Here is a 54,536-nt window from a genome sequence, read left to right as displayed (position 1 = left end):
AGAAGTGAATCAAACCCGCAGCAAGGAAAAGTCGGCCTCCGGCTCGTTTAAGCTGTTTCAACAAAAGATTTCTACCAGCGACCTGGCACTGCTTACCCGTCAGTTAGCCACTCTGGTCGAGTCGGCGCTGCCTATCGAAGAGGCCCTGTATGCCGTAGCCGAACAATGCGAAAAGCCGCGCCATCGCGATATGATGATGACGGTACGCTCAAAAGTGGTGGAAGGCTATGGTCTGGCCGACGCCATGGCCGAATATCCGGCGGTCTTCGATGAATTGTATCGGGCGATGGTCGCTGCCGGCGAAAAATCCGGGCATCTGCACACCGTATTAAATCGCTTGGCCGACTATACAGAAAAACGTAATCAGACCCGCAACCAAATTATTCAGGCACTCATCTATCCCAGTATGATGTTGGTAGTCGCCCTGTCGGTAGTCATCGCGCTGCTCACTCTGGTGGTGCCCAAGATCGTCGGACAGTTTGAAACCATGGGTCAGGAACTTCCCCTGATTACTCAGGTCATGATCGGCATCAGCGATTGGTTGCGAGATTATGTGCTGATTCTGGGCATTGTTATACTGCTGCTGGCCGTATTAGTGCGTCGCTTACTTCAAGTTCCCCATATCCGATTGCGGTGGCACCGGCAGTTACTTAAGCTGCCCTTGCTGGGCAAGGTTGCAAGGGGCCTGAACACAGCGCGTTTTGCCCGCACCCTGAGTATCCTGACCTCCAGTGCCGTTCCGCTGCTGGAAGCCATGCGTATCTCAGCCGGGGTGCTGGAGAATCGACACATTCGTAACTGCATCAATGAGGCGGCGGATAATGTCAAGGAAGGGTCTAGCCTGCGCGGCGCCCTGGATAAGACCAAGATCTTTCCACCGATGATGATGCATATGATCGCCTCCGGTGAGCGTAGCGGCGAGCTTCAGCAGATGCTGACCCGGGCCGCCGATAATCAGGATCGTGAATTTGAGGCATTGATCAATGTCGCACTCAAGGTATTTGAGCCGGTGTTGATCGTGTCTATGGCGGGTATTGTCATGTTTATCGTCATGGCCATACTGCAACCTATTCTGGCATTAAACAACATGGTAAATCTGTAATGAAGCATATGAAAAGACACTCTGGATTCAGCCTGATCGAAGTGATGGTGGTACTGCTGATCATCGGCATGATGGCCGCCCTGGTCGCCCCGGCTATCCTCGGCAATCAGGAAACCGCCCAGCTTAAAAAGGCCGCCATCGACATTCAGCAACTTGAAAGCGCCATGCAAATGTACAAGGTGCGTACCAACATGTTCCCCACCACGGAGCAAGGGCTAGAGGCGCTGGTCAATCAGCCCACGATGGACCCCATTCCCCGTAACTATCCACAGGAAGGCTTTATTAACCGTCTGCCGCAGGATCCTTGGGGTAACGACTACCAGCTCCTGAGTCCCGGTGAGATGGGCACCTTCGACATCTTCTCTGCAGGCCCGGACATGCAGCCCGGTACCGAGGACGATATCGGCAACTGGAACCTGGAAGAATACCTGAACTAACCTATGTCGTTGCCCACCTATCCTCAGCGCGGGTTTACCCTGCTGGAAGTCATGCTGGTCCTGCTATTGATGGGACTAATGGTGGGCACTATTACCCTGACGGGCTTTGGCAACAGCGCTCAGGATCGGCTACAAAAACAGGCCCAACGCTTACAGGTGGTGCTGAATATGGCTTCAGATCACGCCATTTTAAATCAACAGCAGCTGGGCCTGCGCGTCGAACCAGAAAAGAACCGATATTTCTTTATGGTTCTTGATGAAGACCAGCGATGGCGCAGAATCAGTACTGACTCACAGGTGTTAAGAGAGCACCAGTTGCCGGAGGAATTCGCAATGGAGTTGCAGCTGACCGATCTGCCTTGGCAAGAAGACGATAGCCTGTTCAGTCAGGAAGTGTTTGACGAAGAGCTTTCAGTGAGTGACGCCGAAACCCAAATTGGCAACGACCAACAGAAGCCTCTTCCACCGCCACAAATCTGGTTGTTATCCAGTGGTGACCTGACGCCCTTTAGCCTGCTGCTCAGTTACGAACCCACGTTCAGTAGTGACTCCCCCGTCTACTTCCGGCTACAGGGTCAGGCGTTCCCTCCTGTGACGCTGAAAGGTCCAATGGATACGGCGGCCCCCCTATGATCATCCATCGCAATAAGGGAATGACCCTGCTGGAGATTATGGTGGCGCTGGTAATCTTTGCCCTCACTGGCAGCGCAGTAATGAAGGCAGCCACCGATCACCTGACCAATGTCACTACACTTAAGGACCTGACCTTCGCCACCTGGGTCGCCAATAACCGTTTAACCCAATTGCAGCTTGAACAGCAGTGGCCACCGGAAAATAACCGTTCTGGTACTCAGCAGTTAGCGCAACAAGACTGGTACTGGCGCCAAACGGTCAAAGAGACCGGCGACCGGCAAATGCGCGCCGTCGATATCCACGTCAGCCCGGCCAATAACAAGGAGCGGGTCATCACCGTCGTCAGCACCTTTGTCACCCAAACAGGATTGCGCCAGGCAGGCCAGAGCAATGATGACTAACCGCGGTTTTACGCTTATTGAGATTTTACTGGCCATGGCCATATTCAGTCTGATTGGCCTGGCCTCTTACAGTGTTCTTAGCACGGTTCTGGATAGCGATCGACTTTCCTCAGAGCAATTCGAAGCGTTCGAAAAGCTACAGCGCACCATGCTCTATCTGGAGCGGGATCTGCTGCAGGCCGTCCCTCGTTCAGTACGGATAGAGGGTCAGGGCAACGACATTGTGTTCAGCGGCGGGGAAGATCAACTACAGAGCGACGCCGACGGTATGGCCTTCGTGCGCGGCGGCTGGCATAACCCTCAGCTGATGCTGCCTCGTAGCCGCTTACAAGCCGTGGGATACCGCTTGCGCGATGGCAAACTGGAACGGCTACATCATAATTATCCCGACAATGTGATTGGTCATGAACCTGAAATAAGGGTGTTGTTAGAGCGGGTGGAAGATCTGCAATTGCAGTTTGCTACCGCACCCATCAACAACGACAGAGACAGCAACACCTGGAGTAACAGCTATACCGCTACAGAGCTTCCAATGGCGGTAGCGGTGGAACTAACCACCGAAGATTTCGGGATGATCCGGCGCGAATTCTTGCTGACCGGCAAGGGAGGCACCAATGCCATCACGCAATAGAGGCGTCGCCTTGGTTATGGTATTGATGGTGGTGGCGCTGGTGGCCATTGTCGCTACAGAAATGGGCAGCCGTCTGCAGCTGCAGATCCAGCGCGTGGTTAATATTAAGGACAACAACCAGGCTTACTGGTACGCCATGGGTGCTGAACAGTTCGCACTCAAGTCACTGCTCGAACTGCAGCAAAAAGCCGACGGTGTGGTTCACCGAAATCAGCCCTGGGCTGCCGAGGATATTCAGTTTCCCTTGCCTCAAGGCATGATCGAAGCCAGGCTGGAAGACGCGCAAAGCTGTTTTAATCTCAATGCCTTGCAGCCTGGCGAAGACCAGGGCGCAAACCAGCGGCTTAGCGAAGGTTTTAAGGCCATGCTGCAAAGTGAGCCGGTCAGTATTCCCAGCTATGAAGCCGATGTACTGAACGACTCGCTGATCGACTGGCTGGATGACGATCCGCGTATGCGCCCCTACGGCGCGGAAGACCCAGACTACGAGTCCAGAGTACCGCCTTATCTGCCCGCCAATGGGTTGATGGTCAATCTGTCCGAACTAAGAATGGTCAACGGCGCCGAGCCTGAATACTTGCAGGCGCTGATGCCGCTGCTGTGTGTGTTGCCCGGCAATAGCGAATGGCGTGTTAATGTGAACACGCTGACCGAGCAAACGGCTCCCGTATTAATTGCGGCTTTAGGCCCCGGAGTGACGGTAGAAACCGCTAAAAGCCTGGTGAGCAACCGTCCCCCGGACGGCTGGCAAGACGTGAGTGACTTCCTCGGACTACCGGAAATCAGCGCCCTTTCGCTGACCGAACAGCAAAAACAGCGACTCACAGTGACCACAGAGCATTTTATTTTACATACCCGGGCCCGTTACAATGAGGCCAGTTTTAGCATGACATCGCTAATTCGGGTCAGCGACGGCAAACAATCCAGCGTGATAAGCCGGGAATTTGGAGGATACTGATGTCAGAACAACTTGTGCTACGCCTGGGCTCAAGCCAGAGCGACCCCATTTACTGGCTGGTCTGGTCACAAAGCGAGCGGGATGTTATCGCCTCCGGGGAGCTGCCGGATGCCACGGCTCTCGGCAGTCTCAAAGACCGGGCGGGTGAACGACCTGTGATCGCCCTCGCTCCGGGCAGCGATGTCTTGCTGCGCTGGCTGACGCTGCCTGTCCGTGCCTCACGTAAAGTACTGGCCGCTATCCCCTACATGCTGGAAGAAGAGCTCAGCACCGATGTAGATAGCCAGCTGTTTGCGCTGGGACCTAAAGAAGGTGAACGCCAGGCCATCGCGGTGGTGGATAAAGCCCTAGTGAACATGTGGTTGAACTGGCTCGATCAGGCTGGCCTCTATTGTGATCGTCTGCTACCGGATATTCTGGCCTTGCCACATACGCCCGATGGCTGGACTCTGCTTCAACTGGAGGGTCAGGTTCTGGTGCGTCAGGACCAATGGAAAGGAATTCAGGGCGAAAGTGAGTGGTTACTCCCTTTGTTAGAGGGTTATGCAGGGGAGCACGAACAGCCGGTTAAGGTCACCAACTACAGCGACCATCCCTTACCCGAATCGCTATTTGATGTCAGCCAGCCGCTCAGGGAGATGCCCATGCAGGTCTTAGCCCAGGGCGCCATCGACACCACGTTTAACCTGCTACAAGGGCCTTTCAAACCCAAGAAGCAAAAGTCCAGTCAGCCCCATCTTTGGCGCCCGGTAGCAGTGCTTGCTGGCATCGCCCTGGCCGTCACCCTGTTTGATAAGGGCCTACAGGCCTATCAGCTCAGCCAGAAAAGCAGTGAGCTACAACAACAGATAACCCAGACATTCCGCCAGGCGTTCCCAGACGTGACCCGGGTAGTGAATGTGCGGGCCCAGTTAAATCAGCAACTGGCCAAGCTGGAACAAGGTGGCGGCCAGGCCTCTCTGCTGACCCTTCTCAGCCAGCTACAGCCTGCCTTTAGTGGTACCAATATCAAACCCCAGACCCTGCGCTTTGACGCCAAACGCGCTGAGCTAAGAATGCAGGTCAGTGCCGAACGCTTCGAGAGCATCGAACGCTTCCGCCAGGCAGCCCAGGCGCAGGGCTTTGAGGTGGAACAAGGGGCCATCAATAACACCGATGACGGCGTTATCAGCTCGCTGGCTGTAAGGAGTTAACGTGAATCCAATATTGCAAAGATACCAACAGTTGAACGATCGCGAGCAGCGCCTGGTGCTCTCGGCGGCAATTATTTTGGCGCTACTGTTATTCTATTATCTGGTGTGGGCACCTCTGAATCAGTCCATAGATCGTCATCAGACCCTGATCGACAGCCGTCAATCCATGCTGCAATGGGTGAAACAGAACGTTGCTCGCGCCGAGCAGTTAAGAGGCGGCCAACAACAAACGTCGTTTCGCGGCTCCTTACCCCAGATGGTCAATCACAGTGCCAGCCAGGCGAACATCAGCATCGCGCGGATGCAGCCTCAAGGCGATGAGCTCCAGGTATGGGTAGACTCGGCGGCCTTCGATAAGGTTTTGGACTGGCTCCATGGCCTGGAGCAACAAGGCATTGTGATTCTGGACGCTGACTTTGCCGAGACCGAAACCAGTGGCTTCATCCGTATTCGCCGACTCAGACTGGGGGCTGGCTGATATGTGGCCACGCGTGCGCTTCAGCCTCGTCCTGCTGTTAACCTATGTGATTTTCCTGCTGGTTCAGTTACCTGCCAATCAGGTACTGCCCAGGTTAGCTCTACCCAAAGGCGTTGAGTTTAGTGGCGCCAGCGGCACCCTCTGGCAAGGCAAACTCGGGCAGTTAGTACTTCAGGGCTTCCCCGTCGATGAGGTTCATTGGCAACTCAACCCCTGGCCATTGCTACTGGGACAAATCGCACTGGAGCTGGACGCAGGTGATCTGCGCGACGCAGACGCGCTGGCTCTTAAGGGACAGATCAACCTCAGTAGTGATGAAATCCAAGCTGAGGACTTGCAGCTTTATCTGCCCACTGCACCGGTTATCGCCCGGTTGCCGCTCCCCCTCCCGGTGAAGGCCGGGGGACGCTTCAAGTTGGCCATCGATAACCTGGCCATTGCCGATCGGCAATGTCAGCGACTACAAGGTCAGGGACAATGGCTAAACGCCTCCGTGGCGGGCACTCAAGGCCCTATCGCTCTGGGGCAGTTTGACGCCCAATTAACCTGCTCGGAGGGCACGTTGGAAATTCAGGTACAAGAGCCCAACAGCTTCGGACTCAGCGCCACCGCGATCGTACCCGCGAACTTTAAGATTCGGGTGCAGGGTCGCTTTAAGCCAGACGCCTCTCTGCCACAGGAAGTACACGACGCAGCGCGCTTTTTTGGCCAGCCTGACGCTCAGGGCTATTATCGCGTTAAACTTTAATCGGCGCAGCGCGTATGGCCTCGAGCAACTCCCGATAATCCGCCGTGGCCGGGTATTTTTCCACTTTCCGGTGCGGCTGTTTTGAATCGGGGTTTTGCACCGCCAACAGATGGCCGATGCCAAAGGCCTGAGCAGCATCCAGGATAGGCAGGCTGTCGTCCACAAACAGGGTTCTGGCCGGATTGAAACCCAGATGCTGCTGTAGCTTTTGCCATAAAGACTGGGATTCTTTGGTGACCCCGAATTCATGAGTGGAGATCAGGGTGTCAATATGCTGGTCCAGTTGAGTGCGTTCCACCTTCAATGACAGGCTGCCAGGATGAGCATTGGTGACCAATACCACCTGACGGCCAGAATCGTGCAGAGCGTCCAAAAACGGCAAAGTGTCATCCCGAATAGCGATGAGGTGTTGCACCTCCCGCTTTGCGCTGATCATATCCATATCCAGCTTACGTGCCCAATGATCCAGACAGTACCAATCAATGGTCCCTGCGGTGCGGTCCATCTCAGCACGGATAAGGGCGTCGGCCTCTTGTATAGATAAGCCATCTCGCTCAGCCAGCTTTTGTGGCAACCACTCAAGCCAGAAATGGGTATCGAAATGGAGATCCAACAGCGTGCCATCCATATCCAATAACACCGTATCGATTTGATTCCAGGCCAGCATAGGCAATTGCTCACAGACAAGTTATAGTGGAAGTATCAGTATTTTATCGTGACGGGTTAATGAGTAAAGGCGATTCCGACAGAGTATTACCTCAAATTCATCGCGCCCAGGTGGTGGCAGAGAGCCGGTTGTTTCGAATCGAACAGCTTGATCTGGAATTCTCCAATGGCGCGCGGCGTCAATTTGAGCGCATGAAAGGTACCGGCCGAGGGGCGGTGATGTTGGTTCCCTTTATTGATGATGACACTCTGTTGCTGGTACGAGAATACGCCGCTGGAGCCCATGCTTATGAACTGGGCTTTCCCAAGGGCCTGATCGATCCCGGAGAAACACCGGAACAGGCCGGCAACCGCGAGCTGATGGAAGAGGTGGGGTATGGTGCTCGCGAGCTCCTGCCTTTGCACAAGGTCAGCATGGCTCCGGCCTTTTTTAACGCATCCATGACCATTTTGGTAGCGCGGGATCTCTACCCGAAACGTCTCCCCGGCGACGAACCCGAGCCCCTGGAAGTCGTTAAATGGCCAGTGAACAAAATGGATGCCCTGCTCGACAGGGAAGACTTTTCCGAAGCCCGCAGCACCTGCGCTCTGTTGATGATTGAGCGCTGGCTACGACAGAGGTAAATGCCCATGCCCCTCGATGCCCTGCTCAATATAGCCAAAGACGCCGCCTATGAGGCTGGCCAGGAGGTATTGCGTATCTATGAAAGCGGGGACTTCAAAAGTTACACCAAGGCCGACCAGTCACCGGTGACCAGCGCCGACTTTCGCGCCAATGAGATTATCTGTCACCGGTTACTTGAAGCCACGCCTCAGATCCCCATCATGTCGGAAGAGCAAAACAATGGGGCACTCAGTGAAAGGGAGCACTGGCAGCGCTATTGGCTGATTGATCCTATTGACGGCACTCAGGAGTTTGTCGCCCGCAGTGGCGACTTTGCCATCAACATTAGCTTGGTGGAAGACAACCAGCCGGTACTGGGGGTTATCTACTGGCCCATCGGCGATACCCTCTATTTCGCGCGTCAGGGCAGTGGTGCCTTTAAGCAGGCCGACGGGCAGACTCAGCCGATTAATGTGCGCCGCTTAGACGATCCGTCTGAGTCCAAGGTGATCATCGCGATCAGTCGCCGCCAGGCTCAGGAAAAGGTGATGAACAGTTTATCTTCTGAACGCCAGTACGCCACTCTGCCACTGGGAAGCTGCTCGCTAAAAGCGTGCTTCGTGGCCGAGGGGAAAGCCGATGTATTTTTACGTATCGGCGTAACCGGCGAGTGGGACACGGGCGCACCACAATGCATTGTAGCCGAGGCCGGGGGCCAGGTGCTGGCGGCCAACTTTGAACCGCTTACCTATAATCGGCGTAATTCACTTATCAACCCGGACTTTGTGGTGCTGGGCGACCCCGATGTCGATTGGCAAAAAATCATTCAACACAATATTGAGGAGCCTTATGAAAACTCTTAGCTTGGCAACGGCCCTGCTATTCTCGGCCTCCAGCATGGCGGCCTGGACTCTGGATCAACAACAATCCAGCCTGCACTTTTTGTCTACCAAAAATAACACCATTACCGAAACTCACCGTTTCGAAAGCCTGACGGGTCGCTTAAGTGACGAAGGTCAGCTTAAGGTGGTCATAGACCTGAGTTCGGTTAATACCAATATCGACATCCGTGATCGCCGTATGCAGGAGCACCTGTTTAAGATGTTCCCTAACGCCACCTTTACCGCTCAGGTACCTGATGCGGCATTAGCTTTGGAAGCCGGTGAGAGTCTGACCACCAGGATTAATGGAAAGCTGTCACTCAATAGCCAACAAGGTGACCTTCAGGTTCATGTAACTGTCACTCGTCTTGCCGATGGCAGTCTGCAGGCCAGCACCGTCTCGCCTATAGTGGTTAGTGCGGTCAACTATAGCCTGACTAATGGCATCAAAAAGCTGCAGGAAATCGCCGGTCTTAGCAGCATTTCGCCCACAGTACCCACCACTTTCTCGGTGCGTTTCCAGCCCGAATAATCAAAAAGCCCCGGGCTTGTGCCGGGGCGTTTTAACTCTTTATTCTTCAAACTGATCCTTAGGCACCAGATTCACCGATTCATGCAGCTCCGAATATACCAGTAGCACATTGCCGCTTTGCAGCTGCCGATGCACATCCTGCTTCTTCTGCTCCAGACTGGCCTCCTGCTCACCATAGTCCGTGCCCTCGCGCAGCACAAAGGCCTCGATAATATTATCCAGCGTCTGGGATGCCAGTTGGTCGATAGGAATAATCATAGTGGCTAAGCTCAGTTATTAGTTGAATCTAGGAGCACTGATACAGTGAAACTCTCTATTTAATCAAACGTTTCCTAATCAACTTACCATCAGCAACAACCAAGCCGTACTCACCATCAAATCTCAATAATTTTCCTTTTGCAACACTATGACTACCGACAACTTTTCCATTAACAAGAGATAAGAAAGTCTTACCCCCATTATGCTCGTTCCTATATACTAATTTATTACCATTAATCGCGTATGGCACGCCTTTTATTTTGGAGAGAACCCTATTATTAACACTGGATAAAACAACCTCACCATTCGGCTTCAAAACCGCATAGCGATTAGGAATATCACTGGTTACGAGTAGGTATTGGCCGTTGTCAGATAATGTAACTGAATAGACGGGGAATTCCGAAAAGCTCCAATACTTTTCATTTGAGCCAAAAGCCAATAGCTTTTTATCAACATTTATAACGGACACCCCGTTACCAACCTGTAGATGCTGGTAAATAGGCAACCCATCAAAGCGATAACTTATAGATTGTTCAAAGTTGTCACCATGCATGAGTTCCGTGACGCTGACACTACAGCAATCTGGGAAGTATCCATTGAAAGACATCCGTTCCATCTCAGGGGAGACTGATATGAATTGCTTACGGCCTGATAACCTTTCAAGTATTACCTCTTTTACCGTTAAACCTTTGGAGTTAATAAAGGTGAGTTGAGTCTTATCAGTATTGTGAGCTGTCATGATCACAACTCCTCCTTTTCCAGGAATCTTTTTAATGTTTTGGACGTTAGTAAAGCGTCTTTCTCTACCGTCAACAGCTATAAGGAGCGCTTCATCAACGCCACTATGCCCATTCCTGTTTAAGCTTGCTACCAAAACATATTCACTCAAGTCATTAGAGCTAGAGTGAGTAGGCACCCATGGTAAATATCTCTCATGAATTACCTCCCCTTCCTTATTAAATTTTTTTAACAAGCCTTTCCCATTTTCTCTTGCTAGAACTGAAAACCCCCCCTCCTCCATCAAGTAGGAGCTCAGAATCTGATCTTTCTTTTCATGACTGAGGCTGGCCCCATAAGCACTCACAGAAATAACAATTAATAAAATCCCAGAAAAAAACTTACTCATTACTCCACTCCTTGTTTTGTACATTGCTCGTCTCCCATTCGTGAGACTGGATCAACCGCTTTCTTTGATTCTTTTACCTTTCCTTTTTCTATTTCAGTTTCGTATATCCTGTATATTTGAAAGTGCAAGTGATTTCCTGAGCTTTGCCCCGTGCTATTGACTTCACCTATTAATTGTCCAGGCTTAACGATGTCTCCCCTGTTAACTATAACTGAGTCCTTTTTCATATGAATCATTACAGCTTCATATTCTATACCATCAGACGTTGTATACCGCATTCGCACATGAGCACCATTATACGGACTTTCTTCTGTTGACTGCGCAGTACTTCTAACTCTTCCATAACCAGGAGAATATATCTGAGTGCCAAGAGTTGCCTGAATATCAATCCCCTTATGGTGATCGTCTTGCCCATCAATTATTCTATGACCAAAGTCATCTCCACTGTCTAAATGATAGTCCCCGTCTTTTACAACATCTTTCCAGCAATCTAACTGACCATCTGCATCATTATCGACTGGAGTACCTAGGTAAGAAGAGTCATTATCAGCACCCGTTCCTCCGGTGCTCCCACTACCGCCATCATCGGTCCCTCCTTCTTCGTAGCATGCATGGTCCTCATATTCATTCTCATACCAACATGTAGTCCCTGTCCATGTGGTGCCATCTGAAGCGAATTTTGTATAGTCAGTACAAACCTTTGTCTGAACTATTTCACCGCAGGTTGATGCTAAAGAAGGGATGCTGTAATAGAGAGGGAATACCCACAGAACACAAAGATACTTTCGGTGCCTCATCCTTAACTCCTATTCTTTTGTTATATTTTAATTCCATATTTCCTACCCCTGACTTCAGGAGGGGCTCTAATAAATACAACACTAGCAATCTTACGAAAGGGATTGCAACTATAGCTATGCCTTTTATGATCCTGACTTTGGTAAACTTTAGAGTATAATCCGAGCCGCATTCGGCCCTTGTGGCCTCAGGAGGACTCTTGGAATTTTACTGGCACGATATTGTAGGCACTCTGGGTACAGCTCTGGTGGTGCTGGGCTATTTTCTGATTCAATCCGGTCGCCTGACGGCCGAGGATCTGGCCTTTTCCCTGATCAATCTAGGTGGAGCCTGCCTGCTGATGATCTCTCTGTGGTTTAACTTTAACCTGGCCTCAGTGATCATTGAATGCTTCTGGATTGCCATCAGTCTGATGGGGATCGGCCGCTATTGCCGGCAGAAGTTCAGGCCGAAGTCACTGAGTCAAGATAAGGCCTGAAAAACGCCGCGACTCGCTCATGCAACCAGATTTGCGGGCGCCAGGGCACGCCCTGCATAAAGCCCACGTGACCTCCCTTCTCACTGAGCTCCAGAGTCACTGCAGGCGACAAATCCTCGACCTTGGGCACCACACTTGGGCTCATAAAGGGGTCGTCTTTGGAATGCAGGATAAGAGTAGGCTGCTTAATGCGCTTCAGATAGCTCACCGAACTGCACTGTCGATAGTAATCGTCGGCGCTGCTAAAGCCGTGCAGCGGTGCCGTTACTCGTTGATCGAAGTCACGAAAGGTCTTAAGCCCCATAATTTCACGATCTCTAAGGGTTAGCTTGTCACCGTGATCCACACTTCGCATCCGGGCCATGGTACGCTCGCACATACTTCTAATCAGATAGCGCTGATACAATCGCGAGAAACCGCTTTGGATCGCCTCACCACATTCAGCCAGCTTAAACGGTGGTGAGATTGCTACGGCCGCGCGAATACCGCTGGAATTGGGATTTTCGCCTAATAACTTGAGTAGCATATTGGCGCCGAGGCTAAACCCCATGGCGGCCAGAGGACGGGAAGGAAAGCGTTTACGAAGCCAGTCCAGCAGGAATAACGCATCTTGCGTATCGCCCGAGTGATAAGCACGTGCAGTGCGGTTCAACTGGCGTCCGCAGCCACGAAAATGCATCATCACTGCCTGCCAGCCTTGTTCAAAAAGGTTGGCCAGCATGTCGTTGGCGTAGTGGCTCTTGGCGGACCCTTCCAGTCCGTGAAAACACACCACCAGCGGAGCATTGTCATCCGGCTTAGGTGTCCAGGCCAGTTCTACAAAGTCATTATCCGGTAGATCCAAATTCTGCCATTCCAGAGCCACCTGACGCCGCCGCTGAAAGAAGCGTGGGAAGATGGTCTGCACATGACGATTGCGCGCCCACCAGGGTGGGTAGAAATCACTTTGTTTTATTTGTCCATATTCTGGCTCTGGCTGAGTCAATGTCTCTCCCTTCGACAATCTGGCACTAACATTCGACTCATTATAAGGAAAACCACCGTCATGGCAGACTGATTCTTCGCGAAAATCTCACATTTGTACAATAATTATACAGTCTACACTCACCTCACAGGAGGGTATGATGAGACGACTGTATTTTTTAGTGGATCACTTAGACAATACCGAGCAAATTTCCCGGGATCTGCACAAAGCCGGGATCTCAGACTGGAACTTTCATGTGGTCAGCAAGGATGAGAATGGCCTGCATCGACGGCATATTCACTCCGCTAATATCTACCAGCAGAATGATATGGTGCATTCAGGTGAACAAGGATTTTTAATAGGCCTGGTGATAGGGGCCATTGCATTAACGGCTCTTAACATGAGTAATCTGGGCGCCCAACTGCCAACCGCTGCCTACATTTTTGCCTTTGTCGTATTCTGTGGCTTTGGCGCCTGGTGTGGCGGTCTCTACGGCATGCACAAACGTAACTATCATCTGCGCAAGTACGCCCATGAGATAGATAATGGTAAGTACTTACTTATGATTGATGTACATGCCAAAGAAGCCAAAAATATTGAGACCATGATGCATGAGTACCACCCAGAGGCGGAGTACGCCGGGGATTCCACCACCTTGATCACACCTTTTGCTTAGTCAGCAGCTCCTGATATGGATTTCGGCCCATATCAGGAGTGCTTGTTTGACTGATGCACCTTATGCAAAAACAAATATAAGTAATACAGGCAAATAGCCACAGTAACACCGATGCCCAGCAGGGAGCCCCAAGCCACAGGATCATTGAATATAAGCTCTAACATAGCGACCTCCGTTTAAGGATAATGACGCCATTTTACCCCTGTATGAGTAGGGTTATTTGACCGGTGTCAAACTTCGGTGGGTTTGGCTATGAAAAGCGGGTACCGCCAGCATCATGCTCCAGAAGGCTGGGCAAACGCACGCTAAATCAGTGCCAGCAAAGACTCGAGCTGTTTGGGAGCAGAGACGCCCTGACTTTGACAATAGTTAGCCAGGTTGCTGTGTCCATCACCGCGCTCAACCTCGAGGTGCTTTAGCATCACCAATAAGGCACTTTGCTGACGCCGCTCAAGAGCCAGCTCGGCGGCTTTCATATCTTTATAAGCACCGCTATCCATGGCTTTTGTCTTGCGCCTAAGCTGGCGCAAGGGGGAAAGAATTTTTTCTGTGCCTTCCAGTGCTTCCACCAGCTGGTGATAATTCTGCTCGGTGAGCACATAGCCATGCTTAGCAGTATAAAGCGAAAGCAGTGCCAGATTGACATTCAGGCCATACTTATCCTGCAACGCCAGAAAGTGACGCTGCCCTTGCTGATACCAGTCCAGGCTGACTTGCCAGAAATCATCCACCTGCCAGTTCGTGTTCAAACTCTTGCTCCATGTGTTGCAGCTGTTCCTGCTGGGTTAACCAATCGAGTTCGGCTTCTTCCAGTTTCAATTTGGCGTTGCTCTGCTTTTCGAGTAGTTCTTTAAGCTTAGTCTTATTCTCCTCCTCGTAAAGAGTGGTATCGGTCAGGTGCTCTTCAATCTGCTTCAACTCGGCGCTGGCGACTTCCATCTTTTTTTCCAGCTTGTCGATGGCCTTGCGAAGCGGCTGAGTCCGCTGGCGGAATTCAGCCTGCAGACGCTTTTCTGCCTTACGGTCCCGCTTGGGTCCGGTACCTTTCTGAGAAGCAGAGACTGTTACAGACTCGGTAAGCCAACGCCGGTAGTCCTCGATGTCGCCCTTAAAAGGCTCCACCCGGCCATTATCGACTAAATAAAAATCGTCACAGACGCTGGAAAGCAGGTGACGATCGTGAGATACCAGTACTAGAGCCCCCTCAAAGCCCTGCAGCGCCATATTCAACGCATGGCGCATTTCAAGGTCCAAGTGGTTGGTCGGTTCGTCCAATAACAACAGATTTGGCCTTGTATAGACAAGGAGAGCCAGTACCAATCTGGCCTTTTCACCGCCGGACATCGGCGCTACACGCTCAACGGCCTGATCGCCGTGGAAACCAAAACCTCCCAGATAGTCCCGAAGTGACTGCTCGGTGGCCTTAGGATCCAAGCGCACCATGTGCTCCAGTGGCGACTGATCAATATGCAAGGTCTCAAGCTGGTGTTGAGCGAAATAGCCGATCTTTAGTCCCGCCGAGGTGGTATAGTGACCATCAAGCGGAGTCATTTCTTCGGCCAGTAGCTTAATCAGCGTGGACTTTCCTGCCCCATTGCGCCCCAGCAAACCAATACGGCTACCCGGTACCAGATTCAACTGTACCTGTTCCAATATCGGCTTATCGCCATATCCCACCTTCACGTCGTCTATCGCCACCAGCGGGTTAGGCAGTTTGGGCGGACTGAAGAATTCAAAATCAAACTGGCTGTCGCTGTGAGCCGGTAGCAGGTTTTCCATCTTCTCCAGTTGCTTGACCCGGCTTTGAGCCTGCTTGGCCTTGGAGGCCTTGGCGCGAAAGCGATCCACAAAGGCCTGTAAATGCGCGATCTGGGCCTGCTGCTTCTGGTACTGCAAATTCTTTTGGCGGGCCCGCTCGGCTTTTTGTTGCTCGAAGCTGGAATAATTACCTTTGTAGAGCAAGAGTTGCTGGTGCTCGATGCTGCAAATTTCCTTTACCGTGGCATCCAGAAACGACTTATCGTGGGAGATAACGACCATGGTGCCCGGGTATTGCTGTAAAAACCCCTCCAACCAGAGTACCGCGTCCAAGTCCAGATGGTTTGTGGGTTCATCCAACAACAATAAATCGGCCCGACAAATCAACGCCTGAGCCAGGTTTAAGCGCATTCGCCAGCCACCGGAAAACGCACTCACCGAATGAGTCAACTGAGCCTGTGAAAACCCAAGGCCGGCCAGGATGGTGGCGGCACGCGCCTCCACATCATAACCACCGGCATGTTCTAATTGCTCATGCAACCGCGCCATCGCCTGTCCATCCTGCGCCCGCTCGGCCTCGGCAAGTTGCTGCTGGATCTGCCTCAATACCTGATCACCATCGATCACATAATCCAGTGCTCTGCGCTCGGTGGCGGGTGTTTCCTGAGCTACGCTGGCAATCTGCCAGTGTCCCGGCACATCACAATGGCCCTGATCGGGACTCAGCTGACCTCGTAATAAAGCAAATAGACTGGATTTTCCGCAGCCATTAGGGCCGACCAGCCCCACCTTGTGGCCTGGATATATTCGAACAGAGGCTTGTTGAAGCAGTACTTTGCTGCCTCGCATCAATTCCAGGTCGGAAAGCTGAATCATTGTTCCCCTGCCCCCGTAATTCGCGGTATCATTTTGTTAATCGTCATCATTGAGGTTCAAATGTCAGAGAAGAAACGTAAACGCTTTATCGCCGGTGCCGTCTGTCCCGAATGTCAGGCAATGGACACCCTGATGTTGTTTTTGCGCGATAATGTCGAGCATGTCGAGTGCGTTGAATGTGGATTTAGTAAAAGTCAGGCGGATGACGACGTCAGCCAGGCCACCCGCAAAGACGAAAATGTTATCGGAGTATTTAAGCCCGAATAAGGTCCAAGTTCCGAAGCCCGCAGTCTGCCACTACAACAGCAGGACCACAAGCTGTCAGTAATGAGGCGGCGGTGTTTCCTCATCCTCTCTGGCGATATTGGACACCTTCACCTGCTTTAGCCTGTCCACCACATGCCCTAACTTAAATTCCAGCGCCTCGATCTGGCGCTGCTGACTGGCCAGCGCCTGATTCAGTTGATCGATGGTGTCTTCCTGAAATGCCAACTGGGTTTGTAAGGCTTCAATATCCTCATCCGTATAGTGCTTCATATTTTAGTAACTCCAAACCTCGGCAAATCCCGCGCTACTGATGCTGAGTACCTGGTTGCCTGATAAAAACACGGCATCATACACTACCGCGCTCATGGGTTGGGAGTGTTTCCGTGGAGTCACTCGCCATACTTTCAAGTTTTGTCCGGTGTGAGTGTCCCACAGGTTGAGTTCTCGAGTTGGCGAGCCGGTAAGGATCTGAGCGCCATTTTTAGAAAAGCGTACCGAAGAGAAGATTTTCTGACGTTGAAAATATTGCAAGCGGCTGATCTCTCTGCCGGTGCGCAGATCCCAGATAATAGCGTTATCCATACTGTCGGCAGTAAAACCATACTGACCATTGGCGTCCAAAGCGACCTTAGAGACTCGATGGGGCATACTGAATTGATGCACCACCTGGCCGGTATCGGTGTCCCACAAATAGGCCAGATAATCATTACCACCAGTAAGTGCATACTTACCGTTGGGCGAGAGCGCGACACTGTTTATCTTTTCACTGTGTCCAAGAAACTCTAACCGGCGACCGGTATTTGGCTCCATGAACATCACCTTACCATTGCTACGCCCGACCAAAATAGCTCGCCCCAGATTAGCCACAGCGATGGCGCGCACGTTGGACTCATCAATGCGCCAAAAACCCGTAGGCTCACCTCGCTGCAGGTCCCAGAGGGCAAAGGTTTTCTGATCGGTGGTCAGCGCATGGCTATTATCCCAGGCAATCGCCACCTCATACACCAGATTGACCGCCTCTTCACCTCGTAGCGACCAGTGAAACTTCTGCTCATGGGTGGTCAGGTCCCAGACATTGATGCCGCTTTCAACGCTGGACACCACGGCCAGCTTACCGTCTTTAGACAGGGCCGCCGCCATGGCTCCCTCCGGGGCCAGCGCTTGCTTTTTCACCGGGTCGTCGAAGTAGCCGGAACATCCGACTGTTATCAGGGTCAACAAGGCCAGCGCTAAAACTCGCAACATACACTCTCTCGGGTTTCGCTTTTTTATTTTGGGGTTTAGTATAAGCCCTTTGCGTTATCACTGCTGCCCTCAATTAAAATAGCCGAACGGGCGCGCACCGAAATTAATCACTGGAGAAAGACATGAAAAAAACTGCTATCGCCGCCTTAGTGGCCGCTTCCGTATTAGGTCTGAGCGCCTGTCAGAAAGACGATCAGGCCCAACAGCAAGCCGTTAAGTTGGAGACTCAAGAGCAAAAGCAAGCCTATGGACTGGGTGCCTCGGTGGGTAAGTTTGTGGACCAGAAGTTGGATATGCAGGAAGAAGTTGAGGTCAACCTGGAGCGTGACCTGGTCATCAAAGGCTTTGTGGATGCCCTGACAGCTGAATCCAAGCTGGATCCGCAACAAGTGCAAGAAGAGCTGAAGCAGCTGGACGCTTTGGTAAAAGAAAAGCAGCAAGCTCATCAAGAAAAACAGGCCGAAGAAAACATCCAGGAAGGTCAGGCTTTCTTAGAGAAAAACGCCAAGCGCGACGAAGTGACCGTTACCGAATCCGGTCTGCAGTATGAAGTACTGGCAGAAGGTGAAGGGGAACAACCCACTAAGGCCGATACCGTTAAGGTCCATTACAAGGGCACGTTGCTGGATGGTACGACGTTCGATTCCTCCTACGAGCGGGGCGAGCCGGCGGTTTTCCCTCTGGGTAGAGTGATTCAGGGCTGGATCGAAGGCGTGCAACTAATGAACGTGGGTTCCAAGTACAAGTTCTATATCCCATCTGAGCTGGCCTACGGTGAGCGCGGCAACGGAAAGATTACTCCCAACTCAACCCTGATTTTTGAGGTCGAGCTGCTGGACATCGAAGACGACGCCACTGAGTAAGGACTGATAAAAAAGCCGGGCATTAACGCCCGGCTTTACTCTCAACTCTCCAGCGGTTTCCTTGCTGGTCATCAGGTTCCTTCATAGCAGTACCCGTTATACGGGTGAAGTTTCCCGGCTGGCTCCGGGCAGCATAGTTGGCTACTGATTGTCGGTAAAAAATGCGTGTTGCCAAACCGTAGCCTGAATGACAACCAGGGCAACCCGCCAATGAAAAAGTCGTCGTGATTCATGGGCTACCCATAATGTTTAGAATAGTTCAGCCCGTATTGATTGCTGGGACTTTTTGAAACTATTTTGTCATAAAAGCCCCCATCTACATTCCATCTCAAACTTTATATCCCGAGGCGCAAAGGCTATAAAGGGGCCTTGATCAAGTTGTACCATCAATATGAAGACCAATCTGATTACCCGACAAGGCTTTGAAGCCCTTCAGCAAGAACTAGATTACCTGTGGCGTAAGAAGCGACCGGCGGTGACTCAAAAAGTATCCTGGGCAGCCAGCTTAGGCGACCGCAGTGAAAATGCCGATTACCAGTACAACAAGAAGTTGTTGCGCGAGATTGACCGTCGGGTCCGCTATCTACGCAAACGCCTCGAGCAGGTACGAGTCGTGGATTATTCGCCGGAGCAGGACGGGCGAGTGTTTTTTGGCGCTCGTGTGGAGATCGAGAACGACAACGGCGAACAGCTCTGCTTTACCATCGTAGGACCGGATGAAATCTATGGCCAGAAGGATCTGATTTCCATCGATGCGCCCATGGCCCGAGCCCTACTCAAGAAAACCGTAGATGATGAGGCCATAGTGCGCACACCGGAAGGCAGTAAGCGCTGGTACGTATTATCCATCGACTATCCGCAACAGCCGCGTCCCTTTAAGCCGGACCCGGATGACCTTAAGTTGTAGCTTTTCTATGCAAGCATCGCCACATCGCTGGCATTTTGCCATTTCAAGCCGTATAAAGGCCTCATTATTGTAGAGACAGACCAACTATGATTATTGAAAAAATCGCTTCCGAATTGACCGTTAAGGCCGACCAGGTTCAGGCCGCGGTCACCCTGCTTGATGGTGGTGCCACCGTTCCCTTTATCGCGCGCTATCGTAAAGAGGTCACTCAGGGGCTGGACGACACCCAATTACGGGATCTGGAGCAGCGCCTGACCTACCTGCGCGAACTGGAAGAGCGCCGCCAGGTGATCCTCAAGTCCATTGACGATCAGGGCAAGCTAAGTGAGCAACTGGCGGACAAGATTCGCGCCGCCGACAATAAAACCTCACTGGAAGATCTCTATCTGCCCTACAAACCTAAGCGTCGCACCAAGGGCCAGATCGCCATTGAGGCGGGGTTAGAGCCGCTCGCCGACACCTTATTTAATGACCCTACTCAGGATCCTGAGGTTCTCGCGGCCGACTACATTGATGCCGACAAAGGCGTGGCCGACACCAAGGCAGCATTGGATGGAGCGCGCTACATTCTGATGGAGCGCTTTGCCGAAGATGCCGACTTGCTGCAAAAGATCCGCCAGCACCTGAACAAGGTGGCGCATATTCGCAGCGTCTTAGTCAGCGGAAAGGAAAAAGACGCTGCTAAGTTTAAAGATTACTTTGACCACTCAGAGCGCATTGCCAAAACCCCATCACACAGAGCCCTGGCCATGTTCCGGGGCCGTAATGAAGGACTGTTGCAAGTCACTCTGGTCGCCGACCCGGATAATGAGGAGGGGGATCGCCGTTCCTATTGCGAAACCATCATCGCAGAGCATTACCATATCCGCCAGCAGAACCGTCCTGCAGACCATTGGCTTGAAGCCGTCGTCCAGTGGGCCTGGCGGGTTAAAATCCAGCTACACATGGAAACAGAGCTGTTTGGCAGCCTGCGTGAGCGTGCCGAAACCGCGGCTATCGAAGTGTTCGCCAATAACCTGAAAGACTTGCTGATGGCCGCCCCAGCCGGACAGCGCGCCACATTAGGACTGGACCCCGGCCTGCGCACCGGAGTAAAAGTGGCTGTCATCGATGCCACGGGTAAGGTCGTGGATACGGCCACCATTTTTCCCCATGCGCCGCAAAAACAGTGGGATAAGGCCAAGCGCACGCTGGTGAACCTGTGTCAGCAACACAAGGTGGAATTGATCGCCATCGGCAATGGCACCGCCTCCCGGGAAACTGACAAGCTGGCCAGCGAGATTGTTAAAGACCTGACGGCCGAGGTACACAAAGTCATGATCAGCGAAGCCGGGGCCTCGGTTTACTCCGCCTCAGAGTTGGCCGCTAAAGAGTTGCCGAATCTGGACGTGTCACTGCGCGGCGCCGTGTCCATCGCCCGCCGACTTCAAGATCCATTAGCTGAGTTGGTCAAAATAGAACCCAAAGCCATTGGCGTAGGCCAGTACCAGCACGATGTGAGTCAAAGCCAGTTAGGTAAGTCGTTGGATGCCGTGGTGGAAGACTGTGTGAACGCCGTAGGCGTGGATCTCAACACCGCCTCACCGGCACTCTTGAGCTATGTATCCGGCCTGAATAAGACGTTAGCTCACAACATTGTGCATTTTCGAAATCAAAATGGGGCCTTCGCTAACCGCAAGCAGTTGCTTGATGTAGAGCGTCTGGGGCCCAAAGCGTTCGAGCAGGCTGCTGGCTTTTTACGGGTCACTCAGGGCGATAACCCGTTGGATGCCTCCGCAGTGCATCCCGAAGCTTACCCTGTAGTGAAAGCTATCGTCGAACAAACCGGCAAGCCAGTGACCGAGATTATGGGCAATAGCGAGTTGCTTAAGAGTCTCAAAGCACATGATTATGTGACCGATAATTTCGGCTTGCCCACCGTAAGCGATATTCTCAAAGAGCTGGATAAGCCGGGTCGGGATCCTCGTCCCGAATTTAAGACCGCCAGCTTCAAAGAAGGGGTAGAAACTCTCAACGATCTTGAGCCAGGTATGATTCTGGAAGGCGTGGTGTCTAATGTAGCCAATTTTGGAGCCTTTGTGGACGTGGGCGTGCATCAGGATGGACTGGTGCACATCTCGGCCATGACCAATAAATTTATCTCCGACCCCAGGGATGTGGTTAAGGCCGGTGATATCGTCAAGGTCAAGGTGATGGAAGTGGACACAAACCGAAAACGCATCTCCTTTAGTATGCGCCTGGATGATGAGCCCGGTAGCCAATCCAGCGGTGGGGCTTCAACGGGCAAGGCAAAACCCAAAGCACGCTCCGCTAAGCCTAAGTCCAAGGAAAAAGCACCCGAAAACGCTGCAATGGGCAACGCATTTGCCGAGGCCTTTGCCAAGGCTAAAAAGTAAGTCACAAAAAAGCCACCGACATCGGTGGCTTTCTTATCTGATTACGGAACAGCTCGGGCCGACTATATGCTTTGCTGCACCAGTCCGCGCTCTACAGGTTGAGTTACCTGAGCGTAGAAATTAGCAATCCGAAGAGAGCGCTGGTTAATCTCATTATCCCGACGGGCCAGCATCTGTTTAAATTCACGGCTGTCTGAGGCCAACCCGGCCGCTTCAGCCACAGGATCCGATTCAGACAGGGTCCGGCGTCCGACAGTAATACCACCATCAGCGGTTTCATCCGGGCTGGGAGGTTGATAAGAGCCATCCTCTTCGGCTCCTTCCCCCGCTTGCGAAACCGCTTTCTGAGCCTGCGCCATGCTCTCCTTGGCCACCTCTCCACGCGCTTCTACCGCTGTTTGCTGAGCTTCGTTGGCTACCCGATAATCCTGAGGCGATGGTTCGGCCGGCGCTAAGGCTGCCGCCTTCACCTGCTCCATCTTACGGATGGTTTGCTCGGGGGTAGGCTCCTCAGAGATGTCGATGGAAACTTCACCACCTACGGCGTACTGCTGACCGTCCGGTCCGCGCTGATATTCATAACTGGGCGCTCCGGCATACTGACCACCACGATTGGCATGGGCCTGCTCGTGCTGACGCACCTCTCGGTCACGTTCCTGCAGCTCCTTGACTTCTTTTTCATTGGCTTCCTGCTGACGACGTTCTGCATCCTGCTTACCCGCGCTTTCATCCTTGCCATTATCCTTGCCAGAGTTGTTAGCTTGCTGCTCAGACTCTGAAGACTGGGCATTCTGAGGCTTATCGTAAGTGGGACTGTTCTGCGCCTGCTGATTTTGGCGGGCACGCTCGGAATCAGCCCCCAAGCCTTTTTCCGCGCCGGATTCATCGGCCTGACTGGGCTGGGGAATAACCTCGCGGGCAAGGTTATCTCTACGGGCTGACTCCGTATTATGATTGGCTGTGGTGAATGGGACCCCCAATGGGGCGGGGGTGACAATACTCATAACAAGCGCTTAGACCGTTTCATCCACAAAACGACCGATCATCTCATCGGTGGTTTCGATCACCTCTGCCGATGCCTGGGCATAGGTCAGATTGGTACTCAATCCTACCAGGCTATCGGTCAGGCCGGGCCTGGAAGAGGCGAGTTGCTCCTGCAGGCTGGCATCAGCCCCGGGCTCTTTCGCCACCTGCTGACTGGCGATATCAGCACTATTCTGCGTGATGCCGGACGAGGCACGCTCTAAGCCCTGTGCGCCGGACACCATAGCTGAATTCAAGTTATTGCTGGTTACGCTGATCGCCATTATCAAATTTACCCCTTCTTACCTGTGGTTAATTATTAACCAAATCAAGACAAAAAGAAAGTCTACGTAGTATACGCAAAGGGTTAGACTGATAACATCAGTTCGCCAGGGGCTCAGACAAATACCTTGCTATGGCCTGCTCAAACTCCTGTTGATGGGAGATAAAGGGCGCATGAGAGGCTTTAGGAAACAACATAGAACGAGTCTGCGGTTGCAATTGCTCGACCTGGCCCAGTACCTTCATCGGTACTAAGCTGTCACGCCGACCATAAATCCGAAGGGTCGGGCATTGAATCTGAGTCAGAGACTGACGCAGATCCGCCTGCCGCAGAATCGTCAGGCCAGCATCCAGAGCCACGGGACTGGCATCAGGGTAATCACTGATGGCCTGTTTTATCCTGGCAATATCCTGTCGGGTAGAGCTACTGCCCATGGCCTGGATTGCCAGGAAACGATCGATGGTGGCGGCAATGTCACCGTGCAACTGATGACGAAAGCCGTCCAGAATATCGGCATCAATCCCCGGCCAGTCTGGCTGTGCTAAGAAACAGGGGGAGGTCGCTACGCCAATCAGTTGAGCTACCTTGTCGCGGTACGACAATGCCAGTTGCTGGGCCACCAGCCCCCCCAACGACCATCCTACGATGATACTCGAGCGGGGCACCTTATCGGCCACCATGTCAGTTAGCGCTGACAAACTATATATCTCTGGCAATACGCTGTAATTTTGACCGAAGCCGGGCAGATCGACGCAATGCACCCGAAAGTCATGCCGGAGAGTCTCAACCCAGGGTTGCCAGACGCCACTGTTCAGTCCCCAACCATGTAGAAGCACCAGGTCTCTGCCCTGGCCGGTAATCTGTGACTCTAATACGTTCATTTGATCTATCTTTAGTGAGCGGGATAGTGGATATGGAGATCGCTATGTTATCTCAGTTCGTCAGCAAACTCAGGCTACAAAGCTGTTGTCTTTGTGGACAGGATAGCCATCTTGCTATCTGCGAATACTGCCGTAACAGCCTCCCATTATTGCGCCAGCCTCCGAAGAACCTGTTACTTTGGCCCGCCGTGCGCCAGAAATTGGTCAGCCCGCACTATGACGCCCTACTCTGTCTGGGTAACTATGATTGGCCGATAGATTGGTTGATTCAACAACTTAAGTTTCATCAACGCCTATGGCCAGCCACCATTTTAACTGAGCTTTTTTGCCACTATTGTCTGGAACCTGACTGGCCCAGGCCCGATGTACTGGTGCCTGTTCCGTTGCACGGCATTCGCTTTAGTGCCCGACACTATAACCAAGCCGCACTGCTCGCTCGTCAGTTATCTGTAAAAACCGGCGTGCCCGTTAATTCACATCTCATTCGGCGAACACTTTCAACTCAGCCCCAGAGCCGACTCAGTGGAGCTGAACGCCGCAAAAATCTGGCCGGAGCCTTTCGCCTGAATCAAGCGCCGCCCAAAGGACGCATAGCCTTAGTAGATGATGTGCTCACCACAGGCAGCACTTGTAACGCTCTGGCCAAGCTAATGCGTGAACGGCAACCTCATTTAGAGATCGAAGTCTGGGTCATGGCTCTTAGCCGTCCGCATCAATAAAGCCGTCAAAGAACAGAGCGTTACTCAGAATCCGGCGTGTGCCATACCAGTAGCCACGAAAGGCCAGATTATCGGTGATTCCCACAATCGTACCCTGTCCTACATCATGAGCCACAATATTCGCCTTACCCGCCAACAGGTGCTCCATCTCATTACTGGCGTATCCTGCCAGCAAAGGCGTGTCACTGTAACTGGCCACAGTGGTAAAAGGTTGATGCGGTTTTTGCATAATCCACTGGCTGTTACGCATAAATGGCAGGGTGCTTTCCTGATAGCCCATCATTAAAGGATGAGACGTATCGATCTCGGCCAGAAATACACTGCCTGCGAGACGCTGCTTACCAGACAAGGCATCTTTATCCCCATAGCTTAACTCGCTGGTATTAAACTGCGCCTTAATATCATCCTCATCCAGGAAGTCGGCTTTAAGCCAGCCTCTATCGCTGGCCCACTTAGCGGCACCTTTCTGAACAACCAGGGTACCGCCTTGCTTCAACCAGGACTCCAATGCTTCTGTCACCTTATCCGTTAAGTCGTCATAGCGCCCTTCAGCCATGTAGATGTGGCTATAGTCAGCCAAACGAATATGACCCAGACGGTCTTGATCCACGATGCTGACCGGCATATCCACAACCTGATCGAAGTAATACCAGAGTTCACCCACTTCATACTGAGAGGTGCCAACCCCGCCGACCAATAGCACCTGAGGCGACTCGGCCATCATCAGGGTGCGACTGCCCAGATCCGGCCCCTGAGGCGTCAGACCGGAGCGAATATCCCATAGACGGATGTCACGCTGAGTAGCTAACTCTCCGACAAAGGTTCGCCACTTGTCATTACTCTGTAAACCTTTGGGTATAATGACCGTGCCAGGCTCGAAGCTCACCACACCTTGACCCGTTTCGGCGCTGAAAGCCTTCTGACTCAGCTGAGCCTGAATCCCAGCATCCAGAATATCCTGTAGCAAAGCCGGAGCCTGACTGTCCTGCCAGGAAAAAGCATAAGCATAAGCGTCTTGACTCAGATCGTGCTGGGTCGGCTGCGAGAGGTTTAATTGGTCGGTTAGCGGCAGTCCTCGCCACATTCCCTTCTCCACCGGCTGGAAATCGATATTAAAGGCCAAGGGCAGATTCCAGTTGGACACATCGTAGAAGGTATTGTCCTCGAAGCTCTTGCGAGTAGAGAAAATGGACTTAATCAAACGGTATTTAAGCGGCTGATTCAGAGGTACAAAAACACTACTGTCGGCCTTATAAAGTTTGCCATCCCGCTTCACATCCTTGGTTAAGCCTTTCACAACAATTTTGTGCTGACGTAAATTATCCAGCAGAGCCCGAAAACGACTATGATCATCTGCCTCGCTAAGCAAATAACCGGAGAGGTCGTCCTGTTCAATAAGCTTACGGGTCTGGTCATCAAAACGACGCTGGTAGCTGAGCAGCTCCTGCTTATTAGCCAGTGCGCCTTCAAAGGTGGACAATGAGGTCAGTACCTGATTTTGAATACTCTGCTCAAAACTCAGCGGCCCGTAAATCGATTCCTGCAAGTGCCCCCGGCTGCTTGCCTGTTCAAACAAAATCCCCACTACCCCCTGAGCGTCGGGATAGGTAGAGCCTTTACCATAGTAGAAGTCGTCAAAGCCTTCTTCAGAAAAATAGAGCTGGCCGGTCCGATCAAAGGTTGCTGCATGGTACTCAGCCAAATCGGCGGTCAGTTTCTCGTTCTTATTCGGTGTCCAAGGGTTCTTACGCGAGGGCACACCGGGCTGAAAGAAATAGGTACTATCGGTTCCCATCTCATGGAAGTCGGTCAACACGTGGGGCCGCCACTGCTGAAATTCGGCAATCCGGGCCCGGGACTCGGGGTGGGTCAGCAGCAGCCAGTCACGATTCAAATCGAACCAGTAGTGGTTGGTGCGCCCGGAAGGCCAGCGTTGCTGATGTTCACGGTGCTCGGCATCCGCTACCCGGTTCTGTCCCTGGTGCATATTGGCCCACTGAGCAAACCGCGACAGCCCATCGGGGTTGATAGCCGGCTCCATTACGATCACCGTCTCATCCAACAACTGGTTAACCTCGTCATCTAACGCCGCAGCAAGATAGTAGGCCACCAGCATGGCAGCGTTGGCGCCTGAGGATTCATCGCCGTGAATGCTGTATCCCATCCACAATACCAGCGGCGCGTCCTTCTTCGCCTCATCTCGCTCCACACTGTTGAGGTGTTGCTGGCGCAGGTCATCCAACTTTGCCAATTTGTTCGGGTTAGAGATGGTCAGCAGTAGCAGCGGCCGCTGCTCATGAGTGTACCCCATGGTCTTTACCTGTACCCGATCCGATGCAACCGCCAGCGCCTGATAATATTGCACTAACTGGTCGTGGCGAGCATGCCAACGACCAACCGGATAACCCAGCACTGAGGCCGGAGTGGGGATGGAGGCATCGTACTTGGTGCCCTCGGGAAGATAGTCGGTATCCTGGTTGATGCTTACCGCATTGGCTGACCCTATAGCCAGCGAGAAGATCAAACTCATTAATAGTCGTTTCATGCGCATAACAGCCCTTGGTGGTGCGGTTTGTTCTGAAAGCTATCAGTTTCCCTAAGTGCTTTCCAGAAAATCACCATTACCCGAGTGTTTTACTCAAGTAATATTTGTTATGATGACACTACAGGCGTTAACCAAAGAGATGTTCATGATTCAGATATCCGAACCGGCACAGGCCCACTTTAAGAAATTGCTGGAAAAACAGGAAGACGGCACCAATATCCGGGTGTTTGTGGTTAATCCGGGTACACCCAGCGCCGAATGCGGGGTGTCCTACTGCCCACCCAACGCCGTTGAGCCCAATGATGTCCGACTTAATTTCGATGGTTTCGATGCCGTGGTAGACGAAGACAGTGCGCCCTTTCTGGAAGAGGCGGAAATCGACTTTGTCACGGATCAAATGGGTTCGCAGCTAACACTCAAAGCTCCCAATGCGAAAATGCGTAAGGTGTCGGACGACGCGCCCCTGGCCGAACGCGTAGACTACATGATCCAGTCGGAAATCAACCCACAACTGGCCAGCCACGGCGGTCAGGTGGTTCTGATCGAGATCACCGAAGACGGTAAGGCGGTGTTGCAATTTGGCGGGGGCTGTAACGGCTGCGCCATGGTGGATGTCACCCTAAAGGAAGGCATCGAGAAACAAATGCTCAATCAGTTCCCGGAACTGACGGGAGTGATGGATGCCACCGAACACCAGGCCGGTGAACACTCCTACTACTAACACCTACAACGCGGCTCTAGCCTTCGCAGAGCCGCGCTTGTTTGTGCAGATGGATAAAGTAACCGCCTAACGTCAGGCCCCGCGCCAGTAAGAAACCACAAAACGCCGTCCACAGTCCATGGTTGCCTAAAGGCAGCAAGCCCAGCCAAAGAGGCACAAAAACTAGGGTCATACATAAGATCATGCTGTTACGCATGGCCTTGCCCCGGGTCAGACCGATGAATACGCCATCGAACAGGAAACACCAGTGAGCAATCAGTGGTATCAGCCACACGTACGGCAAGAAGGGCTGGATAGACTCTCTCAGGGCCGTTAAATCGGTCAGAATGGCGACGATGCGCTGATCAAAAAGCACAAACACCAAGCTGTATAGACAAGCTAGGGCGCTGGACCATAACAAGCCCTGTAAGGTCCTGAAGTATAACTGCCGGGGTCGCCGGGCACCTTTGCTCTCTCCTACCAAAGCTTCCACAGCATAGGCTATGCCGTCCAGGCCAAGCGCGGTGATCACAAAGAACTGCATCATGATGGCGTTGACCGCCACTGTGGTTTCGCCGATACGCGCTGCCTGGATGGTCATCACGGCCATACAGAACTGCAAAGCCAGATTGCGTAGCAGGATGTCACCGTTTAGCTTTAACACAGCCTGATATTCAGCCAACCGAAACCAGTGCCGCCGCCATCCATGCCAATTCAATCTCCTCAGAATCACCCAGAGTCCGGAGCCGAAAATTACCGCCTCGGCAATCACAGAGGCAGTGGCCACACCGGCTACCCCCATATCCATCACCAAAACAAGCAGAAGATTAAGTCCCGCATTTAGCAAGTTACCTATGATCTGGATGCCCATCACTGTTCGTGCCTTTTGCTGGCCCACTAACCATCCCATCAGGATAAGGTTAGATAGCGCCATTGGGGCGCCCCAGACACGGACCGATAAATAGTCGGCCACCACCAGGTTCACGTTTTGATCTGCATCGGCGACCCATTCTGCTACCCAGATCAAGACAGGCATTAACACGATCAGCAGCACCCCAAGCATTAAGGCAGGAAAAATGAGCTGATATAAGACTCGAGCCCCAGCCTCCTTACTTTGCTGACCCAAAGCTTGAGCCGCCAGACCAGTGGCCGACATGCGAAAGAACCCGCAAATCCAGTAGATTTGAGTGACAACCATGGAGGCGACTGCCGTGCCCGCGAGGAAGTGCACCCCGTCCATATGCCCGACAACCGCGGTGTCGACCATCGCCAATAATGGGTTGGTAATATTGGCCAGGATCATCGGCAGTGCCAACCACAAAATACGACGGTGCTCGCCGGGATACAGTAAACGTTGCCAAAAGCGTTGGCGCTTGGCGGGTAAGACGTTAAGCTTTAGTGACATAACTACCCGTTAAGAGTGATTAAATTGATGACTGCGTATCGTTCAGTGCTGTTCTCTGTAATCGGGGCCTTGCTGGCAAGCCTGCCGCTTAAAGCCGAGCCCACCAAGTTCACCGAACACGGGGTGATTCTACAGTATCATCATGTGAGCACCAGTATGCCGGCTTCTACATCTATTTCACCTGAGGATTTCGAGCGCCATATGGCGTACCTGGATGAGCATCATCAGGTGATTCCGTTAAAAGTCATGGTGGAGTTGTTACAGGACGGTCAACCCCTTCCTCCCAAAGCAGTCGCCATCACTTTTGACGATGGCTATCGCAACATTCTCGATAATGGCCACCCTATCTTAAAAGAATATGATTTTCCCTACACCATCTTCATCAACCCGGCATTGATAGGCACCAGTCATCAGCAACTGGACTGGAAACAGGTAAAGGCCATGGCTAAGGAAAATGTGACCTTTGCCAACCACACCACAGACCATCGTCACCTGCTGGCCCGCCAGGATGGTGAAAGCCAACAGGCCTGGTTAAACCGGGTTAGTGAAGATCTTATAGCCGCCGAACGGCAGATCGAACAACAGCTTGGCTATAGCCTGAATTACCTGGCCTACCCCTATGGGGAGTTCAATCAGGACATCCAGGCTTTAATTGAAGAAATGGGCTATGTGGGCTTCGGTCAGCATTCCGGTGCCATCGCCAGCTACAGTGACTTTACGGCCTTGCCGCGTTATCCGGCGGCGGGAAATTATTCAAACCTCAATACCCTTAAGCTCAAGTTAAACAGTCTGGCTATGCCGATTACCTCAGAACCCCCGAAAGCCGCCCTGGCACATCAGCATTCTGCACCTGAGTGGTCAATCACTCTCGATTTGAGCGATATTCGCCCCCACCAGTTTGCCTGCTATTTTGGTGGCGACACGTTGTCGCTGAAGTGGCAAGAAGAACAGGTGCAAATTTCACTGCCCGAGTCGCTATCACCGGGGCGCAGTCGGGTGAACTGTACCGCTCCCAGCAAGCGTGACCATACCCGCTATTACTGGTACTCCCAACCATTTTTTGTCCCCACCGCAGACGGGCGCTGGCTGGACTAGTCCACCAGCACCGGCATATCGGCCAGGATATGGTTCGGATTGACCACCGCCAACTGACCTGGCCGACTCTCAGGTTTAAAGCGACCCACCACCTGAGCTTTCGGATTTAGCAGCACCACAGAACCGCTGTGATCCACCAGGTAGTCGTTATCGTCGGTGCTTTGCGACATGGCGTACATCATGCCCAGACTGCGCACAAAGGGGAACAGCTCCTTGTGAGGCCCCGTAACGGCCTGGAACTCGGAGTTGAAAAACGCTCCGTACTCAGCCAGTCGCTCAGGCGTATCCCGCTTAGGGTCCACAGAAACGAACAGTACCCGTATTGGTTGATCAGAAGGCAGTTGCTGCAACTGTTCGTAAATGCGATTTAAGGCCGCCATGGTGGTGGGACAAATGTCCGGGCAATAGGTATAGCCGGTAAAGGCGAGTGTCCACTGTCCCTCAAGCCATTGGCCCGGCTTAACGGTATCACCTTGGGCGTTGACCAGTTCCACTTCCGCCAGCTTCCGCGGCTGAGGGTAGCTGCTAAGATGTTGAGGGTTTGAAGGAGCAGCCAGATTCAGCGCCAGCCAGATACCCAGAATCAGGGCAACCAGGGGGATGCCCCAAAATAACCATTTCTGCTTCATAGCGATACCGGAATATAGTGATCGATTAATAACACCACAAACAACACCATCAAATGAAGGATCGAAAACTTAAAGGTGGTCATGGCGATCTTAGTCTCCGAGTCCGGAGCCAGCTTCAGTTTCACAGCGTAATACAGAAAGCCGGCATTCAGCGCCGTCGAACCAAGCAGATAGATCCCATGACTCATCCCCACCAGATAAGGCAGCAAGCAAATAAGGCTGAGCAGCAGAGTGTAAAGCAGTACAGAAGTCTTGGTGTAGGCGATGCCATGAGTTACCGGCAGCATGGGGACCTTGGCCCGGGCATAGTCCTTATGTCGATGGATAGCCAGGGCCCAAAAGTGCGGAGGTGTCCAGGTAAAGACGATCAGCACCAGCAGTAGTGCATGAGGGTGGATCTCCCCTGTCATAGCCGTCCAACCTAGCAGCGGCGGAGCGGCACCCGCCAGACCACCAATGACGATATTCTGCGGTGTTGCTCGCTTCAAGTACACGGTATAGATAAAGGCATACCCGACCAAACTGGCCAAGGTTAATAAGGCAGTAAGGCGGTTGACGGCTTGATCCAACAGGATATACCCAGCGACTGCCAGCGCGGCGGCGAAGCTCAGTGCCTTTACAGGGCTGACTTTGCCTTTGGAAACTGGTCTGTGATAGGTGCGGGCCATCTTGGCATCGATCTGACGGTCAGCCACATGGTTGATCACCGCGGCCGCGGCCGACAGGGCACCGATGCCTGCTAACCCCGCTATAATTGGCTGCCATGCCAGCCAGCCCGGTGTTGACAGACACATACCCACCAATGCAGTAAGCAACAGCAGCAATACCACATTGGGCTTAGTCATCTCATAGTAATCCCGCCAGCTACCCTGTGAATGGGTCGACTGAGATAAAGCCGCCGATTTCGCCATACTCCGCTCCTAACTCTTATGTTTTCCGCAGCAGGGTGTAGTTGATATACACCAGGCTAAGTAACAATAACGCCGCCACTCCATTGTGGGCAACGGCCACTCCCAAAGGCAAGGCAAAGACCACATTGCTAACCCCCAAAATCACCTGAACGCCCAGCAAGGTAACCATCAACAGCGCGGCGCGGCGCATCATCACCGAAATGGAACGGCGATAGAGCTTAAGCGCCAGCCACGACAAATAAATAAAGGCCACAATTGCACCAAAGCGATGCATCACATGCATGGTCATGCGTTCCTGATAGTCATGGGTGCCGTATTCATAATTCGCAGCTTCCCCAATGCTGTATGCCCCTGCCATGTCCAGATTGCTGGCCCAGTTCCCTTCACAGAACGGCAACTCAGTACACGCCAGCGCGGCATAGTTTGCTGATACCCAGCCACCCAGCGCAACCTGTCCTATGAGAATCACTAAGCCCAGCAAACTGTACCTGGCCAGCGGACGAACCCGAGGGTCTCCGCCGGGAATTCGATAGTCGGACAAGCGTAAGTACAGTAAAAATAAACCGGACAATACTGCAAAACCGCCCAGCAAATGACCCATCACCACCACCGGCATGAGTTTCATGGTCACCGTCCACATCCCCAATGCCGCCTGAAAGATCACCAACATCAGCAGCGCCAGCGGTAACTTGCGGGGGTGTTGTGGCTCTCGGCGATGCAAGCTCATCAACGCAATTACCAAGATGATTAAGCCAAGGGCGCCGGCGAAATACCGGTGTATCATTTCGTTCCAGGCTTTATGAGTCTCTAAGGGGCGCTCGGGAAATGCCTGCTCGGCGATGTCCCTATGTTCGTCCTGAGGCACAGCTAGAAATCCATAACACCCTGGCCAGTCCGGGCAGCCCAATCCAGCATCGGTTAAACGGGTGTAAGCGCCTAAAAGCACCACAACCACAGCCAGACACAATGCTGTCAGGACGATCTTTTTCATGGAGTCTTCCTATCCGATCCGCGATAGCTTAAGCAATTTCTTCATATCAGAGAGAATGTCTCTGCTGCTGAGCACCGCTTGTTGTTTTTGTTGTTTTAACGGGTAGCGCAATATTACCTGCCCCAGTGTATCGACAATGAAAATACCATTGGCGGACTGAGCTTTAAACACTTTATTAACATCTTTACGATTAGCCGCCTGCAGACGAATATGGCCCAGTTCTTTGATGGCCTGTCGGGCCTTCGCCATTTCCGACTCTGGCACTAGCACTAAGGGTTCTACCCGATCTTGCTCCCGCCCCAATGCCAGCCATACCTGATGAATGGCGTATAGGGCATTGTTGCAAGCCTTATCACAGGACTCAGGCAGAACATAGAGCAGGCGCCATTTGGGGTCATCAGGCTGGTCTAAGACGCTGAGGTCCAATGGGGGCTCAACAAGAGTGCCTTTATTGGTGACACCTCGATTAAACCAATCGCCTTGCAAGGCAAAATAGGCCAGAACGACGGGCAGAATAAATACTGCCGCTAATGCCAACAGGTTTTTTCGACTCGCTTTCACTGCTTACCTCTTCGATTGATGGCGCTTGCGCCAAGCCACTATAAATATCACCACTGCCGCCAGTGCCAGACCAAACCACTGTACCGCGTAGCCCACGTGTTTTTGCGCTGGCATGGTTACCGGCCGCCAGTTAGATGCCAGACCAAAGCGCTCAGGCTCACCGGCCTGAACAATGAAGTTCATCAAGGGTCGCTCCAGAAGCTCTTCAAGACGGGAGATGTTCGGTTGCTGAACCCGTAATGGCCAGCCAGAGTCTTGTCCCATTTCCCGGCTTAAGGGACTGCCGCTGGGCTGAGTTATTACCCCTTTCAGAGACACAACACCTTGGGGCACACTCACGTCAGGAAGCTGATCGCGATAGGCTGGTGCCGCCAGCCATCCCAGGTTCACCAACAATGTTTTGTCGTCCGTTACCATTGGCACGATGACCTCGTAACCTACCTGACCATCAAGCACCCGGTTATCCCAGTAAATCAAACGCCCTTTGAGAAGCGCTCCACGCACTTGCAGCGGATAGTCGCGTATATCACCATTAAGTTTGCTAACATCTTCTAAAGAGAGTGGCGTGGTTTGCTCTCGCTCGGCAAGTTGCTCGGCCCGCAGGCGTTTCTGTTCTGCTCGCTCCAGTTGCCAAAAGCCCAGACGCAGCAAAATAGCCACTGCCACCAAAGTGACCACCAACGCCCTGATTGGTAAGGCGCTCAGTTTCATCGGCATAAGCCTGAGGAGAAAAACGTGCTGGTTAAAGTGATCATCGTGACGTTACTGCTTGTCATGATTTACAACCTGTTTAGGGCCATGCGCCTGATGCTCAAACATGAACCGGGCCGACGCTCTATGACTCAATTTATCGGCCGCCGGGTGATGTTATCGGCGGCCATTATTCTATTTATTATTCTGGCCGTGGCACTGGGCTGGATCCAGCCCAATCCAAGACCTTACTGACTCAAAGTATATAAACAAAAACAAACAGGATAACCCAGACCACATCTACAAAGTGCCAATACCAACTGGTGGCCTGGAAGGCAAACTGGTTATCCTTATTGAAATGCCCTTTGAGTACCCGGAAAAACATCACGATCAGCATGATGGTACCCAGAGTCACATGCATTCCGTGAAATCCAGTCAACATAAAGAAGGTGTTGCCATAGACGCCGGACTGCAAGGTCAGATTCATCTCACGATAGGCATGGACATACTCTTCCACCTGCAACGTTAGGAAGATAAGGCCCAGCACAATGGTCGTCCCCAGGAACCATTTCAGTTTAGCTCGTTTGCCCTCTTCGAGCGCAACATGAGCAAAGTGAGCGGTCACTGACGAGGCTAATAATATCACAGTGTTATACAGCGGCAGTCCGAACCAACCCATCGCCGTGGTTTCCGTGCCACCAGGGGTTTGAACCAGTGGCCACATCGCCTCAAACCCAGGCCACAAGACCTCGTTAGTCATGGCGTTGTTGGAGGCACCACCCAACCAGGGCACCGCGATCATGCGGGTGTAAAACAGCGCGCCGAAGAAAGCCGCAAAGAACATGACCTCGGAGAAGATAAACCAGGCCATGCCCTGACGATAGGAACGCCCGAGCTGTGCGCTGTACAAGCCTGACATGGACTCATCAATCTGGTTCTTAAACCAGCCGATCAGCATCACTAACATCAAGGCAATGCCTGCAATCAGGGTCCAGCCGCCATAACCGGTCTTGTCCGATGTGGATTCCACCACAAAGTTGCCGGCCCCTACGGCGATTAAAAATAACGCCACCGCGCCCACAATGGGCCATGGACTTTGGGCAGGCACATAATATTTTTCGTGTTGTTGTGACATCTTGCTCTCCGAGTTAGCCCCCGTTCATCGCTACGGCCTGCGACGATTCGGATACGTCATAAAAGGTGTAAGAAAGAGTAAAAAACTGAATATCCTCAGGCAGTTGTGGGTCGATATAAAACTTCATCGGCATCACGGCTTCGCTGCCCGCTTTCAGCGGCTGCTGGTTAAAACAAAAACACTCGGTCTTGTTCAGATACAGCGCGGCCGTGCCAGGCGATACCGAAGGCACCGCCTGGCCAATAATGTCTCGCTGGGTAGGGTTACGCACATAAAACTCCACCATCGCCATCTCGCCGGGGTGTACCGTCATCTTGCGGGTCCTGGCTTCAAACTCCCAAGGCATACCGGTGTTAGTGCGGGTTATAAACTCCAGCGTGATCGTTCGAGACTCATCCACTTCCTGACCTTCATAAACCGCCGCAGTGGTGTTGGTCTTGCCATTAATACCGGTGATGTCGCAAAAAACGTCATACAAAGGCACTAAGGCAAAACCAAATCCAAACATACCGACGACGATAGCAACTAATTTCACCACCATGCGGGTATTGTTCTGCGGCTGGCTCATGGTTATTTCACCTCCGGTGGAGTGTCAAAGGTGTGGTAAGGCGCCGGTGAGGGCACTTCCCACTCCAGGCCTTCGGCACCGTCCCAGACCTTGGCGGGCACCTGCTCACCCTTCTTCTTACAGGCTTTAATGACCAACGCCAGGAAGAAGAGTTGCGACAGACCGAAGGCAAAGCCGCCCACGCTGATCCATTGGTTAAAATCGGCAAACTGTAGCGAGTAATCCGGGATCCGGCGTGGCATGCCTGCCAGCCCCACAAAGTGCATGGGGAAGAACAGCACGTTCACCGAAATCAACGAACTCCAGAAATGCCAGCGTGCCAGAGACATGTCATACATCACCCCGGTCCACTTGGGCAGCCAATAATAGGTTGCCGCCATCAGCGAAAATATCGCCCCAGTGACCAGTACATAGTGGAAGTGTGCCACGACAAAGTAAGTGTCATGGTATTGGAAGTCCACCGGTGTAATGGCCAGCATTAGCCCCGAGAAACCACCGATGGTAAACAGCACGATAAAGGCCAGGGCAAACATCATCGGCATCTCGAAGCTGATGGAGCCTCGCCACATGGTCGCGACCCAGTTAAACACTTTCACCCCGGTGGGAACCGAGATCAGCATAGTGGCGAACATGAAAAACATCTCGGCAAATAATGGCATGCCCGTGGTGAACATATGGTGCGCCCAAACCACAAATGACAATAAAGCGATTGAGGCCGTCGCGTAAACCATAGAGCTGTAGCCGAACAGCTTCTTACGGGAGAAGGTGGGTACGATCTGCGAGATAATGCCGAACGCTGGCAGAATCATAATGTAAACCTCGGGGTGCCCAAAGAACCAGAAAATATGCTGGAACATCACAGGGTCACCGCCCCCGGCCGCATCGAAAAAGCTGGTACCGAAGAACTTATCGGTCAGAACCATGGTCACCGCACCTGCCAGAACCGGCATTACTGCAATCAGCAGGAAGGCGGTGATTAGCCAGGTCCATACGAATAACGGCATCTTCATCAGGGTCATGCCCGGAGCACGCATATTGAAGATGGTCACGATCACATTGATGGCACCCATGATCGAGGAGATACCCATGATGTGCACCGAGAACACAAACAGCGCCGTGCTGTCGTTACTGTACGTGGTGGATAACGGCGCATAGAAAGTCCAGCCAAAGTTAGGACCACCACCTTCTAAAAACAGCGAGCCGATCAAAATGGCAAACGCAAACGGCAGGATCCAGAAACTCCAGTTGTTCATGCGCGGTAGCGCCATATCCGGCGCACCGATCATCATTGGAATCATCCAGTTGGCCAATCCGGTAAAGGCGGGCATCACCGCGCCAAACACCATAATCAGGCCATGGACCGTGGTCATCTGGTTAAAGAAATTGGGGTCAACAATCTGCAGACCGGGTTGAAACAGTTCGGCCCGTATCACCATGGCCATACTGCCGCCCACCAGAAACATGATGAAAGCGAACCACAGGTATAAGGTGCCAATGTCTTTATGGTTAGTAGTAAACAGCCAACGCGTTATACCGCCTGGCTTGTGATCATGATGCTCATCGTGATGCAGGTCATCTGCTACAGTGCTCATTGGATTCTCCTATTCGCCAGTCATCAGTGCGTTGACGTCTTTTGCCTGTACGGTCTCGCCGGTGTTATTACCCCAAGCATTACGCTCGTATGTAATGACTGCGGCCAGCTCCTTCAGACTCAGCTGTTTGCCGAAAGCCTGCATGGAAGTACCCGAAACGCCATTAACCACGATGTCGATATGCTTTTGCATGTCTTCCAGTACAATCTGACTTCCTTTCAAAGCCGGGAAGGCACCGGGCAGACCCTCACCGTTGGGCTGGTGACAGGCAGCACAGGCTGATTGATAAACTCGCTCGCCGAGATCCATCAGCTCATCCATTTCCATATTCATGGCCAGCAACTTCTGTTCTTCTTCTTTCTGCTTGCGCACAATAGCTTCTTGCTCGCTCAGCCATTGTTGATATTCGGCAGGCTCTTTGGCGATCACCACCACAGGCATAAAACCGTGGTCCTTGCCGCAAAGCTCGGCACACTGGCCGCGGTAAATGCCAGGCTCATCCACTCGGGTCCAGGCCTCGTTGATAAAGCCTGGGTTGGCGTCTTTCTTAACGGCAAAATCAGGCACCCACCAACTGTGGATCACATCGTCGGATGTGATCAGGAAACGCACCTTACGGTCTGTGGGGATCACGAGAGGACGATCGACCTCTAGCAGATAGTTTTCGCCTTTATCAAATTTGTTACTGATCTCTTCGGGACGCGTAGCCAACAGGGAGTAATAGTCCACATTGGAATCCATGTATTTGTAATGCCACTTCCATTGGGAGCCGGTTACCAATACGGTCACATCAGGCTTGCTGGTGTCCTCCATGGCAATGAGCGTCTTGGTCGCGGGTACAGCCATACCGACCAGAATCAGGAAAGGCACCACAGTCCATGCAATTTCCACCTTAACACTCTCGTGGAAGTTAGCCGGTTTGGCCCCTTTGGACTTACGGTGAAAGATCAAGGCATACAACATGGCCCCGAATACAATGACCCCGATCACCACACAGATCCAGAATATGGTCATATGCAGGTCATAAACCTGACCGCTGATATCTGTGACCCCCTGGCGCAGGTTCAGATTACTTCGCTGCTGTTCAGCACCAGCAGCAAAGCTGATGAGTGTACTAAATAGCGCAGTGATTACACTTCTGCCCACGTGACATCTCCTCTGTCAGAAGTTAACGCTGTCTGATGTCCGCCGGTAGCAGATCACCAACGGGTTTTCGTTAAGAAAACCGCAGCATTGTTATTTTTCTGTTAAAAGCGGTATAAGAATTGCGCAAACAGGGGGGCAATGTCCAGCCCTTTATGGATAAAAATACATCAGGCGATGAATAAATAGCCAGATCCCCTGTTTTCATCAAGGTCCAAGCTAAGTATTTAAAATATGAAGTTTTTTCGACAGTGCGGATTTTACCTCGATGCAGCTCCGAGGCGGTTGGGTCAAGACAATCATTCAACGACAGACTCCCACCTCTGCCATTGAATGATCATACTTATTGGTAAGGTCCTGAGTTAATTCCAACTCTGATTGCGGATAACACCTACCGCAATACCTTCGATGGCGAACGGCTGACTGGCCAGATCCACCTTAATAGGCGCATACTGCTCATTTTCGGCGTGCAATAGAATCTGGGTTTTGCCTTTGCGCTCCAGACGTTTGACAGTGACGTCTTCATCCACACGGGCTACCACAACCTGACCGTTATGCACATCCACCGTGCGGTGTACCGCCAGCAAGTCACCGTCCAGAATACCGATATCTTTCATACTGTCACCGTTAACACGCAGTAAAAAGTCGGCATGGGGGCGGAATAGCTGAGGGTCCACCTGATAATGACTTTCCACATGCTCCACCGCCAATATAGGCTCACCGGCCGCCACGCGCCCAATAAGCGGCAACCCTTCCGCTTCCGGCTCAGGCTCGTCAATAGGAGTCAGCAGCCGTATCCCTCTGGAGGTGCCCGGCATGATCTCAATGGCGCCCTTGCGGGCCAGAGCCTTAAGGTGTTCTTCAGCCGCATTAGCCGACTTAAAGCCTAAACGCCGGGCGATTTCGGCCCGTGTTGGCGGCATACCCGTGTCGGCGATGTTGTCTTTAATCAGTTGCAGGATTTCCTGCTGTCTTGGAGTTAGCGGTCGCATAGCCTGTCTTTCCATACAGTTTTACTGTCAGTATATCCAGTTGTTAGTAAATCGCAAGTCGCGACAATTTTTACCTCAGATGCTATGCTTCGCGCACTCTTATGGCGAAGGAAGTAACGACAAATGAGCTGGCTACAGCGATTCTGGCTGACGCTGGTTAGTATCCCTAACCGATTACTGGTACGGACCAAGACCATTCCCGCGGATATAGAAGAAGAATTAGGCATCGATCCTAATCGTCCGGTGTTGTACCTGTTAAATACCCGATCCTCCAGTGATCTGTTGGCACTGAGAAACAGCTGCCGCGACAAGGGTCTGACCGATCCAACGGACAGGGTCACTCTGGCCGCTCAAACCTTTCCTGCCACGGTGTATTTAAACAAGCCACAGGGGTTGTTCTCTCGTAAAGTGGCCGCGACCGATGCCGCGAACCGTTTCAGCGAATTGATGAACCTGCAGCGTCAACATCCGGAGCTGGACTTTCAAATTCTGCCGGTATCGGTTTTTTGGGGGCGTGCTCCCGGCAAGACAACCTCAGGCTGGACCGAGCTATTGGCGGACCGCGCAGCACCCAGCTGGCTGAGAAAGTTATTGATTGTATTATTTCTGGGTCGGGATAACGCCGTCTGCTTCAGTCGTGCAGTATCGTCACAGCGTATTGCACAGGATAAAGGTACCGATATTCAGGTAGCCCACAAGCTTATCCGCGTGGCACGCACCCACTTTTACCGGCGCAGCGAGTCTATGACCGGCCCCAGGCTGATCAGCCGCGAACAATTGCAAAATGCCATTCTCGGTAGCCCGGCCGTGAAAGCTGCCATTGCCGAAGAGCATAAGGGCAAGAAGGTGTCTGTGGACGAAGCCCGCCAACGGGCCAGAAGTTACCTGACGGAAATTGCCGCCGATTATCGTGAGGGACTGATACGCCTGGCCGACCGACTTCTCACCCGGGTCTGGAACAAGATCTACAATGGCATCGAAGTCCACAACGCAGCCCGGGTCAGGGAGCTGGCGCGCAAGGGACATGAGATCGTCTATGTGCCCTGTCACCGAAGCCATATGGACTACTTACTACTGACCTATGTGATCTATCATGAAGGCCTGGCCACACCTCATATTGCCGCCGGTATCAACCTGAACTTCTGGCCTGTGGGTGGTATCTTTCGTCGGGGCGGCGCTTTTTTCCTGCGCCGAAGCTTCGGCGGCAACAAGCTCTACACCGCCGTATTTAAGGAATACCTTCAATTTCTTTTCGACCGCGGCTACCCGGTCAAGTACTACCCTGAAGGTGGACGCAGCCGTACCGGCCGACTGCTACCTCCCAAAACCGGAATGCTCGCCATGACCTTACAGGGAGTACTACGCGGCACCCGTCGTCCTGTGACACTGGTCCCCGTTTACATCGGCTATGAGAATGTGATGGAGCTAGGCAGCTACCTGAAAGAGCTTAAGGGTAAAAACAAGCAGAAAGAGTCTTTCGGTCAGGTTTTCTCGGCCCTGCGTAAGCTTAAAAATTACGGCCATGGCTATCTGAACTTTGGCGACCCAGTGACTCTTAACTCATTCCTGGATGAGCAGGTGCCTCAGTGGCGTGACACCGAAGACAGTGATAAAAAGCCCTCCTGGATGAACCCGGCGGTCAGCGCGTTAGCTCAGACCATGATGCACCGAATCAACCAGGCGGCTTCAGTCAACGGCATGGCTCTGGTGTCACTTTGCCTGCTGGCGTCTGAGAAACGGGCACTTACCGACAAAGAACTAACCTATAGTCTCGAACAGTTTATCGACTTATTGACCCAGGCTCCCTTTAGCAGGGATATTTCCCTACCAGAGCAAGATGCGGCCGAAGTATTGGAGCATGTGGTCAGTCTGAATAAGCTGACGGTAACCCATAACGAATTCGGGCGAGTACTGGCGCTGGATGATTATAACGCCATCATTCATACCTACTACCGCAATAACATCCTGCATCTGTTTGCCGTTCCCGGACTGATCGCGGCTATTTGTATCGCCCACCATGGCGCCGAACGCACGACCATTATGACCCTCATTGAGCAGCTCTATCCTCTGCTCAGGCGTGAGCTCTCCATTTATATGGATACCGGCCAGGCCGTGGAGTACGCCGAAACGATGCTGAAAACCCTCAAGCAAATGGGCTTACTGGAGCAGCGCGGCCCCAAAGTATTTCCGGCAAGCCGCACGTCCAACGCCTATGGCGCATTGAATATTCTGAATCAGACCATCCAGCCCACGTTACAGCGTTATGCATTGGTGCTCACCCTGATGGAAAAACATCGCAACCTGAGCCGGAATGCGCTGGAGAAAGAGAGCCGACGCCTTGCGGAACACCTGTCGGTGGTCAACGGCCTGAATGCACCTGAGTTCTACGACAAGAATGTGCTGGCGACCTTCGTAAACAGCCTTAAAGAGCAGGAGTTACTGGCCGAAACCGATGATGGAGGTTATCGACATTCAGCCGAAAGCAGTGAGTTGCAGAAGCAGGTACTGGCATTGATCGATCCAAGCGTAGCGGTTCATTTAAATGAGCTGCTACAAGAAGCCTAGATCTACAGACTAAGATCGGCGATCAGGCCAAGGCCGATCGCCATCCCCACATAATGGTTATTCAGAAAGGCTTGAAAGCACCGCTGAGGTTGCCGCTCTCGAATTAACCACTGCTGGTAAAGGCTAAAGCCTGCAGCCACCAGCAGCCCAGACCAGTAAGGCCAGCCCAGGCTTAAATGCTCACCCAAGCCAGCCATAATGCCGAGAAACGCCAGTTGCATCAGCGCGATGGCCGCTCTGTCAAAACGCCCAAAGGCAATGGCGGTGGACTTCACCCCGACCTTACGGTCATCGTCTCTGTCCGCCATGGCATAGGCGGTGTCGTAAGCCACCGTCCAGATCACATTGGCACCATACAGCCACCAAGCCCAGCTGGGTATCTGCTGCTGAACGGCCATAAAGGCCATGGGAACGGCCCAGCTAAAGGCAGCCCCCAGAACCACCTGCGGAAAATGCGTATACCGCTTCATAAAGGGATAGCAAGCTGCCAGTAGCAGCGCACCTATCGATAACACGACAGTCTGCCAGTTGAGCAGCAACACCAGCGCAAAGGCCAGCATTACCAGTAGGATGAAAAGCTGTAAGGCTTCCGGTGGACTTACCCGACCGGTTGCCAACGGACGATCCTTGGTGCGTTGAACGTGACCATCAATATGGCGATCGGCGTAGTCGTTGATCACACAGCCAGCCGAGCGCATTAAAAATACCCCAGCTAAGAACACCAGCAGGACATCAATCGGAGGCAGGCCGTCGGCGGCCAGCCACAATGCCCAAAGAGTAGGCCATAAAAGTAAGTACACACCCACAGGCTTCTCGACTCGCATCAGTTGGCTGTAGGCACGCCAATGGGACAACGATAAGATCATCTGGGGCTCCAGAGTTTATAGGCCGGACACTGTGGTAAGAATATCTCTGCCACCATCACACGCCAGTGTTGGTAGCAAAATAGCGAACGACGTCCGAATAACCGGTGTTTCGATTCACAGCCCAGTGTCTCGAGCAGATTCGGAGCCTCCAGTTGACAAAGCTCGAAGGGACGACGTTCAAACAGATGGTCATTAAACAAAATTCGGCCCAATGACTGACTTCCCAGAGCCGCAAAAGGCCCGTCCTCAGTCAGGGCTTTCGGCAATACAGAGCGCGCGGCCACCCACGGCTGACCATCGCCACGCAGAATCACTTCCCGTACGACGCTCAACTGGGAACCTATGATCTCAAGCTCATCGGCGCTGAGCTGAGTTTTCTGCTGACCCAACAGCTGCACTTCAAAGTGTCGGCAATGGGCTTGCAAGCGCTCGGTCAGAGAGCCGGTATCCTGCAACCAGTTTTTTAGGTGCGCCTCCGGTACAACTACCTCATTGGCGGTGTGCCAGTGAGGCGCTACAGGTAATGGAAATAAAGGACTGTTACTCAACTTCGCGTTCTGACTGATGGATTTAGCAGCCTCAATAGTAACAATAGCCTCAGGGTAGGAGCCAGCAAATGCTGGTTTAGCGAGGGTATTTATTGATAAACTGATACTCAGGCCCCGGATATCAGGGGGATATTACCGACCAACGGGACTCGATATGACCACTGCAATGCTGAGATATACGTTGTTTGCCATCGTCACTCTGGTGGCTTTTGCTTCCCCAAAAGCCCACGCGACCGCTTATTTCGGACTGGAGCCAGATATCGTAACGAACTATCTGGGGCAGGACAGTAAGAAGCTCGGCTTCGTGCGCGTGTCCATTGAGCTAATGCTGGAAGATGCCTCTTATCTGGAGGTGGCACAGCACCATACACCGCTTATGCGAGCAACTGCCATCGATATCTTCGGGCAACAGCCTGAAAACAAGGTAAAGTCTCTGGTAGGACGGGAGGAGATCCGCAAAGACATCCTCCGCAATTTACGTAACCTGATGGAAAAAGAAACCGGCGCCCCGATGATTGAAGATGTGATTTTCACCAAGTATCTTTATCAGGGCTCCTGAGGCTTTATTAACTGGCGTTTGCCAAAGACGGAGCTTCCTGGAAACTCGTTAGCAAATTGCAAACACGAGTAAAACCTGCCACCTGATTGCTGCTCCATGCGTTACGAACCTCGCCGCGCTGCAGTGATATGAACCGCTGAATGTCTTCCAGAGGCGTCTGACTGCGAGTCGCCACCTTGTTCATGGCCGCAGAGACACTCAGTTGTTTGTCCACGCAGCTGAGTATGACAAAGCAGTAGTGACTGACTATAATACGGCTTTTCTCATACCTCTCGGCATTCACCCAGCCAGCCTGATACGCCATTTCCAGCCTGTCCAGATACTGCTGTTGCAGTTGCTCTGCGGTCTCGGTGAGATGGCCGAGAATCTCACGTTTGCGCTTGTCTGCTTGCTGACTATAGTACAACGCCTGGCGAAGTTGAGCCTGCATGCCCTGGCAGCGAACCATAAAAAAACACGCCAACAGAATCGCAACGCCAATAATCGTGTAGAGGATCATCGAATCGCCTCAAAAGTAACCCAACAATATTAACGATAAAACGGCAACAAAGTTCACCCTTGAAGGCCGCAACTTCAGGTCTATTTTATCTCAAGGAAAAGTACCAATCCACTTTAACGGCTGAGTTCACAGGCGTGTAATGCGCTGCTATGTCAATAAGGGCGCGCTCCGAAGACAAAGGCCAGCCGTATTCGACTGACCGGGTCATATTAACTATTGGTGCTGCTCTATAAAACGAGTCATGTGTTGCTCTAAGGCCGATAACGGAATGGCGCCGTTTTCCAATAAGGCATCGTGAAAGGCGCGTAGATCAAAGTCATTACCCAGCGCCTGCTCCGATTCCCAGCGAAGGCGTTTAATCGTAATCTCGCCAATCTTGTAAGACAGAGCCTGTCCAGGCCAGGAAATATAACGGTCGATCTCGGTGGTCACATTGTGCTCCGACAGAGCGGTGTTCTCGAGCATGTAGTCGATGGCTTCCTGTCTGCTCCAGCCTTGCATATGCATCCCTGTATCTACCACCAGCCGACAGGCACGCCACATCTCGTAGCTTAGCCGGCCAAAATCATCGTAAGGGGTCTCGTAGTAGCCCATCTCCTTGCCCAGGTATTCCGAGTACAGGCCCCAACCCTCACCAAAAGCCGAAATATAGGTATGACGACGCACTGGCGGCAGATGGTCCATCTCCCGTGCCAGTGCATTTTGCAGATGATGCCCCGGTACCGCCTCGTGCAAGGTCAGTGCAGGCAGGGCATAGAGAGGTCGCTTATCCAGCGCATAGGTATTGACCCAGTAATAGCCAGGTTGATCGTCTCGGGTGGGACCAATATAGCGGCCCGTGGTGTACTTGGGCGCAATGCTGTCCGGAACCGGGGCGACGCCGTAGGGTGTGCGGGGAAGTTTATAAAATAACTTAGGCAGGATCGCATCGGCCTTCTTGGACAAGTAAGCGGCCTGTTTGAGTAGCGCCTTAGGGCTCTCAGCATAAAACTGCTTATCGGTGCGCAAGAAATGAATAAATTCAGCATGAGAGCCGTCAAAGCCGGCCTGCTGCATCACCCTGGCCATCTCAGCGCGTATGCGCTTGACCTCTTGCAGACCAAGCTGATGGATCTCGTCCACGGTCATATCCGTGGTGGTGTAATGACGAGCTCGGTTGGCGTAGAAGGCCTTGCCCTGGGGCCAGTGCTCAATACCGACGCTGTCTCTGGCGTTGGGGATATACTGCTCTGTCAAGAACTCGTAATAGCTCTGATAAGCAGGCATCACTTCGGAGGCGATAATCTGTCTGGCCGTGGTAGCCCATTGACTGAACTGAGATGCTTGCGCCCATACTGGCCGTTGTTTAAAGGGTTCAAAAAACACGCTGTCTTCCGGATCGTCATGAATAAAGGCACTCACTGACGATTCATACCCCTGTAACACCACTTTGGGTTGCGTGAGCCCAGTTTGAAGGCCCTGCTTCATCCAGTAAATGTTTTGTTCAAACAACCGAGGCAACGCCTTGAGGCGACGGAGGTAATTCTTTACATCCTCAGCCGCAGCCATTTTGATGCGATTGGGCAAATAGGCAATGCTACGATGGAAACCGTCTTCCGACTTCAAGGGCACATAGTGCTGATTAAAGTCGTATTTATCCACCAGATTCTGCAACCGATAGCGCTGCATACTGATGTTGAGCCGTTCATCGAAAGACCGTTCTGCGCTGTCCAGTTCTGCTAGCCGCTGCAAGTACTCTGCCGCCTGATCGCGCTGACGTTTAAGCGCTTCTGGCGACCGATCCGCCAACAAATGGTCATAGTCGTGCACTCCCAAAGAAGTGGCGGTCACTGGCGCGATTCTTAACTCAAATTGCCAGATTTCGTCCAGTAAACGGTCTAATGAGCTCTGAGCCTGAGCCACCAGACTGAAGCAAACTGAAAAGATGAGTAGCAAAATGATGCGCACGGCATTCTCCGAAAAGCAAAAGGCGATAGGCCTTACTTATCAAACTTTGGTGGAAAAGGGAAAAGCAGTACGCCGGGCAGCGTCAATTTTTAGGTGTATAAGCCGGCTGCGGGAATGGGGTCACCTTGTCACCCAGCTCGGTTACCTTCGCGCTACCCCGGTGCTTTACCTGATCGATGCGCAGCACATTATGCATGGGAATATAGGTACGCTCGACACCTTCAAACTCAGACTTCAATTTTTCTTCACTCGGGTCAACGACCACGCCGCTACGATTATCCCAGACGAAGTCACCGATCTCTACAAAGCCAAACATAGCCCCCTGGGCGACCTCACGGACATAAAGCTCGTAGCGCTCGGCGTTACTGATAAACTGTACTCGATAAACCGACTTAGACTGACTCATAGACACCACTTTGAGAAATGTGGGCGGTGATTTTAACTCTTTTGCACCGCGCCTAACAACGCTTTCGTTGCCAAGTGCAACTCATCGGTGGTGCCCGCCAGCACCGCATTCACGGCAAAACCCTGCACATAACTGGTGAGCTGCAAGGCCGTGGACTCTAGGTTAATGCCCGCGTTAATCTCTCCGTGTTGCAAGGCCTTTTCGAGGCAGCCGATAAAGCCGATCTGCAAGCGATCCAAATAGTGCCGCCCCAGGCTTCGAATTTCACCGTCATCGTAGCCCAGCTCAGTGACCATGTTGATCAGCAAACAACCACGCCCTTGGATCAACTGGACATATTCGCGGAAAAATTGCTCAACAGACGCCAGACCATGATTATGTTCCAGGTGCGCAACCACCGGCTCCAGCCGTTGGCTCTGATAATGTTCGATCACTCGGTATAAAAACTGCTGCTTACTGCCAAACTCCAGATAGAACCCCCGACGATTAAAGTCGGTTCGGGCGATAATCTCATCCATCACCGCACCGTGGTATCCATGCTCGATAAACACATCGACGGCGTTTGATAACACTTCATCAAGATCGTACAGGGCTTTTCGTGGCATTTTTCATTTCCAGAATGTTTGTTCTTAGCAAGGTTAGTGAGCTTTGTAGGAAAGTCAAACTGGTATCCCGGCTTCGGCTCGGGTAAGGTCTTGCGGTCAAACATCAAGAGGATGCCTATGAAACCTATTATTCTTCTCGCCGCTGTGACAGGACTGGTCAGCAGTACTCTGTCTGTGGCGGCAACCAGCAACCCTGAGGCCGATGCTGAACGAATTCGCGCCCATGTGGAATTTCTCGCCGACGATCTGCTTCGGGGTCGGGACACCGGTAGTCGGGGACATCAGATCGCCACCCGCTATATTGCCTCGGAATTCACCCAGCTGGGCCTGGAACCCGCCGGAGAAGACGGTACCTTCTTCCAGACCGTGCCCTTCCGTCAGGCCTACCTGAAGCAAGAATCGCCTCGACTGGTGCTCAGTAGCGACCATGCAAAGCTGGCGTTGGATTACCCCAAAGACTATTTAACCGGCCCCAGCACCGTGTATCAGGAAGCGCACGTTTCCGGTGAAATGGTATTTGCCGGCTATGGTATAGTCGCCCCGGAACTTGAGCATGACGACTATGCCGACCTTGATGTAGACGGCAAGGTTGTAGTGATTTTATCCGGTAAGCCCGCTCATTTTCCCAGTGAAGAAGGCGCCCATTTCGCCTCCGGCCACGAGAAAGGCAAACATGCGGCTCAGCGCGGCGCCATCGGCATAGTCAGCATTACTACGCCTACCATTGAAAAAATCCGACCTTATCAGTCACGCCTGAACTATCTGCATACTCCCAGTTTAAGAACGCTGGATGAAAGCGGTGAGCCAGTCAGCGTATTCCCTGAGATCAAGAACAGCGCTTTTTTCAGCAAGAAGGCCGCAGAACAATTGTTTGCTCACGCCCCGATGAGCCTGGATGAGATCTACGCCGCTATTGAACAGGGCAATACACCAGCGGGCTTTGCCTTACCCGTATCCATCGATTTCAGCAAGAGCAGCACCCATGAGCGCATCGAGAGCGATAACGTGGCCGCCATTTTACCCGGCTCAGATCCTGAGCTAAAAAATGAGTATGTGGTTTACAGCGCCCACTCCGATCACATCGGTATCGCCAAAACCGTGAAGAAAGACAAGATCAACAATGGCGCCATGGATAACGCCACCGGCACTTCGGTGCTATTGGAAACGGCTCGCCTGTTCACTCAGATGCCCAAGCCCCGTCGCTCCATTCTTTTTGTGGCGGTGACCGCTGAAGAAAAAGGCTTGTTAGGTGCCGATTATTTTGCCCGCAATCCCACGGTGCCCGGTGATGCGATGGTAGCCAATGTGAATCTGGATATGCCCATCCTCAAATACCAGTTTGAAGATGTGATCGCCTTTGGTGCCAACCACTCGGACCTACAACACAATGTCGCCGATGCCGCCGAGCAAATGGGGCTGTCGCTGGCTGAAGATCCCTGGCCAGAACAGGCACTGTTTACTCGTTCCGATCACTATATGTTCGTTAAGCAAGGTGTACCCTCCGTGTTCCTGGTGCCTGGCTTTACCGCCAAAGGCGATAAGAGTGGTGAGGACTACTTTAAGGAGTTTTTGGGCAGCGATTATCACAAACCGTCGGACGAAGTGAATGAGGACTTCAACTGGCAAGCCGCCACCCTGTTTACTGAGGTGAACCTGCGCATCGGCCGCAGCATTGCCAACCAGGACCAGCGCCCGGCCTGGTTCGACGGCGACTTCTTTGGCAACACTTTCGCTGGTAAGTAAACCTTTCTGCGTATAAAAAAAGCGCCACTGCGGCGCTTTTTTATGTCTTTATTCAGATTAAGCCAGCAGCTGCTGTTTAATCAGATGCCACTGCTCGGCAAAGTGTTCTGTTGGGCGCCGCTTAAATTCGCTGCGAATAAACTGATTGATACGGCCATCGGCAAAGCAGATCAATAAGTTGGCGATATGGCCTTCATCGGCCACCAGCGCCTTACCATCACGCAACTTACTTTCTCTTAATACCTGTTTAAGCTGAGTCTCCAGGCGTTCAAATAACTGAGCAATACGGCCACGTAAGCGATCCTGCTCACCCAGTAAGGCGTCACCATTAATTAAACGCGCAATACCGGGGTTTTTCTCAGCAAACCCTAACAATAAATGCAGGATATGCTGACAGCGTACGGCGGTGTCTTTCTCATCATCCAGGATTTTATTGATACGCGAAAACAACGTCTCTTCAATAAACTCGATAAGGCCTTCAAACATCCGCGCCTTACTGGGGAAGTGCCGATATAATGCCGCTTCTGAGACGCCGACTTCAGCCGCCAGCTTGGCGGTGGTGATGCGCTGACCCGGACTGGTTTCCAGCATGTGCGCCAGACATTGCAATATCTGCGCACGACGATTAGGTTTTTTAGTTGTTGCCATCTTGTGTTCCTATCGCATTAACTGCGGCCGGACGAGCCAAAGCCGCCCTCACCCCGTTGACTCTGTTCAAAATCTTCAACCACATTAAAACTGGCTTGGATCACCGGCAAGATCACCAGCTGGGCGATTCGATCCCCTGGCTCGATCACAAAACTGTCCTGCCCACGGTTCCAAACTGACACCATCAGTTGTCCCTGATAGTCCGAGTCAATCAGTCCCACCAGGTTACCCAACACGATGCCATGCTTATGGCCAAGGCCAGAGCGAGGCAAAATGGTGGCGCAAAGGCCAGGATCATCAATATGGATGGCTATGCCGGTGGATAACAATTCGGTTTGACCCGGCTCAAGCTTCAGCGGGCCATCCAAACAGGCTCGCAAGTCCATGCCCGCAGAGCCAGCGGTGGCATAATCCGGTAGGGGGAATTCTTTACCGACACGGCTATCCAGTATTTTTATATCGATTTTATGCATGATTCTGATTATTTTTATAATGTTGAGCGATTAAGTCCAATAGCGCCTGAGCCAACGTACTTTTGTCGGTACAAGGCAACTCGGCTTCACCGTTTTGCCATAACACCGTCAGTGCATTGAGATTAGTGTTAAAACCGCGGTCCGATGCAGAGACATCATTAGCGGCAATCATATCCAGTCGCTTCTTTTCCAGCTTCTGGCGCGCGTAATGGGCGACATCCTGTGTTTCAGCGGCAAAGCCCACGGTAAAAGGCCGCTTGGGAAGAGCGGCTACTTCAGCCAGAATATCAGGATTCTTTATAAAAGTAAGTGTTAACTTATCTTTGGATTTTTTGATTTTCTGCGGCTCATTTTGCTCCGGCCGATAGTCCGCAACGGCAGCACAACCGATAAAGATATCGGCGTTCTCAACTTCAGTCATCACCGCTTCATGCATTTGCTGGCAGCTTTCCACCTCGATGCAGTTGACCCCGACAGGAACGGACAGGGCCACGGGCCCACTGACCAAAGTGACCTGAGCGCCCATCCGGGCAGCTGCATGAGCAAGGGCATACCCCATTTTGCCGGAGCTTTGGTTGGTCAGATAACGTACCGGGTCCAAGGCCTCACGGGTGGGACCGGCGGTAAGCAGTACTTTGACCCCGGCTAGCTTTCCGGAAACCGGCGCCGACAGTGCCGCAACAATCTGTTCAGGCTCCAGCATACGTCCCGGACCGACATCACCACAGGCTTGTTCGCCAGAGGCTGGGCCCAGCAGAGTTACGCCCCGTTGTTTGAGCGTTGTCAGATTATCCTGCGTTGCCTGCGCCCCATACATTTGCTGATTCATTGCCGGACAGAGGGTAATTGGCGCGGCGGAAGCCAGGCACAAGGTCGTTAAGAGGTCATCCGCCATACCATGAGCCAGCCGGGCAATCACATTGGCGCTGGCTGGTGCAATCAGAATTTGATCGGCCCATTTGGCCAGTTCAATGTGCCCCATAGCCGCTTCGGCGTCTTTGTCTAAAAGACTGTCATGCACCGACAGACCCGACACCGCCTGTAAGGAAAGGGCGCTGACGAATTCGGCGCCAGAGGGCGTCAACACAACCCGGACCTCGGCCCCGGCTGCCTTTAATTTGCGCACTAAATCGGGCGTCTTATAGGCGGCTATACCGCCGCTGACCCCTAATAAAATACGTTGGCCTTGTAACTGGTCCATGGCTAAGCGTTCGTTAGATGAATGCTTTTAGCCTATCATTATTACCTCAATGGATCTTGTATTTTCACCGCCAAGGAGGCCGTATGAAACTCACCGACTGGCCAGACAGCGAACGCCCCAGAGAAAAGCTGATACACCAAGGCCCCGGGAGCCTGTCGGACGCCGAGCTGCTGGCGATTTTTCTACGCACCGGCTTACCCGGGACCAATGTCGTAGACCTGGCTCGTCAGCTGATCGATTCCTTTGGGGGACTTAGACCGATATTAAATGCCACGGAAGAGCAATTCTGCGCTGCCAAAGGCCTTGGCCAGGCCAAATACGTTCAGTTGCAAGCGATATTGGAGATGGCCAGACGGCACCTGCAGCAACGTCTTGAACGGGATTCCATATTCACCAAGGTCGAGGACACCCGCGATTATCTGGTCGCCCAGATGCGCGATCTTCCCAACGAAGTCTTTGCACTATTGCTACTCGACAGTCAGCACCGGCTAATCCAGTTTAAGCCGGTATTTTATGGCACTATCGACAGCGCCACCGTTCACCCCAGAGTATTGGTCAAACTGGCGTTGGATACACATGCTGCCGCCGTCATCCTCGCCCATAATCACCCCTCTGGCGTGGCTGAGCCCAGCCAGAGCGACCGCCAAATTACGCAGCGTATTAATGACGCCATGACACTGATGGACATTCGGGTACTGGATCATTTTGTGATTGGCGATGGCGATGCGGTATCATTCGCCGAAAGAGGCTGGTTGTAGTCCTAACTTATACTGAGTAATAAAGAGATAATTCATGAGCGTATCGGTTATTTTCTCCACCTATAACTCCCCGGACTGGATGGAGAAAGTGCTATGGGGCTTTCACTATCAAACTTATAAGAACTTTGAGGTCGTGATCGCTGACGATGGCTCCGATGACAATACACGGGAGCGTATCGAGGTTCTCAAACAGCACACTAACTTGTCTATACAGCATATCTGGCAACCCGATGACGGCTTCCAGAAAACGCGTATATTGAATAAAGCCTTAGTCGCTTCACAGGGCGAGTACATCATTTTTACCGATGGTGATTGTATTCCCCGAAACGACTTTATCGAGACCCATATAGAGCGGCGTCGCCAGGGTTGCTACCTGTCTGGCGGTTACTTTAAGCTGCCAATGCAAACCAGTCAGGCAATTACGCCTGAAGACATTGCCCAAGGCCACCCGTTCAATGTGGACTGGCTGGTGCAGCATGGCCTTAAGAAAACCCATAAAACCATGAAGCTCACCGCCAAGGGCTGGAAAGCGGAATTACTGAACAAGCTGACTCCGGCGCGCCCAACCTGGAACGGTCATAACGCGTCAGGCTGGCGCGAAGATATTTTCGCAGCCAATGGCTTTGACGAGCGAATGCAGTATGGCGGTGAAGACTGCGAGCTGGGAGAACGCCTTGTGAACGCCGGCATTAAACCCATTGGTATCCGTTACAGCACGACCTGTGTTCACTTGGAACACGCCCGTGGCTATGTGCGGCCAGAAATGATCCGTAAGAACCTTGCTATCCGCGCCCACACCCGAAAAGCGGGCGTGGCCCGGACACCATATGGCATAGAAAGTGAAACATCGGCCCGAACTCAGCAAACCGAAGGTAATAAAATGTCGGATAGGGACAAAGTTTCTTGATCTCGGGGGGGCTTTCCTGTATAAAATGCGCCCTCTTGTCACTAGCGTGAACTGGTTTGGAGTGTGAGACGGCCAGCCAGGATAGATTTTTAGGTTAATTTGGAGACAAACAATGTCCAGAGTATGTCAAGTAACTGGCAAGCGTCCAACGGTCGGTAACAACCGTTCGCACGCAAAAAATGCTACTCGTCGCCGCTTTTTGCCTAACCTGCAAACGCACCGTTTCTGGGTTGAGAGTGAGAACCGCTTCGTTAAACTGCGCCTGTCTGCAAAAGGTATGCGCATCATCGATAAGAAAGGTATTGATTCAGTTTTGACTGACATCCGTGCCCGTGGTGAGAAGGTCTAAGGAATAAAGCCATGCGTGATAAAATCAAGTTGGTTTCAACTGCTGGTACAGGTTTTTTCTATACCACAGACAAAAACAAGCGCAACATGCCCGGCAAGATGGAGATCAAAAAGTTTGATCCCAAAGTACGCAAGCATGTGATGTTTAAGGAAGCCAAAATCAAGTAATACACTTGTTTTTGTCTCCACGAAAAACCCGGTTCTGGCCGGGTTTTTTGCGTTATAGTGTGCCCATGTTTTTACGCCGAGACTGACCATGATTAAGCTTTCCCGACGAGGCTGGAACAATGTTCTGATCTTTGCCTGCCTACTGCTGATTCTGGTATTTAATCAGTCCGCTGACCTTATCAGCTCAGGCGAAACGTCCCATACCCGGTTGCTACCTGCAGATACACCGGTTCTGCGAATTGATTACGGCAGCCACCAATTGCAGCGCATTGGTCAGGGCTGGCGCGCGCAGCCTTCGCTCGGGTTAGAGGAACAGGCACTTGCAGCGATTGTCAATAACTGGCGCAACGCCGAGGGTGAGACTATCCCGGTAAACATGGAGGGGGGCTATGTCGCTGTCGTCTGGTTAGCCGGAGAACCCAACGGCCGCCCCTTTAAGCTGAAGTCCCAAGGCAACGACGTACTGGTAAAGCATCAGGGGCAGGTAATTCGCTTAAAAAACACCCCATTATCCGCGCTACTTCCGGAGGCACTTCACTAAATGCCTGAACTGCCAGAA

General features: G+C 52.3%; 65 protein-coding genes (2 of these 65 cut by a window edge). 31 read left to right on the top strand and 34 right to left on the bottom strand.

Going from position 1 to position 54,536, the window contains the following annotated elements:
* The 9 genes in view from gspF to HMF8227_RS00550 are tightly spaced (at most 3 nt apart) and all read left to right on the top strand, a layout consistent with a single transcriptional unit that may run on beyond the window.
* Positions 1-1,102: the 3' portion of a type II secretion system inner membrane protein GspF gene (gspF, locus tag HMF8227_RS00590; protein WP_109338326.1), read on the top strand. 119 nt of this gene lie to the left of the window's left edge; the window shows 1,102 of its 1,221 coding nt (coding positions 120-1,221); its start codon lies beyond the left edge, outside the window; the stop codon is at positions 1,100-1,102.
* Positions 1,102-1,539, top strand: a complete 438-nt coding sequence (gspG, locus tag HMF8227_RS00585) for a type II secretion system major pseudopilin GspG (RefSeq protein WP_109338325.1) — start codon at positions 1,102-1,104, stop codon at positions 1,537-1,539. The genes gspF and gspG overlap by 1 nt, the downstream gene beginning before the upstream one ends.
* A gap of 3 nt (positions 1,540-1,542) precedes the next feature.
* On the top strand, positions 1,543-2,172 hold the full coding sequence (gspH, locus tag HMF8227_RS00580) for a type II secretion system minor pseudopilin GspH (RefSeq protein WP_109338324.1): 630 nt from the start codon (positions 1,543-1,545) through the stop codon (positions 2,170-2,172).
* Positions 2,169-2,573 (top strand): type II secretion system minor pseudopilin GspI, encoded by a 405-nt coding sequence (gene gspI, locus HMF8227_RS00575; protein ID WP_109338323.1) that lies wholly within the window; start codon positions 2,169-2,171, stop codon positions 2,571-2,573. Before gspH ends, gspI begins: the two co-directional genes overlap by 4 nt.
* A complete protein-coding gene (gene gspJ / locus HMF8227_RS00570) occupies positions 2,566-3,204 on the top strand; it encodes a type II secretion system minor pseudopilin GspJ (protein WP_420820543.1) in 639 nt (212 codons plus the stop codon). The genes gspI and gspJ overlap by 8 nt, the downstream gene beginning before the upstream one ends.
* The gene (gene gspK / locus HMF8227_RS00565) at positions 3,188-4,162 is read left to right on the top strand and encodes a type II secretion system minor pseudopilin GspK (protein ID WP_109338321.1); all 975 of its coding nucleotides are present in this window, start codon (positions 3,188-3,190) and stop codon (positions 4,160-4,162) included. Before gspJ ends, gspK begins: the two co-directional genes overlap by 17 nt.
* Positions 4,162-5,355, top strand: a complete 1,194-nt coding sequence (gene gspL, locus HMF8227_RS00560; RefSeq protein WP_109338320.1) for a type II secretion system protein GspL — start codon at positions 4,162-4,164, stop codon at positions 5,353-5,355. The genes gspK and gspL overlap by 1 nt, the downstream gene beginning before the upstream one ends.
* Position 5,356: 1 nt before the next feature.
* Positions 5,357-5,833: a type II secretion system protein GspM gene (gene gspM / locus HMF8227_RS00555; protein WP_109338319.1), complete on the top strand. Its 477-nt coding sequence runs from the start codon at positions 5,357-5,359 to the stop codon at positions 5,831-5,833.
* On the top strand, positions 5,790-6,581 hold the full coding sequence (locus HMF8227_RS00550; RefSeq protein ID WP_162558434.1) for a type II secretion system protein N: 792 nt from the start codon (positions 5,790-5,792) through the stop codon (positions 6,579-6,581). Before gspM ends, HMF8227_RS00550 begins: the two co-directional genes overlap by 44 nt.
* Here HMF8227_RS00550 and yrfG read toward each other — a convergent pair.
* The gene (yrfG, locus tag HMF8227_RS00545; protein ID WP_109338317.1) at positions 6,571-7,254 is read right to left on the bottom strand and encodes a GMP/IMP nucleotidase; all 684 of its coding nucleotides are present in this window, start codon (positions 7,252-7,254) and stop codon (positions 6,571-6,573) included. The genes HMF8227_RS00550 and yrfG overlap by 11 nt on opposite strands.
* A gap of 53 nt (positions 7,255-7,307) precedes the next feature.
* Here yrfG and nudE point away from each other — a divergent pair, with 53 nt between their 5' ends.
* From nudE to HMF8227_RS00530, 3 genes are read left to right on the top strand one after another with little or no spacing between them, the layout of a single operon-like run.
* Positions 7,308-7,871, top strand: coding sequence for an ADP compounds hydrolase NudE (nudE, locus tag HMF8227_RS00540; RefSeq protein ID WP_109338316.1), 564 nt, complete (start codon positions 7,308-7,310; stop codon positions 7,869-7,871).
* Positions 7,872-7,877: 6 nt separating this feature from the next.
* Entirely contained in the window at positions 7,878-8,714 is an 837-nt protein-coding gene (gene cysQ, locus HMF8227_RS00535; protein WP_109338315.1) for a 3'(2'),5'-bisphosphate nucleotidase CysQ, read from the top strand.
* Positions 8,701-9,264, top strand: a complete 564-nt coding sequence (locus tag HMF8227_RS00530) for a YceI family protein (protein WP_162558433.1) — start codon at positions 8,701-8,703, stop codon at positions 9,262-9,264. The genes cysQ and HMF8227_RS00530 overlap by 14 nt, the downstream gene beginning before the upstream one ends.
* A 39-nt stretch (positions 9,265-9,303) precedes the next feature.
* Here the strand turns inward: HMF8227_RS00530 and HMF8227_RS00525 are convergent, their stop codons facing one another.
* Genes HMF8227_RS00525 through HMF8227_RS00515 form a run of 3 tightly spaced genes read right to left on the bottom strand, consistent with a single transcriptional unit; the run spans position 9,304 to position 11,445 of the window.
* Positions 9,304-9,522 carry a YheU family protein gene (locus HMF8227_RS00525; RefSeq protein ID WP_109338313.1) on the bottom strand — a complete coding sequence of 73 codons (219 nt, stop codon included), beginning with the start codon at positions 9,520-9,522 and terminating at the stop codon, positions 9,304-9,306.
* A 55-nt stretch (positions 9,523-9,577) separates the two neighbouring features.
* On the bottom strand, positions 9,578-10,648 hold the full coding sequence (locus HMF8227_RS00520; protein ID WP_109338312.1) for a hypothetical protein: 1,071 nt from the start codon (positions 10,646-10,648) through the stop codon (positions 9,578-9,580).
* A complete protein-coding gene (locus HMF8227_RS00515; RefSeq protein WP_109338311.1) occupies positions 10,648-11,445 on the bottom strand; it encodes a M23 family metallopeptidase in 798 nt (265 codons plus the stop codon). The genes HMF8227_RS00520 and HMF8227_RS00515 overlap by 1 nt, the downstream gene beginning before the upstream one ends.
* 197 nt (positions 11,446-11,642) lie before the next feature.
* Between HMF8227_RS00515 and HMF8227_RS00510 the strand changes: the two genes are divergently transcribed.
* The gene (locus HMF8227_RS00510; protein WP_109338310.1) at positions 11,643-11,921 is read left to right on the top strand and encodes a CBU_0592 family membrane protein; all 279 of its coding nucleotides are present in this window, start codon (positions 11,643-11,645) and stop codon (positions 11,919-11,921) included.
* Here HMF8227_RS00510 and HMF8227_RS00505 read toward each other — a convergent pair.
* Positions 11,887-12,906, bottom strand: a complete 1,020-nt coding sequence (locus HMF8227_RS00505) for a hydrolase (protein WP_204101014.1) — start codon at positions 12,904-12,906, stop codon at positions 11,887-11,889. The genes HMF8227_RS00510 and HMF8227_RS00505 overlap by 35 nt on opposite strands.
* A 136-nt stretch (positions 12,907-13,042) precedes the next feature.
* On the opposite strand from HMF8227_RS00505, the gene HMF8227_RS00500 reads away from it, so the two are divergent.
* Positions 13,043-13,561 (top strand): hypothetical protein, encoded by a 519-nt coding sequence (locus HMF8227_RS00500; RefSeq protein WP_162558432.1) that lies wholly within the window; start codon positions 13,043-13,045, stop codon positions 13,559-13,561.
* Between the two features lie 32 nt (positions 13,562-13,593).
* Here the strand turns inward: HMF8227_RS00500 and HMF8227_RS00495 are convergent, their stop codons facing one another.
* The 3 genes from HMF8227_RS00495 to abc-f all read right to left on the bottom strand — a co-directional run bounded on the left by HMF8227_RS00495 (position 13,594) and on the right by abc-f (position 16,195).
* Positions 13,594-13,725, bottom strand: coding sequence for a DUF3149 domain-containing protein (locus HMF8227_RS00495; protein WP_109338307.1), 132 nt, complete (start codon positions 13,723-13,725; stop codon positions 13,594-13,596).
* 141 nt (positions 13,726-13,866) lie between these two features.
* Positions 13,867-14,310 (bottom strand): TIGR02444 family protein, encoded by a 444-nt coding sequence (locus tag HMF8227_RS00490; protein WP_109338306.1) that lies wholly within the window; start codon positions 14,308-14,310, stop codon positions 13,867-13,869.
* A complete protein-coding gene (gene abc-f / locus HMF8227_RS00485) occupies positions 14,285-16,195 on the bottom strand; it encodes a ribosomal protection-like ABC-F family protein (RefSeq protein ID WP_109338305.1) in 1,911 nt (636 codons plus the stop codon). The genes HMF8227_RS00490 and abc-f overlap by 26 nt, the downstream gene beginning before the upstream one ends.
* Positions 16,196-16,255: 60 nt before the next feature.
* Here abc-f and HMF8227_RS00480 point away from each other — a divergent pair, with 60 nt between their 5' ends.
* Positions 16,256-16,462, top strand: a complete 207-nt coding sequence (locus HMF8227_RS00480; protein ID WP_109340966.1) for a YheV family putative zinc ribbon protein — start codon at positions 16,256-16,258, stop codon at positions 16,460-16,462.
* Positions 16,463-16,516: 54 nt separating this feature from the next.
* Here the strand turns inward: HMF8227_RS00480 and HMF8227_RS00475 are convergent, their stop codons facing one another.
* Positions 16,517-16,732, bottom strand: coding sequence for a SlyX family protein (locus HMF8227_RS00475; RefSeq protein WP_109338304.1), 216 nt, complete (start codon positions 16,730-16,732; stop codon positions 16,517-16,519).
* 3 nt (positions 16,733-16,735) lie between these two features.
* Positions 16,736-17,707 (bottom strand): WD40 repeat domain-containing protein, encoded by a 972-nt coding sequence (locus HMF8227_RS00470; protein ID WP_109338303.1) that lies wholly within the window; start codon positions 17,705-17,707, stop codon positions 16,736-16,738.
* A 122-nt stretch (positions 17,708-17,829) separates the two neighbouring features.
* Between HMF8227_RS00470 and fkpA the strand changes: the two genes are divergently transcribed.
* From fkpA to HMF8227_RS00455, 3 genes are all read left to right on the top strand, one after another.
* Positions 17,830-18,570 carry an FKBP-type peptidyl-prolyl cis-trans isomerase gene (gene fkpA / locus HMF8227_RS00465; protein ID WP_109338302.1) on the top strand — a complete coding sequence of 247 codons (741 nt, stop codon included), beginning with the start codon at positions 17,830-17,832 and terminating at the stop codon, positions 18,568-18,570.
* 391 nt (positions 18,571-18,961) lie between these two features.
* Positions 18,962-19,477 (top strand): transcription elongation factor GreB, encoded by a 516-nt coding sequence (gene greB, locus HMF8227_RS00460; RefSeq protein WP_109338301.1) that lies wholly within the window; start codon positions 18,962-18,964, stop codon positions 19,475-19,477.
* A gap of 86 nt (positions 19,478-19,563) precedes the next feature.
* Positions 19,564-21,873, top strand: coding sequence for a Tex family protein (locus HMF8227_RS00455; RefSeq protein WP_109338300.1), 2,310 nt, complete (start codon positions 19,564-19,566; stop codon positions 21,871-21,873).
* Positions 21,874-21,935: 62 nt separating this feature from the next.
* On the opposite strand, the gene HMF8227_RS00450 is transcribed toward HMF8227_RS00455, so the two are convergent.
* From HMF8227_RS00450 to bioH, 3 genes are all read right to left on the bottom strand, one after another.
* On the bottom strand, positions 21,936-22,877 hold the full coding sequence (locus HMF8227_RS00450) for a putative metalloprotease CJM1_0395 family protein (RefSeq protein ID WP_109338299.1): 942 nt from the start codon (positions 22,875-22,877) through the stop codon (positions 21,936-21,938).
* A gap of 9 nt (positions 22,878-22,886) precedes the next feature.
* Positions 22,887-23,180, bottom strand: a complete 294-nt coding sequence (locus HMF8227_RS00445) for a hypothetical protein (RefSeq protein ID WP_109338298.1) — start codon at positions 23,178-23,180, stop codon at positions 22,887-22,889.
* A 97-nt stretch (positions 23,181-23,277) separates the two neighbouring features.
* Entirely contained in the window at positions 23,278-24,060 is a 783-nt protein-coding gene (bioH, locus tag HMF8227_RS00440) for a pimeloyl-ACP methyl ester esterase BioH (RefSeq protein WP_109338297.1), read from the bottom strand.
* A 44-nt stretch (positions 24,061-24,104) separates the two neighbouring features.
* On the opposite strand from bioH, the gene HMF8227_RS00435 reads away from it, so the two are divergent.
* Complete coding sequence (locus HMF8227_RS00435) at positions 24,105-24,779, top strand: ComF family protein (RefSeq protein ID WP_162558431.1); 675 nt, start codon at positions 24,105-24,107, stop codon at positions 24,777-24,779.
* Here the strand turns inward: HMF8227_RS00435 and HMF8227_RS00430 are convergent.
* Complete coding sequence (locus HMF8227_RS00430; protein WP_109338295.1) at positions 24,760-27,330, bottom strand: M14 metallopeptidase family protein; 2,571 nt, start codon at positions 27,328-27,330, stop codon at positions 24,760-24,762. The two genes, HMF8227_RS00435 and HMF8227_RS00430, sit on opposite strands and share 20 nt — an antisense overlap.
* A 139-nt stretch (positions 27,331-27,469) precedes the next feature.
* On the opposite strand from HMF8227_RS00430, the gene nfuA reads away from it, so the two are divergent.
* Positions 27,470-28,045: a Fe-S biogenesis protein NfuA gene (nfuA, locus tag HMF8227_RS00425; protein WP_109340965.1), complete on the top strand. Its 576-nt coding sequence runs from the start codon at positions 27,470-27,472 to the stop codon at positions 28,043-28,045.
* Between the two features lie 16 nt (positions 28,046-28,061).
* Here the strand turns inward: nfuA and HMF8227_RS00420 are convergent, their stop codons facing one another.
* Positions 28,062-29,429: an MATE family efflux transporter gene (locus HMF8227_RS00420; RefSeq protein ID WP_338056539.1), complete on the bottom strand. Its 1,368-nt coding sequence runs from the start codon at positions 29,427-29,429 to the stop codon at positions 28,062-28,064.
* 27 nt (positions 29,430-29,456) lie between these two features.
* Here HMF8227_RS00420 and HMF8227_RS00415 point away from each other — a divergent pair, with 27 nt between their 5' ends.
* Positions 29,457-30,524, top strand: a complete 1,068-nt coding sequence (locus HMF8227_RS00415; RefSeq protein WP_109338294.1) for a polysaccharide deacetylase family protein — start codon at positions 29,457-29,459, stop codon at positions 30,522-30,524.
* On the opposite strand, the gene HMF8227_RS00410 is transcribed toward HMF8227_RS00415, so the two are convergent.
* The 5 genes from HMF8227_RS00410 to HMF8227_RS00390 are packed head-to-tail and all read right to left on the bottom strand — an operon-like array spanning position 30,521 to position 34,327.
* On the bottom strand, positions 30,521-31,153 hold the full coding sequence (locus HMF8227_RS00410) for an SCO family protein (RefSeq protein ID WP_109338293.1): 633 nt from the start codon (positions 31,151-31,153) through the stop codon (positions 30,521-30,523). The two genes, HMF8227_RS00415 and HMF8227_RS00410, sit on opposite strands and share 4 nt — an antisense overlap.
* On the bottom strand, positions 31,150-32,064 hold the full coding sequence (gene cyoE, locus HMF8227_RS00405; RefSeq protein WP_109338292.1) for a heme o synthase: 915 nt from the start codon (positions 32,062-32,064) through the stop codon (positions 31,150-31,152). Before cyoE ends, HMF8227_RS00410 begins: the two co-directional genes overlap by 4 nt.
* A 16-nt stretch (positions 32,065-32,080) precedes the next feature.
* Positions 32,081-33,055, bottom strand: a complete 975-nt coding sequence (locus tag HMF8227_RS00400) for a COX15/CtaA family protein (RefSeq protein WP_109338291.1) — start codon at positions 33,053-33,055, stop codon at positions 32,081-32,083.
* Positions 33,056-33,064: 9 nt separating this feature from the next.
* The gene (locus tag HMF8227_RS00395) at positions 33,065-33,616 is read right to left on the bottom strand and encodes a hypothetical protein (RefSeq protein ID WP_109338290.1); all 552 of its coding nucleotides are present in this window, start codon (positions 33,614-33,616) and stop codon (positions 33,065-33,067) included.
* Positions 33,617-33,619: 3 nt separating this feature from the next.
* Positions 33,620-34,327: an SURF1 family protein gene (locus tag HMF8227_RS00390; protein ID WP_162558430.1), complete on the bottom strand. Its 708-nt coding sequence runs from the start codon at positions 34,325-34,327 to the stop codon at positions 33,620-33,622.
* Positions 34,328-34,351: 24 nt separating this feature from the next.
* On the opposite strand from HMF8227_RS00390, the gene HMF8227_RS00385 reads away from it, so the two are divergent.
* A complete protein-coding gene (locus tag HMF8227_RS00385) occupies positions 34,352-34,561 on the top strand; it encodes a DUF2909 domain-containing protein (RefSeq protein WP_109338288.1) in 210 nt (69 codons plus the stop codon).
* A 1-nt stretch (position 34,562) separates the two neighbouring features.
* Here HMF8227_RS00385 and HMF8227_RS00380 read toward each other — a convergent pair whose 3' ends face one another.
* From HMF8227_RS00380 to lexA, 5 genes are all read right to left on the bottom strand, one after another.
* Positions 34,563-35,441, bottom strand: coding sequence for a cytochrome c oxidase subunit 3 (locus HMF8227_RS00380; RefSeq protein WP_109338287.1), 879 nt, complete (start codon positions 35,439-35,441; stop codon positions 34,563-34,565).
* A 13-nt stretch (positions 35,442-35,454) separates the two neighbouring features.
* Positions 35,455-36,009: a cytochrome c oxidase assembly protein gene (locus HMF8227_RS00375; RefSeq protein ID WP_109338286.1), complete on the bottom strand. Its 555-nt coding sequence runs from the start codon at positions 36,007-36,009 to the stop codon at positions 35,455-35,457.
* 2 nt (positions 36,010-36,011) lie between these two features.
* Positions 36,012-37,601 carry a cytochrome c oxidase subunit I gene (gene ctaD, locus HMF8227_RS00370; protein ID WP_109338285.1) on the bottom strand — a complete coding sequence of 530 codons (1,590 nt, stop codon included), beginning with the start codon at positions 37,599-37,601 and terminating at the stop codon, positions 36,012-36,014.
* Positions 37,602-37,610: 9 nt separating this feature from the next.
* Positions 37,611-38,747, bottom strand: a complete 1,137-nt coding sequence (gene coxB, locus HMF8227_RS00365) for a cytochrome c oxidase subunit II (protein ID WP_109338284.1) — start codon at positions 38,745-38,747, stop codon at positions 37,611-37,613.
* Positions 38,748-39,106: 359 nt separating this feature from the next.
* Positions 39,107-39,736, bottom strand: coding sequence for a transcriptional repressor LexA (gene lexA / locus HMF8227_RS00360; protein ID WP_109338283.1), 630 nt, complete (start codon positions 39,734-39,736; stop codon positions 39,107-39,109).
* A gap of 123 nt (positions 39,737-39,859) precedes the next feature.
* On the opposite strand from lexA, the gene plsB reads away from it, so the two are divergent.
* The gene (gene plsB, locus HMF8227_RS00355; RefSeq protein WP_109338282.1) at positions 39,860-42,301 is read left to right on the top strand and encodes a glycerol-3-phosphate 1-O-acyltransferase PlsB; all 2,442 of its coding nucleotides are present in this window, start codon (positions 39,860-39,862) and stop codon (positions 42,299-42,301) included.
* Positions 42,302-42,303: 2 nt separating this feature from the next.
* Here plsB and ubiA read toward each other — a convergent pair whose 3' ends face one another.
* Positions 42,304-43,167 carry a 4-hydroxybenzoate octaprenyltransferase gene (gene ubiA, locus HMF8227_RS00350; protein ID WP_109338281.1) on the bottom strand — a complete coding sequence of 288 codons (864 nt, stop codon included), beginning with the start codon at positions 43,165-43,167 and terminating at the stop codon, positions 42,304-42,306.
* Positions 43,164-43,715, bottom strand: a complete 552-nt coding sequence (locus HMF8227_RS00345; RefSeq protein ID WP_162558429.1) for a chorismate--pyruvate lyase family protein — start codon at positions 43,713-43,715, stop codon at positions 43,164-43,166. Before HMF8227_RS00345 ends, ubiA begins: the two co-directional genes overlap by 4 nt.
* 154 nt (positions 43,716-43,869) lie before the next feature.
* Here HMF8227_RS00345 and HMF8227_RS00340 point away from each other — a divergent pair, with 154 nt between their 5' ends.
* Positions 43,870-44,274 (top strand): flagellar basal body-associated protein FliL, encoded by a 405-nt coding sequence (locus HMF8227_RS00340; protein ID WP_109338279.1) that lies wholly within the window; start codon positions 43,870-43,872, stop codon positions 44,272-44,274.
* Between the two features lie 7 nt (positions 44,275-44,281).
* On the opposite strand, the gene HMF8227_RS00335 is transcribed toward HMF8227_RS00340, so the two are convergent.
* The 4 genes from HMF8227_RS00335 to HMF8227_RS00320 all read right to left on the bottom strand — a co-directional run bounded on the left by HMF8227_RS00335 (position 44,282) and on the right by HMF8227_RS00320 (position 47,731).
* Positions 44,282-44,773, bottom strand: a complete 492-nt coding sequence (locus HMF8227_RS00335) for a hypothetical protein (RefSeq protein ID WP_109338278.1) — start codon at positions 44,771-44,773, stop codon at positions 44,282-44,284.
* 213 nt (positions 44,774-44,986) lie between these two features.
* Positions 44,987-46,720 (bottom strand): DUF885 domain-containing protein, encoded by a 1,734-nt coding sequence (locus HMF8227_RS00330; RefSeq protein ID WP_109338277.1) that lies wholly within the window; start codon positions 46,718-46,720, stop codon positions 44,987-44,989.
* Between the two features lie 82 nt (positions 46,721-46,802).
* Positions 46,803-47,126, bottom strand: coding sequence for a DUF1820 family protein (locus tag HMF8227_RS00325; RefSeq protein ID WP_109338276.1), 324 nt, complete (start codon positions 47,124-47,126; stop codon positions 46,803-46,805).
* A gap of 32 nt (positions 47,127-47,158) precedes the next feature.
* Entirely contained in the window at positions 47,159-47,731 is a 573-nt protein-coding gene (locus HMF8227_RS00320) for a TetR/AcrR family transcriptional regulator (protein WP_109338275.1), read from the bottom strand.
* Between the two features lie 117 nt (positions 47,732-47,848).
* On the opposite strand from HMF8227_RS00320, the gene HMF8227_RS00315 reads away from it, so the two are divergent.
* Complete coding sequence (locus HMF8227_RS00315) at positions 47,849-49,474, top strand: M28 family peptidase (protein ID WP_109338274.1); 1,626 nt, start codon at positions 47,849-47,851, stop codon at positions 49,472-49,474.
* 57 nt (positions 49,475-49,531) lie between these two features.
* On the opposite strand, the gene slmA is transcribed toward HMF8227_RS00315, so the two are convergent.
* From slmA to coaBC, 3 genes are read right to left on the bottom strand one after another with little or no spacing between them, the layout of a single operon-like run.
* Complete coding sequence (gene slmA, locus HMF8227_RS00310) at positions 49,532-50,122, bottom strand: nucleoid occlusion factor SlmA (protein ID WP_109338273.1); 591 nt, start codon at positions 50,120-50,122, stop codon at positions 49,532-49,534.
* 17 nt (positions 50,123-50,139) lie between these two features.
* Positions 50,140-50,595: a dUTP diphosphatase gene (dut, locus tag HMF8227_RS00305; protein ID WP_162558428.1), complete on the bottom strand. Its 456-nt coding sequence runs from the start codon at positions 50,593-50,595 to the stop codon at positions 50,140-50,142.
* A complete protein-coding gene (gene coaBC, locus HMF8227_RS00300; protein ID WP_109338271.1) occupies positions 50,588-51,796 on the bottom strand; it encodes a bifunctional phosphopantothenoylcysteine decarboxylase/phosphopantothenate--cysteine ligase CoaBC in 1,209 nt (402 codons plus the stop codon). Before coaBC ends, dut begins: the two co-directional genes overlap by 8 nt.
* 83 nt (positions 51,797-51,879) lie before the next feature.
* Here coaBC and radC point away from each other — a divergent pair, with 83 nt between their 5' ends.
* From radC to mutM, 6 genes are all read left to right on the top strand, one after another.
* On the top strand, positions 51,880-52,554 hold the full coding sequence (gene radC / locus HMF8227_RS00295; RefSeq protein WP_109338270.1) for a RadC family protein: 675 nt from the start codon (positions 51,880-51,882) through the stop codon (positions 52,552-52,554).
* A 34-nt stretch (positions 52,555-52,588) separates the two neighbouring features.
* A complete protein-coding gene (locus HMF8227_RS00290) occupies positions 52,589-53,461 on the top strand; it encodes a glycosyltransferase family 2 protein (RefSeq protein WP_109338269.1) in 873 nt (290 codons plus the stop codon).
* Between the two features lie 112 nt (positions 53,462-53,573).
* Positions 53,574-53,810 (top strand): 50S ribosomal protein L28, encoded by a 237-nt coding sequence (rpmB, locus tag HMF8227_RS00285; RefSeq protein ID WP_109338268.1) that lies wholly within the window; start codon positions 53,574-53,576, stop codon positions 53,808-53,810.
* A gap of 11 nt (positions 53,811-53,821) precedes the next feature.
* Positions 53,822-53,977 carry a 50S ribosomal protein L33 gene (gene rpmG / locus HMF8227_RS00280; protein ID WP_109338267.1) on the top strand — a complete coding sequence of 52 codons (156 nt, stop codon included), beginning with the start codon at positions 53,822-53,824 and terminating at the stop codon, positions 53,975-53,977.
* An 88-nt stretch (positions 53,978-54,065) separates the two neighbouring features.
* The gene (locus HMF8227_RS00275; RefSeq protein ID WP_109338266.1) at positions 54,066-54,518 is read left to right on the top strand and encodes a hypothetical protein; all 453 of its coding nucleotides are present in this window, start codon (positions 54,066-54,068) and stop codon (positions 54,516-54,518) included.
* On the top strand, positions 54,519-54,536 hold the start of the coding sequence (gene mutM, locus HMF8227_RS00270) for a bifunctional DNA-formamidopyrimidine glycosylase/DNA-(apurinic or apyrimidinic site) lyase (RefSeq protein ID WP_109338265.1). Its footprint extends 792 nt past the window's final position; the window shows 18 of its 810 coding nt (coding positions 1-18); it begins with the start codon at positions 54,519-54,521; the stop codon falls past the right edge of the window.

Origin of the sequence: Saliniradius amylolyticus, from assembly GCF_003143555.1 — a bacterium.
In the GTDB taxonomy this organism is placed as follows: Bacteria; Pseudomonadota; Gammaproteobacteria; order Enterobacterales; family Alteromonadaceae; genus Saliniradius; species Saliniradius amylolyticus.
Note: the sequence above shows the minus strand (reverse complement) of the source record. Positions and strands in the feature narration are given on the sequence as shown.

What these genes read in the sequence shown, in the direction of transcription:
- gspG (WP_109338325.1), top strand. Translation starts at nt 1,102, where the DNA reads ATGAAGCATATGAAAAGACACTCTGGATTCAGCCTGATCGAAGTGATG.
- gspH (WP_109338324.1), top strand. Translation starts at nt 1,543, where the DNA reads ATGTCGTTGCCCACCTATCCTCAGCGCGGGTTTACCCTGCTGGAAGTC.
- gspI (WP_109338323.1), top strand. Translation starts at nt 2,169, where the DNA reads ATGATCATCCATCGCAATAAGGGAATGACCCTGCTGGAGATTATGGTG.
- gspJ (WP_420820543.1), top strand. Translation starts at nt 2,566, where the DNA reads ATGACTAACCGCGGTTTTACGCTTATTGAGATTTTACTGGCCATGGCC.
- gspK (WP_109338321.1), top strand. Translation starts at nt 3,188, where the DNA reads ATGCCATCACGCAATAGAGGCGTCGCCTTGGTTATGGTATTGATGGTG.
- gspL (WP_109338320.1), top strand. Translation starts at nt 4,162, where the DNA reads ATGTCAGAACAACTTGTGCTACGCCTGGGCTCAAGCCAGAGCGACCCC.
- nudE (WP_109338316.1), top strand. Translation starts at nt 7,308, where the DNA reads ATGAGTAAAGGCGATTCCGACAGAGTATTACCTCAAATTCATCGCGCC.
- cysQ (WP_109338315.1), top strand. Translation starts at nt 7,878, where the DNA reads ATGCCCCTCGATGCCCTGCTCAATATAGCCAAAGACGCCGCCTATGAG.
- HMF8227_RS00530 (WP_162558433.1), top strand. Translation starts at nt 8,701, where the DNA reads ATGAAAACTCTTAGCTTGGCAACGGCCCTGCTATTCTCGGCCTCCAGC.
- HMF8227_RS00525 (WP_109338313.1), bottom strand. Translation starts at nt 9,522, where the DNA reads ATGATTATTCCTATCGACCAACTGGCATCCCAGACGCTGGATAATATT.
- HMF8227_RS00520 (WP_109338312.1), bottom strand. Translation starts at nt 10,648, where the DNA reads ATGAGTAAGTTTTTTTCTGGGATTTTATTAATTGTTATTTCTGTGAGT.
- HMF8227_RS00515 (WP_109338311.1), bottom strand. Translation starts at nt 11,445, where the DNA reads ATGAGGCACCGAAAGTATCTTTGTGTTCTGTGGGTATTCCCTCTCTAT.
- HMF8227_RS00500 (WP_162558432.1), top strand. Translation starts at nt 13,043, where the DNA reads ATGATGAGACGACTGTATTTTTTAGTGGATCACTTAGACAATACCGAG.
- HMF8227_RS00495 (WP_109338307.1), bottom strand. Translation starts at nt 13,725, where the DNA reads ATGTTAGAGCTTATATTCAATGATCCTGTGGCTTGGGGCTCCCTGCTG.
- abc-f (WP_109338305.1), bottom strand. Translation starts at nt 16,195, where the DNA reads ATGATTCAGCTTTCCGACCTGGAATTGATGCGAGGCAGCAAAGTACTG.
- HMF8227_RS00480 (WP_109340966.1), top strand. Translation starts at nt 16,256, where the DNA reads ATGTCAGAGAAGAAACGTAAACGCTTTATCGCCGGTGCCGTCTGTCCC.
- HMF8227_RS00475 (WP_109338304.1), bottom strand. Translation starts at nt 16,732, where the DNA reads ATGAAGCACTATACGGATGAGGATATTGAAGCCTTACAAACCCAGTTG.
- HMF8227_RS00470 (WP_109338303.1), bottom strand. Translation starts at nt 17,707, where the DNA reads ATGTTGCGAGTTTTAGCGCTGGCCTTGTTGACCCTGATAACAGTCGGA.
- fkpA (WP_109338302.1), top strand. Translation starts at nt 17,830, where the DNA reads ATGAAAAAAACTGCTATCGCCGCCTTAGTGGCCGCTTCCGTATTAGGT.
- greB (WP_109338301.1), top strand. Translation starts at nt 18,962, where the DNA reads ATGAAGACCAATCTGATTACCCGACAAGGCTTTGAAGCCCTTCAGCAA.
- HMF8227_RS00455 (WP_109338300.1), top strand. Translation starts at nt 19,564, where the DNA reads ATGATTATTGAAAAAATCGCTTCCGAATTGACCGTTAAGGCCGACCAG.
- HMF8227_RS00450 (WP_109338299.1), bottom strand. Translation starts at nt 22,877, where the DNA reads ATGAGTATTGTCACCCCCGCCCCATTGGGGGTCCCATTCACCACAGCC.
- HMF8227_RS00445 (WP_109338298.1), bottom strand. Translation starts at nt 23,180, where the DNA reads ATGGCGATCAGCGTAACCAGCAATAACTTGAATTCAGCTATGGTGTCC.
- bioH (WP_109338297.1), bottom strand. Translation starts at nt 24,060, where the DNA reads ATGAACGTATTAGAGTCACAGATTACCGGCCAGGGCAGAGACCTGGTG.
- HMF8227_RS00435 (WP_162558431.1), top strand. Translation starts at nt 24,105, where the DNA reads ATGTTATCTCAGTTCGTCAGCAAACTCAGGCTACAAAGCTGTTGTCTT.
- HMF8227_RS00430 (WP_109338295.1), bottom strand. Translation starts at nt 27,330, where the DNA reads ATGCGCATGAAACGACTATTAATGAGTTTGATCTTCTCGCTGGCTATA.
- nfuA (WP_109340965.1), top strand. Translation starts at nt 27,470, where the DNA reads ATGATTCAGATATCCGAACCGGCACAGGCCCACTTTAAGAAATTGCTG.
- HMF8227_RS00420 (WP_338056539.1), bottom strand. Translation starts at nt 29,429, where the DNA reads ATGTCACTAAAGCTTAACGTCTTACCCGCCAAGCGCCAACGCTTTTGG.
- HMF8227_RS00415 (WP_109338294.1), top strand. Translation starts at nt 29,457, where the DNA reads ATGACTGCGTATCGTTCAGTGCTGTTCTCTGTAATCGGGGCCTTGCTG.
- HMF8227_RS00410 (WP_109338293.1), bottom strand. Translation starts at nt 31,153, where the DNA reads ATGAAGCAGAAATGGTTATTTTGGGGCATCCCCCTGGTTGCCCTGATT.
- cyoE (WP_109338292.1), bottom strand. Translation starts at nt 32,064, where the DNA reads ATGGCGAAATCGGCGGCTTTATCTCAGTCGACCCATTCACAGGGTAGC.
- HMF8227_RS00400 (WP_109338291.1), bottom strand. Translation starts at nt 33,055, where the DNA reads ATGAAAAAGATCGTCCTGACAGCATTGTGTCTGGCTGTGGTTGTGGTG.
- HMF8227_RS00390 (WP_162558430.1), bottom strand. Translation starts at nt 34,327, where the DNA reads ATGAAACTGAGCGCCTTACCAATCAGGGCGTTGGTGGTCACTTTGGTG.
- HMF8227_RS00380 (WP_109338287.1), bottom strand. Translation starts at nt 35,441, where the DNA reads ATGTCACAACAACACGAAAAATATTATGTGCCTGCCCAAAGTCCATGG.
- HMF8227_RS00375 (WP_109338286.1), bottom strand. Translation starts at nt 36,009, where the DNA reads ATGAGCCAGCCGCAGAACAATACCCGCATGGTGGTGAAATTAGTTGCT.
- ctaD (WP_109338285.1), bottom strand. Translation starts at nt 37,601, where the DNA reads ATGAGCACTGTAGCAGATGACCTGCATCACGATGAGCATCATGATCAC.
- lexA (WP_109338283.1), bottom strand. Translation starts at nt 39,736, where the DNA reads ATGCGACCGCTAACTCCAAGACAGCAGGAAATCCTGCAACTGATTAAA.
- plsB (WP_109338282.1), top strand. Translation starts at nt 39,860, where the DNA reads ATGAGCTGGCTACAGCGATTCTGGCTGACGCTGGTTAGTATCCCTAAC.
- ubiA (WP_109338281.1), bottom strand. Translation starts at nt 43,167, where the DNA reads ATGATCTTATCGTTGTCCCATTGGCGTGCCTACAGCCAACTGATGCGA.
- HMF8227_RS00340 (WP_109338279.1), top strand. Translation starts at nt 43,870, where the DNA reads ATGACCACTGCAATGCTGAGATATACGTTGTTTGCCATCGTCACTCTG.
- HMF8227_RS00335 (WP_109338278.1), bottom strand. Translation starts at nt 44,773, where the DNA reads ATGATCCTCTACACGATTATTGGCGTTGCGATTCTGTTGGCGTGTTTT.
- HMF8227_RS00325 (WP_109338276.1), bottom strand. Translation starts at nt 47,126, where the DNA reads ATGAGTCAGTCTAAGTCGGTTTATCGAGTACAGTTTATCAGTAACGCC.
- HMF8227_RS00320 (WP_109338275.1), bottom strand. Translation starts at nt 47,731, where the DNA reads ATGCCACGAAAAGCCCTGTACGATCTTGATGAAGTGTTATCAAACGCC.
- HMF8227_RS00315 (WP_109338274.1), top strand. Translation starts at nt 47,849, where the DNA reads ATGAAACCTATTATTCTTCTCGCCGCTGTGACAGGACTGGTCAGCAGT.
- slmA (WP_109338273.1), bottom strand. Translation starts at nt 50,122, where the DNA reads ATGGCAACAACTAAAAAACCTAATCGTCGTGCGCAGATATTGCAATGT.
- dut (WP_162558428.1), bottom strand. Translation starts at nt 50,595, where the DNA reads ATGCATAAAATCGATATAAAAATACTGGATAGCCGTGTCGGTAAAGAA.
- coaBC (WP_109338271.1), bottom strand. Translation starts at nt 51,796, where the DNA reads ATGGACCAGTTACAAGGCCAACGTATTTTATTAGGGGTCAGCGGCGGT.
- radC (WP_109338270.1), top strand. Translation starts at nt 51,880, where the DNA reads ATGAAACTCACCGACTGGCCAGACAGCGAACGCCCCAGAGAAAAGCTG.
- HMF8227_RS00290 (WP_109338269.1), top strand. Translation starts at nt 52,589, where the DNA reads ATGAGCGTATCGGTTATTTTCTCCACCTATAACTCCCCGGACTGGATG.
- rpmB (WP_109338268.1), top strand. Translation starts at nt 53,574, where the DNA reads ATGTCCAGAGTATGTCAAGTAACTGGCAAGCGTCCAACGGTCGGTAAC.
- rpmG (WP_109338267.1), top strand. Translation starts at nt 53,822, where the DNA reads ATGCGTGATAAAATCAAGTTGGTTTCAACTGCTGGTACAGGTTTTTTC.
- HMF8227_RS00275 (WP_109338266.1), top strand. Translation starts at nt 54,066, where the DNA reads ATGATTAAGCTTTCCCGACGAGGCTGGAACAATGTTCTGATCTTTGCC.